This window comes from Mongoliimonas terrestris (assembly GCF_001927285.1).
GTDB lineage: Bacteria > Pseudomonadota > Alphaproteobacteria > Rhizobiales > Pleomorphomonadaceae > Chthonobacter > Chthonobacter terrestris.
Genome location: NZ_MSIG01000010.1, coordinates 113,876 through 170,931 on the forward strand (window position 1 = coordinate 113,876; position 57,056 = coordinate 170,931).

A 57,056-nucleotide genomic window follows, 5' to 3' on the forward strand; every position below is an offset into this window, starting at 1 on the left:
CTCCTCTTCGCCGACTGGCACATGATCTTCGCCGTGATGCTCGGCCTCGGCGCCGTCCTGATCGCCTGGTTCGGCCTCCGGATGCCGGAGACGCTTCACCCGGACTACAGAATGCCCTTCTCCGTCAAGCGCATAGCCGACGCTGCCGTCCAGACGGTGACGAACCGGACGGCGCTCGGCTATGCCACCGGCATGGGCCTGATGACCGGTTGCCTGATGGGCTACATCGGCTCGGCGCAGCAGATCTTCGAGACCGAGGTCTATGCGCTCGGGGCCTGGTTTCCGCTCGCCTTCGCCCTGGTGGCGGTCGCCATGGGGATCGCGGCTTTCCTGAATTCCCGTTTCGTTTCAAGGGTCGGCATGCGGCGGATGGCGCATGGGGCGCTGGTCGGCTATGTCGGCGTGGCGCTGCTCCAGGTGGTGCTGGCGCTCGCCTACGGGGGACATCCGCCGCTCGTGCTCTTCCTCGTCCTGATGGCGGCGAACAACTTCCTGTTCAGCCTGACCCTGCCGAACTTCAACGCCATGTCGATGGAGCCCCTGGGGGCGATCGCCGGCACCGCGTCCTCGCTGATCGGTTTCTACACGACGCTCGGCGGCGCCCTCCTCGGTCTCGTGGTCGGCCAGTCGTTCGACGGCACGGTGACGCCGCTCGCGACCGGCTTCCTGGTCCTCAGCGCGACCACGCTGGCGGTCGTGTTCTGGACCGAAAAGGGCCGTCTTTTCAAGCCTCAGACACCGATCGGCCCGACCGGCGCCTGACCGGTCTCAGGCCCCTTCCCCGGGCTCCGGCGGCGCCTTCGGGCGCCGTTTCGTCGCCCTCGCCTCGAGCATCTCGGCGAGGGTGACCGGGCGATATCCCCAGGCGTCGACGCCCACGTCGATCTGGCGCGGCACCGGCTTCAGCCGGCCGTGGCTGTGGCCATGGAGGTCGATGCAGCCCTTGCCCATCTTGTTCCAGGTGCGGAACGGATAGTGGCAGAGCACCAGCGGGATCCCGTCGATCTCCAGCTCCTTGTAGTGCTGAATGCTGGCGAAGTAGCCGGATGTCGTGGTCTCCGGACCGTCGTTGTTGCCTACAATCAGGTGTTTGTTGCCGTGTAGTGCGCCAAGTAGCCGGTCGACGTGCCCTGCCGGCCGGCCGAGCGCGAAATCCCCCAGATGCCAGACCGTGTCGTCCGGCGCCACCCGCTCGTTCCAGGCCTCGATGAGGGCGGCGTCGTGGGTGGCAAGGTCCGGATAGGGCCGCCGGTCGATCCGCAGCACCCGCGGGTCGGCGAAGTGGGTGTCGCTGGTGAACCAGACCGTCATGGCGCCCGACCGGTCAGCCTGCCCGACGGGCGGGCTTGGCCTCGGCGGCGTCGTCGAAGGCCTGCTTGATGCGGCGGCGGATGGTGGACTGGCGGCCGGTCGCCTGGATCTTCAGGTTGGTGAGATCGGTGACGTAGAAGACGTCCACCGCCCGCTCGCCGAAGGTCGCCACGTGGGCGGAGGCGATGTTGAGGTTGAGGTCCGACATCGCCCGGGTCAGGTCGTAGAGGAGGCCCGGCCGGTCGAGGCCGGAGACCTCGATGACGGTGAAGCGCTCCGAGAGGGTGTTGTCGAGGGTCACCTCGGTGGGAAGCTGGAAGGCCTTCGGAGCCTTCTTGGAGGCGACCCGCCGGGCGACCGCCTCCGGCAGGCGCTCGCGCCCTTCCAGGGTCGCCTCGATCAGGCTGCAGATGCGCTGGGCGCGCCGCTGCTCGTCGGCCTCGTCGGCGAACTCCCGGCCGATCACCATGGTGTCGAGGGCGAGGCCGTCGGTGGTGGTGAAGATCTGCGCGTCGACGATGTTGGACCCGGCGGCGGTGCAGGCGCCGGCGAGGGTGGAGAGGAGACGCGGGTGGTCGGGCGCCACCACGGTGATCTCCGTCACCCCCTCGAACGGCTTGGTCTGGAAGGCGGTGGCCAGCCGCCGGCCGGCGGCGTCGGTGCGGCGGAGGAGGTCGGCGTGGGCCACCTTGTCGGCGATGTCGACCCGCAGCCAGTAGGGCGGATAGTGCCGCTCGAAATAGCGGTCCCGCTCCGCCGCCGGCCAGTCGGCGAGCCGGGCGGCCAGTTCCCGCTGGGAGGCCGCCACCCGCTGGCTGCGGGAGAGCTGGGAATGGCCGCCGAGGAGATAGGGCTCGGTCTCGTAGTAGAGGGTGCGCAGCAACTGGCCCTTCCAGCCGTTCCAGACGCCCGGCCCCACCGCCCGGATGTCGGCGACGGTGAGGATGAGGAGGAGCTTCATCCGCTCCAGCGTCTGCACCACGGCGGCGAAGTCCCGGATGGTCTTGCGGTCGGCGAGGTCGCGCGACTGGGCCGTCATGGACATCACCAGGTGGTGCTCGACGAGCCAGGCGGCGAGTTCGATCTCGGTCGGGGAGAAGCCCATGCGGGCGCCGAGCTTGCGGGCGATGCGGGCGCCGGCGATCGAATGATCCTCCGGCCGGCCCTTGGCGATGTCGTGCAGGAAGAGCGCGAAGTAGAGCACCCGCCGGTGCTGCAGCGACTTCATCAGTTCGATGGAAAGCGGGTTCTTGTCCGCCTGCTCGCCGCGCTCGATGGAGGCGAGGATGCCGACGGCGCGGAGCGTGTGCTCGTCCACCGTGTAGTGGTGGTACATGTTGAACTGCATCATCGCCACGACCTTGCCGAAGTCCGGGATGAAGCGGCCGAGGACGCCGGTCTCGTTCATCACCCGGAGCACGGTCTCGGCGTGGTTCTTGGAGGTCAGCACCTCCAGGAAGAGGCGGTTGGCCTCCTCGTTGTCGCGAAGGGCGGCATCGACGAGGCGGAGCGACCGGGTGATCAGTTTGAGGGCGTCCGGGTGGAAGGCGAGCTCCTGCCGGTCGGCCACGTGGAAGATGCGGATCAGGTTGACCGGGTCGCGCTGAAACACGCCGTCGTCCGCCACCATCAGCCGGTCGTGGTCGACGATGAACTGCGGGAAGGACGCGATGGTCTTCTTCCGCCGCCGGCCGACCCGGCTCAGCATGCGGTCGAGCACCGGGATGGGCTTGGCGTGGGTTTCTTCGAGGGCGGCGCAGAAGATGCGGGTGAGGTCGCCCACGTCCTTGGCCACCAGGAAGTAGTGCTTCATGAAGCGCTCCACCGGGGAGAGGCCGGGGTGCTCCTGGTAGCCGAGAAGGGCGGCGATCTCCCGCTGCACGTCGAAGCCCAGGCGGTCGTCCGGCCGGCGGGTGAGGAAGTGCAGGTGGCAGCGCACCGCCCAGAGGAAGTCCTCGCACTTGTGGAAGCGGTTCATCTCGGCGCGGGAGAAGACGCCGAGGCGGACGAGGTCGTCGGTAGTCGGCACCTCGTAGAAGTATTTGGCGATCCAGAAGAGCGTATGGAGGTCGCGAAGGCTCCCCTTGCCCTCCTTCACATTCGGTTCGACCAGGTAGCGGGAGGCGCCCTGGCGCCGGTGGCGCTCGTCGCGCTCGGCGAGCTTGGCGAGGATGAACTCCGGCCCGGTGTCCTTGACCACCTCCGGCTGGAAACGGCGGACGAGATCGGCGTAGAGCGCCTCGTCGCCCCAGATCCAGCGGGCCTCCAGGATGGCGGTGCGGATCGTCATGTCGGAGCGGGAGAGGCGCACGCATTCGTCGATGCGCCGGGTGGCGTGGCCGACCTTGTAGCCGAGGTCCCAGAGCATGTAGAGCACGTACTCCACCACGCTCTCGCCCCAGGGGGTCTGCTTGTAGGGCAGCAGGAAGAGGAGGTCGAGGTCGGAGCCGGGGCCGAGGGTGCCGCGCCCGTAGCCGCCGACGGCCGCCACCGTCATGCGCTCCGAGGAGGACGGATTGTCCACCTTGAAGACCCGCTCCACCGCGTGGTCGTAGATGATGCGGATCAGCGTATCGACCATGTGGGACAGGCGGCGGGCGCAGAGGAGGCCGTGCCGGTCCTCGGTGAGGAGGACACGCGCCTTGTCGCGGCCGTCCTGCACCACCCGCTTCAGGACGGTGAGGATGGCCGGCCGGGGATCGGAGACCCGATGATCGCGGCGCGGTCCGGACGCTTCCTCGCAAAGGGCGGCGATCTCCTGCCGGATGCCGGCCTCGTCGATCAGGATGTCGATGTCGTGGGTCTTCGCCATGGGGGAAATGCAAGCGTCCGTCGTCCAAAGTCGGGCGACCCTACAGTCTGGCGGCGCGGTCCGCCACACCGTCGCGGATGGGCGGCCCGGATCAGGCTTCGCGGTCGTCGCCGGGCAGCGGCGCGTCGATGGTGCAGACGAGGCCGTCCGGCTCGAACAGAATGCGCACCGCGCCGCCGAGTTCGCGCGAAAGCCCCTGCTCGATGAGCCGCGAGCCGAACCCCCGGCGGGTCGGCGGCGTCACCGTCGGGCCGCCGTGCTCGGACCAGCGGAAGAGGAGGAAGCGCCCCTCGGGCCGCTCGGCAAGCGTCCAGGCGATGGCGACCCGGCCGTCGGGCACGCAGAGCGCGCCGTACTTGACCGCGTTGGTGGCAAGCTCGTGCAGCGCCATGGCGAAGGAGAGCGCCGTCTGCGGTCCGAGGCGGACCGGCACGCCGGCGACGTCGAACCGGTCGGCGCCGTGCGGCGCCACCGCGCCGTCCACCACGGCGGTGAGGTCCGCCCCCTCCCAGCGCTCGCGGGTGAGCACGTCGTGGGCCTGGGCGAGCGCCACGATTCGGCCGGTGAAGGCGTCGCGGGCGGCTTCCGTGTCGGTGGTGGACCGCAGGCTCTGGGCGGCGATGGAGTTGACGGTCGCGAGCGTGTTCTTCACCCGGTGATTGAGTTCGTTGATGAGGAGGCGCTGGTGGAGCTCCACCTCGTGGCGCTTGGAGATGTCGTCGAACACGGCAAGGACGCCCGCGATGGCGCCGTCCTCCACCACCGGGATGGCGTTCACCGACAGGATGCGCCGGGTGCCGTCGCGCGGGTCCATGATGCTCTGCTCGAAGGCCGTGACCGTCTCGCCCGTGAGCGCCCGGCTCACCGGCAGGTCGGCGACGGCGAGCGGGCGGCCGTCCACGGTGGCGTTGCCCCAGGCAGGGGCGTCGTAGCGCCGGCCCTCGGCGGTGCCGGACGACAGGCGCAGGAGCCGGCAGGCGGCCTCGTTGGCGAACGCGATGTGCCCGTCGGCGTCGACCTCCACGATGCCGACCGGTGAATGGTCGAGCACCCGCTGCAGGCGCGCGTTGGCGGCGGCGAGCGCCTCCTCGGCGCGGTTGCGCGCGTCCGCCCGGCGGGCGAGTTCCGCCGCGGCGCCGGAGAGGGCCTTGCCGATCAGGTTGATCTCGCTGTTGGTGGTCTCCGCCGGCGCGCGGAGCGGCGCCGACTGGCCGAGCGCCACCGCCGTGTCGGCAAGATCCGTCATGGCCTTGGAGATGCGCCCGCCGTACCAGCTGGCCGCCGCGAGCGCCACCGCCAGACCGCCGAGCGCGGCGGTGCCGAGAAGCACGAGCGCCTGGGTGAGCGGCTTTTCCACCGCCGCCACCGGCACCCCGACCGCGACCCGCCAGCCGGTGACGGCCGAGCGCGCGTAGGCGGAGAGCACGGGCGTGCCCTCCTTGGTGATCCCTTGCCAGACGCCGCCGTCCCCGGTCGCACGCCGGCGGAGGTCGTCGGTGGCTTGGGTGCCGACGAAGCGGTCGTTCTGGCGCGAACGCGCCACGATGACGAACGTCTCGTCCAGCACCGCGCCGGTCCAGTCGGTCGGCAGGTTCTCGGCGGCGATCACCCCGGTGATCCGCGCCGCCGGGATCTCCATCACGAGGGCGAGGCCGCCGGGGGCCGTCGTGCGGATGGGAATCTTGATGCCGACGACCGGGCCGCTTCCGGAGGTGTCCGTCCTCAGGCCGAGGAAGCCCATCGGGCCGTCGATGGCCGGCAGGGTTTCGGGTGGCGGGCCGGGCCGGCGCACCGTCCGGCTGTCGAGGAGGATGGCGGTGTCGTCCTGGAGAACCACCCGGGTGCCGAGAATGTCGGCCGTGTCGGCGAGCGCGTCGCGCACCTCCGGGGCCCGCGCGCCGGCCTGGTCGAGGGTGGCCCGGAGGAGGCGCAGGCCATCCTGCAGGGAGAGCATCTGCCGGTCGACCGAGGCGGAGACGCGCGCCGCCACCTCCAGGGCTTCGCTCTGGTAGCGGTCGCGCTCCTTCATGCTGAAGCCGATCGCAAGCGCCGTCGCCGCCACGATCAGCGGCGCCAGAAGGAAGGTGGTGAGGACGATGAGGTGGGCGCGGGTGGAGAAGGCCCGCCGCGCCGGTTTGCCCGTCATGTCCACCGCGCGTCTCTCCATCGTCCATCCGTGCATTGCGCAGACATGGTGATGGAAGGCGGTCGGGTCGCAAGCGCTAATTTCTATGTGTTGGACCGACGGCGGAGAAAACCGTCGTCGGGGCCATGTCAGCGGCGCGTGGCAGTCGGCCTCGTCCGACCCTCACGCGCGCCTAGGCCTGACCGGCCGGCCCGCGTTCGGGCTTGCCTGCACACGCGCACCTTCCATGGGGCGCCTCGGTCAGGCGCCCTCCCCGCCTGCGGCCGGTCCGGCGCCGGCGAGGCGGGTGATCAGCCCGGTCTCCCAGCCGAGGATGGCCTTCTTTCGGGTGATGCCCCAGTGGTAGCCGCAAAGGTCGCCCTGGCGGCCGAGCACCCGGTGGCAGGGCACCACGAAGGAGATGGGGTTTCGCCCGACCGCCGAGCCGACCGCGCGGGCGGCCTTTGGGTTGCCGATGTGGCGGGCGATGTCCGAATAGGTGGTGGCCTTGCCGAGCGGGATGCGCAGGAGCGTCTCCCACACCCGCACCTCGAAGTCCGATCCGATGAAGACGAGCCGCAGGGGCCGCTCGTGGGTCCAGTGGTGCGGGTCGAAGATCTGGCGGGCGAAGGGCTCGGTCACCTTCGGGTCGATGACGAAGCTGGCGGCGGGCCAGCGGCTCGCCATGTCGGTGAAGGCCTTGGCCTCCTCGCCCGGGTCCGCGAAGGCGAGGCCCGCAAGGCCGCGCTCGGTCGCCATCAGGAGGGCGGTGCCGAACGGGGAGGCGTGGAAGCCGTAGGCGATGGTGACGCCGCCGCCGCGCGCCTTGTAGGCGCCGGGGCTCATGGCCTCGTGGGTGACAAAGAGGTCGTGCAGCCGCCCCGGCCCGGAAAGGCCCACCTCGTAGGCGGTGTCGAGGATGGAGGCGCTGTCGTCCAGCATGCGGCGGGCCTGGTCGAGGGTGAGCGCCTGCAGGAAGGCCTTCGGCGTCAGCCCGGCCCAGCGGGTGAACACTCGGTGCAGGTGCCCGGGGTCGGTGCCGACCGCGCCGGCGATGGCGTCGAGGTCCGGCTGCTCGCGCCAGGCCTCGGTGAGGAAGCGGATGGTCGCCCGCACGAGGGCGTAGTCGTCGGCCGCCCGGTCGAGCACCACGGGCTCCGCCATGCGCATCTCCTCCAGGAAGCTCTTGGCCTCGGCCTTCGACGGGCCGTCGGTCAGGGTGTCGGGGATCGCAAGATCCATGGTCGCTCTCCTCTCCGGTTGTCCGGACGTTAGAGCGGACCGCATCCGGCAGCCACCCGATTTTCGCAAAGGCTTTGGCGGGCCTCAGGTCGGCGCCGCGAGGGCGTCCGGGCCGCCGCGGCGGGCGGTGGCGAGCGCCTTGGCGAGGGCCTCGGCGAAGCTTTCCCGGTCGGGCGGATTGAGGAAGCCGCCGAGGTCGACGGCGCGGCCGTGCGAGACGAGCTTCATCTCCACCACCCCCTCGTCCTCCAGGCGCGTGACGTGGAGGCGCGCCCAGAGCGGATTGAGGTGGAACTCCTGCGTCCGGCCGCGGGCGGAGACGCGGACCACGTGCACGTCGCTGACGGAGACATGCACCTCCTCGAAGGCCTTGGCGCTGGCGTAGTTGAGCCGGAAGGCCACGTAGACGATGAGGATGTCGAGGCCGAAGAACCAGAACACCGGCCAGGCGCCGATCACCAGGAAGAGGACGCCGGAGACGAGGCACATGAAGCCGACCGCCAGCATCAGGACCAGGAAGCCGCGTGGCCCCAGCGACCGGTACGGCGTCAGCCGGGCCGAGAAGAAGGGCGCGTCGGCGTCGGCCGGGCCGTGGTCGGTCGCATTGTGCGCTGTCATTGAAGGCGATTATAGAGGAGGGATGCGCCGCGCAAAGACCCTCCCCCTTGACGCCGCCGGTCGACCGAATGTCGCACGGCCTGCCCGCTCCCGCCCCGCCGCCCCCGACGGCCCGCCGCCGGACGCGCCCGCGGCGTCGGAAACCGCGCCGAAGCCGGCCCGCAAGGCCGCGGCGAAGGCCGCTCCCGGAAAGGGCAAGCGCAAGCCGAAGGCGGTCTATGCGCCGGCGGAGGTGGAGGCGATCTTCGCCCGCTTCCGGGCCGCCAACCCGGAGCCGAAGGGCGAACTTGAGCATGTGAACGCCTTCACGCTGCTCGTCGCCGTGGTGCTCTCCGCCCAGGCGACGGACGCCGGCGTCAACAAGGCGACCCGGCCCCTCTTCCAGGTGGCCGACACGCCGCAGGCGATGCTCGCCCTCGGCGAGGACGGGGTGCGCGAGGCGATCAAGTCGATCGGGCTCTTCCGCACCAAGGCGAAGAACGTGATCGCGCTCTCCGAGGCGCTGATCCGCGACCACGGCGGCGTGGTGCCGGAGGACCGGACGGCGCTCGAAAAGCTCCCCGGCGTCGGCCGCAAGACCGCCAACGTGGTGCTCAACATGGCCTTCGGCCAGCCGACCTTCGCGGTCGACACCCACATCTTCCGGCTCGGCAACCGGCTGCTTCTCGCCCCCGGCAAGGACCCCCTGGCGGTGGAACTCGCCTTCGAGGCGATCGTGCCGGAGCCCTACCGGCTGCACGCCCACCACTGGCTGATCCTGCACGGCCGCTACGTCTGCAAGGCCCGCAAGCCCGAGTGCGAGCGGTGCGTCATCTACGATCTCTGCAAGAGCCCGGAGCGCCGGGTGGTGGACCGGCAGCCGGATCCGATGGATCCGGGGGAGCCGGATCCATCGGATCCGGCTGCCGCCTCGTAGGTCGGGCGCCAGCCGGACCGGCCCTCCCGCCTCAGCCGACCGCGTCATAGGCCGCGAAGGCGGCCATGTTGACGATGTCGTTGTCCTTGCTGCCGAGCGGGATGATCTGCACCGGCTTGTCGAGGCCGACGAGCAGCGGGCCGATGACGGTGGCCGAGCCCAGTTCCTGCAGCATCTTGGTGGCGATCGAGGCGGAGTGGAAGGCCGGCATGACGAGCACGTTCGCCGGTCCGGTGAGGCGGCAGAACGGGTAGAGCGCCAGCTTGTCCGGGTCGAGCGCCACGTCGGCGGCCATCTCGCCATCGTACTCGAAGTCGACCCGCTGGCCGTCGAGGATCTCCACCGCCTCGCGCAGGCGTGCCGAGCGCTCTCCCTCCGGATGCCCGAAGGTGGAATAGGCCAGCATGGCGACGCGCGGCTCGTGGCCGAGCCGGCGGGCGAAGCGGGCCGCCTGCACGGCGATGGCGGCAAGTTCCTCCGCCGTCGGCATGTCGTGCACGGCCGTGTCGGCGATCAGCACCGTGCGGCCGCGGCAGAGCGCGATGGAAACGCCGATCACCCGCTGGCCGGGCTTGGCGTCGATCACCCGCCGCACCTCCTCGAGCACCACGGAGTAGTTGCGCGTGGCGCCCGACACCATGGCGTCCGCGTCGCCCATGGCGACCGAGACGGCGCCGAAGAAGTTGCGGTCGGTGTTGACGAGGCGCACGCAGTCGCGGTGCAGGAAGCCCTTCCGCTGCAGGCGGGCGTAGAGGAAGTCCGCGTAGGCCTTGGTGCGGCTGGAGAGGCGGGCGTTGCGGATCTCCAGGCCCTCGCGGCCGACGTCGATGCCGGCGGCGGTGGCGGTGGCGCGGATCTGGTCCTCGCGCCCGACCAGGATGGCGGTGCCGAGCCCCTGCGCGGCGAAGCTCGCCGCGGCGCGCATCACCTGCTCCTCCTCGCCCTCGGCGAACACCACCCGGCGCGGCTTCTGCTTCACCTTGGCGAAGATGCGCTGCAGCGTGCCGGCGGCCGGGTCACGGCGGGCCGAGAGCTGGTGGCGGTAGTGCTCCCAGTCGACGATCGGCTTGCGGGCGACGCCCGTGTCGATCGCCGCCCGCGCCACCGCCTCCGGCACGGTGGAGATGAGGCGCGGATCGAACGGCACCGGGATGATGTAGTCGCGCCCGAAGCGCGGCCGGATGCCCCGATAGGCGGCGGCCACCTCGTCCGGCACGTCCTCGCGGGCGAGCAGCGCCAGCGCCTCGGCGGCGGCGATCTTCATGCGGTCGTTGATGGTGGTCGCGCGCACGTCGAGGGCGCCGCGGAAGATGTATGGAAAGCCGAGGACGTTGTTGACCTGGTTGGGATAGTCCGACCGGCCGGTCGCCACGATGGCGTCGGCCCGGATGGCGCGCGCCTCCTCCGGCGTGATCTCCGGGTCCGGGTTGGCCATGGCGAAGATGATCGGATCCTTGGCCATGGAGAGGATCATGTCGGCCGTGAGCGCCCCCTTGGCGGACAGGCCGAACACCACGTCGGCGCCGGCCATCGCCTCGGCGAGGGTGCGCGCCTCCGTCTCCACCGCGTGGGCGGACTTCCACTGGTTCATGCCCTCGAGCCGGCCCTTGTAGACGACGCCCTTGGTGTCGCAGAGCGTGACGTTCTGGTGCGGCATGCCCATCGCCTTGACGAGCTCGATGCAGGCGATGCCCGCCGCCCCGGCGCCGTTGCAGACGAGCCGGGCGGTGCGGATGTCGCGCCCGGTGAGATGGAGGGCGTTGATGAGGCCCGCGACCGCGATGATGGCGGTGCCGTGCTGGTCGTCGTGGAAGACCGGAATGTCCATCAGCTCGCGCAGGCGGCTTTCGATGATGAAGCACTCCGGCGCCTTGATGTCTTCCAGGTTGATGCCGCCGAAGGACGGGCCGAGGTAGCGCACCGCGTTGACGAACTGGTCCACGTCCTCGGTGTCGATCTCAAGGTCGATCGAATCCACGTCGGCGAAGCGCTTGAAGAGCACCGCCTTGCCCTCCATCACCGGCTTGGAGGCGAGCGGGCCGAGGTTGCCGAGGCCGAGGATGGCGGTGCCGTTGGAGATGACCGCCACCATGTTGCCGCGCGCCGTGTAGTCGAAGGCGAGCGAGGGATCCTCCGCGATCCGGCGCACCGGCACGGCGACGCCCGGCGAGTAGGCGAGCGAGAGGTCGCGCTGGGTCGCCATCGGCTTGGTCGGCATGATCTCCAGCTTGCCGGGGCGACCCTGCGAGTGGAACAGCAGCGCCTCCTGCTCGGTGAAGCTCAAGGTCTTCTTCTCGTCCGCCATGCTGGCCCCATGTTGTCCGGACCGCGCCGCGGCCCCTGCAGGGTAAAAAGGTGGCGGACCATACGCGCGGGAGGGGATTCCCTCAACGGGGGATATGGGCGGGGGTGAGGGATGAGGGGTGGGTCGGGCGGGGTTGGGGGTCGGGCGGGGTTGGGATGGGCGGGGTTGGGGGTCGGGCGGGATCGCGTGACGGGCGAGGTTGGGTGGCGGGCGGGATCGCGTGACGGGCGAGGTTGGGTGGCGGGCGGGATCGCGTGACGGGCGAGGTTGGGGGGTCGGGCGTTCTCCGGTGTCCGGTCGCATACGACAGACGCCGCCCCCTCCTCCATCGTCATGGTCCGGTTCAGCCGGACCAGCCACGCATTCCGCCGCACGTCGCCCGGAAAAAAGCGTGGGTGGTCCGCCTTCGCGGACCATGACGATCTGGGGGGTTCTGGTGGGAGCGGGTCCTGCGTGGTTCGCGGTCGGTGGCCTTGCATCGTTCGGCGTCGCCGGCCTTGCGTGGTTCGGCGTTGTCGGTCCTGCGTGGTTCGTCGTCGCCGGCCTTGCACCACCGCTCTCGCGCCCTCCTCCCTCCTCACCATGACGATCGGGGCAGATCGGTTCTTCCAAGGCGTCACCCCGGCGAAAGCCGGGGCCCAGCCGACGGTGGGGACAACCGCGCCGGTGCGGATGGGGCGCCGTCGGTTGGATCCCGGCTTTCGCCGGGATGACGGGACTGACGGGCGGGGCGGTTGGACCGGGCGCGTGCACGGCTTGCCCACCCACCCTCCACCCCTCCCCCGCGCTAACCCCTTCGTCGGGTTTCGGCGGTTCTCCGGTGCTGCCGGCTTCCCTCCCGGCGCGTCGCCCTGCTATAGGCGAACGCGAAGCGGGAGATGCCGATGTCGGACATGAAGCTCGTCGTTGTGGGGGCCGCGGGCCGCATGGGGCGAGCCTTGATCAAGGCGGTGGGCGAGACGCCGGGGGCGGTGGTTTCGGCCGCCATCGAGCGGCCGGGATCGGCGGCGATCGGGACCGACGCGGGCGTGCTCGCCGGCCTTGCGCCGCTCGGCGTGCCGGTGACAGACGACCCGCTGCCGGCCTTCGCGGCCGCCCACGGGGTGCTGGATTTCACCAGCCCCGCCGCCACCGTGGCCTTCGCGGAACTGGCCGCCCAGGCGCGCATCGTCCACGTGATCGGCACCACCGGCTGCGCGCCGGACGACGAGGCGGCGATCGACGCCGCCGCCCGCCACGCGGTGGTGGTGAAGTCGGGCAACATGAGCCTCGGGGTGAACCTTCTCGCCGGCCTCGTCCGCAAGGCCGCCGCCGCCCTCGGGCCGTCGTTCGACATCGAGATCGTGGAGATGCACCACCGGCACAAGGTGGACGCGCCGTCCGGCACCGCGCTCCTTCTCGGCGAGGCCGCCGCCGCAGGCCGCGCGGTGGCGCTGGCCAAGGCGCGCGTCAGCGGGCGCGACGGGCACACCGGCCCGCGGCCGGAGGGCGCCATCGGCTTTGCATCGCTGCGCGGCGGCGCGGTCGTCGGCGACCACACGGTGATGCTCGCCGGCCCCGGCGAGCGCATCGAGCTCACCCACCGGGCGGACGACCGGGCCATCTTCGCCCTCGGCGCCGTCCGGGCCGCCCTCTGGGGTCGGTCGCGCAAGCCCGGCCGCTACGGCATGGACGACGTGCTCGGCCTTGCCGACTGACGACCCCTCGCCTCTTCGGGGCGGACACGCCGGCAAGAGCGTCCGCCGCCCTGTCGCACCCTTTGCTTCCAAACCAGGAGTTCCCCCATGTCTCGCGTGCTGGTGCTGGTCCGTCACGGCCAGAGCGAATGGAATCTGAAGAACCTCTTCACCGGCTGGAAGGACCCGGACCTGACGCCCCTCGGCGTGACGGAGGCGACCGCCGCCGGCCAGCGCCTGAAGGCTTTGGGCCTCACCTTCGACGTCGCCTTCACGTCGGTGCTGACCCGTGCCCAGCGGACGCTGAAGCTCATCCTGGACGAGATCGGCCAGCCGGACCTTCTCACCATCCGCGACCAGGCGCTGAACGAGCGCGACTATGGCGAGCTGACCGGGCTCAACAAGGACGACGCGCGGGCGAAGTGGGGCGAGGAGCAGGTGCACATCTGGCGCCGCTCGTTCGACGTGCCGCCGCCGGGCGGCGAGAGCCTGAAGGACACCGCCGCGCGGGTGCTGCCCTACTTCAAGGCCGAGATCCTGCCGCGGGTGCTTGCCGGCGAGGACGTTCTGATCGCCGCCCACGGCAATTCGCTGCGCGCCCTCATCATGGATCTGGAAGGCCTTTCCGGTGAGGAGATCCTGGCGCGCGAACTCGATACGGGCGTTCCGATCGTGTATCGTCTGAACGAGGACGGCAGCATCGCCGCCAAGGAGGTCCTGAAGGGCTGAGGCCCGACGGGGCGCCTGGACAAGCGGATCAACCGCATCGGCGAACGGAACCGGCCTTTTCGGGAGGCGGGACATGACGGTCGATGCGGTTGAGGCGCTTTCCATCCGACGCTTGATGCCCGAGGAGGTCCGGGCGCGGGCCCACGAGTTGGCGGACGTTCTGATCGACGCGGTGGAGGGCGGCGCGGCCGTCTCCTTCCTTGCGCCGATGACGCCGCTTGCGGCCGTGCGCTGGGCGTTCGACGTGGCCGACCGCATGGGGCGGCGCGCCCATCTCTTCACCGCCGAGATCGACGGCCGCATCGTCGGCTTCGTCAAGCTGGTGCGCGCCGGCGCCGCCAACCAGCCGCACCGGGCGGAGGTGGCCAAGCTGGTCGTTCACCGGGCGCACCGGGGCCGCGGCGTCGGCGCCGCGCTGATGCACGAGCTGGAGGTGACCGCGCGGGTGCTCGGCATCACCCTCCTGACGCTCGACACCGCCGAGACCGGCGCTGCCTGCCGGCTCTACGACCGGCTCGGCTACCGGCGCGCCGGCACCATCCCGGGCTACGCGCTCGCGCCGGACGGCACGCCGGTGGCGACGGTGATCTACTACAAGGTGCTTTGAGGCTTTTGTTTTTGACGGCCTGACCGGCCGGCGCCCGGTCGGGCTTGCCTGCGCGCGCAAGGTCGAGACCTTGCGCGCTTGGTCTTGTCTTTGCCTTTTTAACGGCCTGACCGGCCGGCGCCCGGTCGGGCGGGCGTGCGCTTGCGCGCGGGCCGCTCAGGCGGACGGCTTGGCGCGGGCGGCCTTCAGCCGATAGAGCGCTTCCAGCGCCTCGCGGGGGGTCATCTCGTCGGGCGAAAGCGCGTCGAGGAGGGTGGCGAGTGCGCCCTCGGCCGGGTCCGGCGCGGCCTCGGCGGCGGGCGCGCGGCGGCGGGCGGCGGAGAAGAGCGGCAGGTCGTCGAGGACGGCGGGGGCGTTGTTGCCGCCGGTCTTCTCCAGTTCGGCGAGCACGGCCTTGGCGCGCTCCACCACGGCGGCCGGCAGGCCGGCGAGTTTGGCCACCTGGATGCCGTAGGACCGGTCCGCCGCCCCCGGCACGATCTCGTGCAGGAAGACCACGTCGCCCTTCCACTCCTTCACCTTGACGGTGGCGTTGGTGACGCGGGGGAGGCGTTCGGAGAGCGCGGTGAGCTCGTGGTAGTGGGTGGCGAAGAGGGCGCGGGAGCGGTTCACCGCGTGGAGGTGCTCCACGGTCGCCCAGGCGATGGCGAGGCCGTCGTAGGTGGCGGTGCCGCGGCCGATCTCGTCGAGGATCACGAAGGCGCGCGGGCCGGCCTGGGTGAGGATGGCGGCCGTCTCGATCATCTCCACCATGAAGGTGGAGCGGCCGCGGGCGAGATCGTCCGCCGCGCCGACCCGGCTGAACAGCCGGTCCACGACGCCGATGTGGGCCGCCCGCGCCGGCACGAAGGATCCCGCCTGGGCGAGCACCGCGATGAGGGCGTTCTGGCGCAGGAACGTGGACTTGCCGGCCATGTTGGGGCCGGTGACGAGCCACAGCCGGCCGGCGGCGTGGCTTTCGTCGGGCGCGCCCACGTCGCAGTCGTTGGCGACGAAGGAGAGGCCCGCCTCCTTCAGCATGGCCTCCACCACCGGATGCCGGCCGCCCTCGATGCGGAAGGCGTGGGAGAGGTCCACCTTCGGTCGCACCCAGCCGGCCTCGTCGGCAAGGTCGCCGAGAGCGGCGGCCACATCGAGCGCGGCGAGCGCGTCGGCGGCCCGCTTGATGCCGTCGCCGGCCGCGACCACCGCCTCGGTCAGCCGGTCGAACACGGCAAGCTCGATGCCGAGCGCCCGCTCGCCGGCCGACGCGATCTTGCCCTCCAGGGCGCCAAGGGCGGTGGTGGAGAAGCGGATGCAGTTGGCGAGCGTCTGGCGGTGGATGAAGGTGCGGGCGAGCGGCTCGGCGAGGAGCGCGGCGCCATGCTGGGGCGGCACCTCGACGAAATAGCCGAGGACGCCGTTGTGGCGCACCTTGAGGGCGCGGATGCCGGTCTCCTCCGCGTAGGTCGCCTGCAGGGCGGCGATGATCTGCCGGCTCTCGTCGCGAAGGCCGCGCGCCTCGTCGAGGGCCTCGTCGTGGCCGGGGCGGACGAAGCCGCCGTCGCGCTTGAGGAGCGGCAGCTCGTCGGCAAGCGCCGCGCGCACCGCCGCGCCGACCGGGTGGGGCGCCGCCGCAAGGGCCCCGCGGGCGGCCTCCAGCTCGGCGCCGCCGGCGACGCCCTCGAGCCTTTCGGCAAGCGCGGCCGCGGCGGAAAGGCCGGTCGCCACCGCCATCAGGTCGCGCGGCCCGCCGCGGGCGAGCGTCAGCCGGGTGAGCGCGCGGGCCATGTCGGGCGCCCGGGCAAGGTCGGCCCGGACCGCGCGGCGGAGCGCCGGCTCGCCGGCAAAGAGGGCGACCGCGTCGAGCCGGTGGCGGATCGCCTCCGGGTCGGTCAACGGGCTGGCGATCCGCTCGGCAAGGAGGCGGGCGCCGGCGCCGGTCACCGTGCGGTCGACGGCGGCGAGCAGGCTGCCGCGTCGCTCGCCCGCCAAGGTGCGGACGAGTTCCAGGTTCGCCCGCGTCGCCGCGTCCACCGCCATCACGCCGGTGGCGGCGTCGCGGCCGGGCGGATCGAGCGGCGGGCGCTGGCCGACCTGGGTCTTGTCCACATAGGCGATCACCGCCGCCGCCACGGACAGCTCCAGGCGGGAGAAACGGCCGAAGCTGTCCACCGAGGCGATGCCGTAGAAGGCGGCGAGCCGGTCCGGCGCGGTCGCCCCGTCGAAGAAGGCGCGCGGCAGCGGCACCACGGCGGCGCCGGACGCCTTCCAGGTGCGGCGGAGGTCGTCCTCGTCGAAGAGGGCGTCGGAGACGAGGAGTTCCTTCGGCTCGATGCGGGCGATGAGAGCCGCAAGCCCGCCGGCGTCGACCTCGCAGAGCCGGAAGGCGCCGGTGGAGACGTCCACCCAGGCGAGCGCGAACCGGTCGGCGCCGGGCTCCGACCCGCGCTGGCGCGTGACGGCGGCGAGGAAGTTGGAGCGGCGGGCGTCGAGGAGGGTCTCCTCGGTGAGGGTGCCGGGCGTGACGAGGCGCACCACGTCGCGCCGCACGATGGACTTGGCGCCGCGCTTGCGCGCCTCGACGGGATCCTCCATCTGCTCGCACACCGCCACCCGGTGGCCGAGGGCGATCAGGCGCTGGAGGTAGTCGTCGGCGGTGTGGAGCGGCACCCCGCACATGGGGATGTCGGCGCCGAGGTGCTTGCCGCGCTTGGTCAGCGTGATGCCGAGCGCCCGCGAGGCGACCTCCGCGTCGTCGAAGAAGAGCTCGTAGAAGTCGCCCATGCGGAAGAACAGAAGGCAGTCCGGGTTGGCCGCCTTGATCTCGATGAACTGGGCCATCACGGGCGTGACGTGGCCGGAGGCGGCCTCGTCGTCGATGGGCATGTGCTCGGTCATGGGCGGCACGCTAGCAGAAGCGCCCGGCGGTTTCACCGGCCGGCGGGGCCGCCGGGGGCCGTCATCCCCGGCGAAGTTGCCGGCCGGGCGGCGGGTGGCGGTCGGGCGAACGATGCCCGGCGGTCAGGCGGACGCGAGCCCCTCCACGGCCGCGAGGATGCGCGCCACGTCCTCGGGGCGGGACAGGCGGTGGTCGCCGTCCTTGATCAAGGTCAGCACCACGTCGTCGTGCACCAGCCGGTCGACGAGGAGCATGGCGTGGCGGAAGGGCACGTCCGGGTCGCGCATGCCCTGAAGGATGTGCACCGGCGCGCCGACCCGGATGTCGCCGTCAAGGATGGCCTGGCGGCGGCCGTCCTCGATGAGGGCGGCGGTGATGACGGTCGGCTCCGGCGCGTAGGCGCTCGGGATCTCGGTGCGGCCGTGCTCGGCGAGGTCGATCCGCATGGCGTCGGTGAAGGACGGCTCCATCAGGCGGCTGGTGAAGTCCGGCGCGGGAGCGATCAGCACCAGGCCCTTCAGCCGGTCGGCGCGCCCGGCGGCCTGAAGGCGGAGGGCGACGAGGAGCGCGATCCAGCCGCCCATGGACGAGCCGACGAGCACCATCGGGCCATCGGCGAACCGGTCGATCACCGCCATCGCCTCGTCGGCCCAGCGGCCGATCGTGCCGTCGACGAAGCGCCCGCCCGAGACGCCGTGGCCGGAGTAGTCGAAGCGCACCACGCGCCGGCCCGTGCGCCGGCCGAACTCGGCGAGCGCCTCGGCCTTCGAGCCGGCCATGTCGGAGCGGAAGCCCGACAGCCAGACGAGGGTCGGGCCGGCCCCGTCCTCGATGCGGACGGCGATATCGATGCCGGCGACGGTGATGGTCTCTGTCCCTGGCGTCATGCTCTCCTCGCGGGTTCGTCCCCTCCCTCGTCCCATCGTCCGCCGACCCTGACTGCGGGGCGGCGGACGATGCGACGGGCCGGGTTTTGGCACAGAGCGGGCGCGCGTGCCTGCAAAATCGACTGCAGATGGGCATATGTGCCCTTTCGACGGGCAAGACGCTCTCGCCAACCTTGACTTTCCGCCGATTTCACACGACGTTCATGGGTGTTGTCCCGCTTGGCGGGCCGTCGTTTCCATCCCGTGTCCGGGGCCTCTGCATCGAGGCAGCCGCGCATCGGACGGTGTTCTCCGGATTGTGGCGTTGCGCGCGCCCGGCCGGGTGAACGGCGCAGGCCTGCCGGATCGGGCACCCGGCGATCCGGATCCTTTGTTCCGATTGATGGGTTCTGCCATCGGTCGCCACCCGTCCATGCGGTGTGGCGAGCGGGCATGACCCATTCGGCATCCTCCGGTTTCGCCCGACAGACGTTCAACGGCAGAGGAGATACCAGCCATTCGTCGCCCGTTCAGAGCCACAGCGCCGACCAAGGAAGGTCCGCGCGTCAACCGAGAAATCCGCGTCCCGCAGGTGCAGTTGATCGACGACACCGGTGAGAACCGGGGCGTCGTGAACATCAACGACGCGCTGGCGGCTGCCGCGGAGGCGGGCCTCGACCTGGTCGAGATCTCGCCCAACTCGACGCCGCCCGTCTGCAAGATCCTGGACTTCGGCAAGTTCAAGTACCAGTCGCAGAAGAAGGCCGCTGAGGCGCGCAAGAACCAGAAGACCGTCGAGATCAAAGAGATCAAGATGCGGCCCAACATCGACACCCACGACTACGAGGTGAAGATGAAGAGCATGCTCCGGTTCTTCGAGGAAGGCGACAAGGTCAAGGTGACGCTGCGGTTCCGTGGCCGCGAGATGGCGCATCAGGACCTCGGCGTGAAGCTGCTGCTGCAGGTGCGCGACGAGACCGCCCAGATCGCCAAGGTCGAGAGCGAGCCGCGCCTGGAAGGCCGTCAGATGGTCATGGTGCTGTCGCCGCGCTGATCGACGCGGCATACCGGGCTTTTTTTGGAACGGCGTCGGAGAGATCCGGCGCCGTTTCGCGTGATGGCTGTTTTGCGACGCAGAGGCGGCATGCAGGCGAGGGTCGGAGCCGGTGGGATGCCCGGCCGCCAGCGTTGAAGCCTCGTCAATTTCTGCTATCATAAAGGAGTGGGACGGGATGCTTGGAACACCTCGCCCCGTTTCTTCAGAGCTCGAAGCTGATGCGGACCGTTATGATCCAGCGGTCCGCATCTTTCGTGAGACTGACCTCCAGCTTCCATCGCCTGCGCGACATCGGCTGAACTCCTCTCCAGGTGGCAAGGCCTTTGCCAACGGCCGGGGTGGCCCATCCTCCCCGGTCGCGCCGCCGGATCGGCACGCCTGCTTGCGCTACCTGAAGGCGCAACCGTGCGGCGCCGGAGTGGTATCGTCAAATCTGACGATTGCGATCAGTGAAGGGTCGGCGGTCCGTGCGCAGGCTCAACGGCCGTCTCGCGCCGTGCGCTCAAGGCTTGGCGTTGAAGCCTCGTCAGATTCTGCTATGATCGTGGAGTGGGACGGGATGGTTGTGACACCCCGCCCCTTTGATCATCGAACGAAAGTGATGCGGACCGTTATGGTCCAGCGGTCCGCATTTTTCGTCGGGCTGACCTCCAGCTTCCATCGCCTGCGCGACATCGGCTGAACTCCTCCTCAGGTGGCAAGGCCCTTGCCAAGGGCCGGGGTGGCCCATCCTCCCCGGTCGCGCCGCTGGGTCGACGCGCCTGCTTGCGCCACCTGAAGGCGCAACCGTGCGTCGCTGGCGCGGGATCGTCAAATATGACGATGCCCATAGGCGGACTTGGCTGATCCGGCCGCGGCCGACGACATCCGGATGGCCCGGCGGCCGGCGAGACTGCCGCCTTGCATCTTTCCCGGCTTTCCGTTAGAACCCGCCCACTCTTCGGGTCGCCCGGCTACGAGGCCGGCTTGCCGTGTCCTCAAAGGGCATGCCGTGGCGGTCCAGAAGCCAAAACCCCGGACGACGCTCGGCCGATCGCGGGCGGTCTCCCTTAGGGAGGCCACACGCGTTGGTCTGTTCGTCCGGAACGACAAGAAACACGGAACTCCCGCCCTGATGAGGGGCGCGCGGGCTCCGGCTCACTCGAGACGAGCAAATGCCCAAGCTGAAGACCAAGTCCGGCGCCAAGAAGCGCTTCAAGATCACCGCCTCGGGCCACGTCAAGTCCGCCCAGGCCGGCAAGCGTCACGGGATGATCAAGCGGACGGCAAAGTTTGTCCGTCAGGCGCGCGGCACCACGGTCCTGTCGGACCCGGATGCGCGCATCATCAAGAAGAACTTCCTCCGGAACGGCTGAACCCCGTCCCGTAGTCCAACACTTTCCAGGAGTTCATCACCATGGCGCGTGTCAAGCGGGGCGTAACCGCCCATGCCAAGCACAAGAAGGTCCTCAAGCTCGCCAAGGGCTTCCGGGGCCGCCGCAAGAACACCATCCGCACGGCCAAGGCCGCCGTCGACCGGGCGATGCAGTATGCGACGCGCGACCGCCGGGCCAAGAAGCGCACCTTCCGCGCCCTGTGGATCCAGCGCATCAACGCCGCCGTCCGCGACGTGACCGGGGGCGAGCTGACCTACGCCCGCTTCATCGACCTCCTCGCCAAGTCGGGCATCGAGGTCGACCGCAAGGTGCTGTCCGACATCGCGATCCGCGAGCCGGAGAGCTTTAAGGCCCTGGTCGAGAAGGCCCGGGCCGCGGCGTGATGCCGACGGAAGGCGGGCCGGTCTGAAGCACCGGGCGCCGACGTCACGAAACACAGGCGGCGCACCGGACGGTGGGCCGCCTTTTTTCGTTGCGGCGACCGCCCCCGTTGCCGAAATCCCGCCGACCGCCCCGCCGGGGCTGTTGGCAACGACAGGCCCTCGCGCTATCACCCTCGCCAACCCGAAAGGGCAGGCACCAGAACGAGCCTTTCATCCATGTCGGACCTCAACTCCCTGGAAACCGAGATCCTCTCGGCCGTCGACGCCGCCGGCGACGAAGCCGCGCTCGAGGCCGTGCGGGTCGCCGCCCTCGGCAAGAAGGGCTCGGTGTCGGACCTCCTGAAGACGCTCGGCGCCATGTCGCCGGACGAGCGGCGCACCCGCGGCGCCGCCATCAACGAGACCAAGGACCGGGTGGCCGCCGCCATTCTCGCCCGGCGCGACGTCCTGAAGCGCGCCGCCCTGGAGGCGCGCATTGCCCGCGAGACCGTGGACGTGACGCTGCCGGTCCGCCCCGGCCCGCTCGGCGAGGGGCGCATCCACCCGATCAGCCAGGTGATCGACGAGATCACCGCCATCTTCGCCGACATGGGCTTTGCGGTGGCCGAGGGGCCGGACATCGAGACCGACTTCTACAACTTCACCGCCCTCAACTTCCCGGCCGACCATCCGGCGCGGGAGATGCACGACACCTTCTTCTTCAACCCGGGAGAGGACGGCTCGCGGCTCCTTCTGCGCACGCACACCTCGCCGGTGCAGATCCGCACCATGGAAAGCCAGCGCCCGCCGATCCGGGTGGTGATCCCGGGCCGCACCTACCGGTGCGACAGCGACGCCACCCACACGCCCATGTTCCATCAGGTGGAGGGACTGGTGATCGACCGCACGAGCCACTTCGGTCACCTGAAGTGGGTGCTGGAGGAGTTCCTGAAGGCCTTCTTCGAGGTGGAGAGCGTGAAGACCCGCTTCCGCCCGTCCTTCTTCCCGTTCACCGAGCCGTCCATGGAGGTGGACGTCGGCTGCAAGCGCTCCGGCTCGGAGATCCGCATCGGCGAGGGCGACGACTGGCTGGAGATCCTCGGCTGCGGCATGGTGCATCCGAACGTGATCCGCAACTGCGGCCTCGACCCGGACGCGTATCAGGGCTTCGCCTGGGGCATGGGCATCGATCGCATCGCCATGCTGAAGTACGGCATGCCGGATCTGCGCGCCTTCTTCGACGCGGACGTGCGCTGGCTGAAGCACTACGGCTTCCGCCCGCTCGACCTGCCGAGCCTCTACGGCGGCCTGACGGGGTGAGATGGCCGGCTCCGGCCGCATGTCGCCGGAGGCCAGGGGGAATGCGCGACGGCTCCGGGCGGGGATGACGGAGGCGGAGCGGAGGGTTTGGTACGCCCTCAGGGCCGGCCGGTTCTTCGGGCTGAAGTTTCGGCGCCAAGTGCCGATCGGCCGGTACATCGTCGACTTCATCTGCCACGAGCGCAAGCTGGTGATCGAGATCGACGGTGGCCAGCACGGCTTCGAGGAGGTGGCCCGACGGGACGAGATCCGCACGGCGTTCCTCCATGGCGAAGGGTATCGGGTCATCCGGTTCTGGAACCATGAAGTGCTGACGGAGTGGGACGCGGTCGTCGAGCGGATCGGACTGGAAACTGGAGCCTGGTCCGAGGTCGGCGCCGCCCCCTCTCCCTGTCCCTCCCCCACGAGGGGGGAGGGGACGCCAACGATGACCGTCGCGCCGCTCCACGGCACGCGCGACGACGAAACAGACGACTGAACGCCGATCCCAGCGTCCCCTCCCCCCTCGTGGGGGAGGGACAGGGAGAGGGGGAAACACCGAACGGGAAGGGCCGCGACACCGGCCGAGGACCACACCCATGAAGTTCACCTTGTCCTGGCTGAAGGACCATCTCGACACCGAAGCCTCGCTCGACGACGTCGTGGAGGCGCTCACCATGATTGGCCTGGAGGTGGAAGGGGTCGCGGATCCCGGGGCGGCGTTGAAGGGGTTTCGCGTCGCCAAGGTGCTGACCGCGGAGAAGCACCCGAACGCCGACAAGCTGCGGCTCCTCTCCGTCGATGCCGGGCTCGGCGAGCCGGTGCAGGTGGTGTGCGGCGCGCCGAACGCGCGGGCGGGGCTCGTCGGCGTGTTCGCGGCGCCGGGCACGGTCATTCCGGCGTCCGGGGAGGCGCTGTCGGTCGGCACCATCCGGGGCGTGGAGAGCCGCGGCATGATGTGTTCGGAGCGCGAGCTCCTGCTCTCCGAGGAGCACGACGGCATCATCGAGCTGCCGGAGGACGCGCCCGTGGGCGTGTCGTTCGCGGACTGGCGCGGCGGGTCCGACCCGGTGATCGAGATTGCCATCACGCCGAACCGGCCGGACTGCCTCGGCGTGCGCGGCATCGCCCGCGACCTCGCGGCGCGCGGCCTCGGGCGGCTGAAGCCCGACCCGGTGGAGATGATCGCCGGCACCTATCCCAACCCCATCCCGGTGGAGCTGCGATTCACGGCGGAGACGGCCTCGGCCTGTCCGGTGTTCGCCGCGCGCGTCGTGAAGGGCGTGCGCAACGGGCCCTCGCCGCAGTGGATGCAGGACCGGCTGAAGGCGGTCGGGCTCAGGCCCATCTCGGCGCTTGTCGACATCACCAACTACGTCTCCTACGACCGGGGTCGGCCGCTCCACGTCTATGACGCGACGAAGATCACCGGCACGCTGCATGCCCGGCTCGGCCGGGAAGGCGAGCGGTTCTCCGCGCTCGACGGCAAGACCTACGCGGTCGACCCGGAGGCGTGCGTGATCGCCGACGATGCGGGCGTGCTCGGCCTCGGCGGCATCATGGGCGGCGAGGGCTCCGGCTCCACGGAGGCGACGACGGACGTTCTCATCGAGAGCGCCTACTTCGATCCGAACCGCACTGCCCGCACCGGCCGCCGGCTCGGCATCAACTCCGACGCGCGCTACCGCTTCGAGCGGGGCGTCGACCCGGCCTTCGTGCTCGCCGGCCTGGAGCTGGCCACGCGCATGGTGATCGACCTTTGCGGCGGCGAGCCGTCGGAGGCCGTGATGGCCGGCCAGCCGCCGGTGAGCGTGCGCACGGTCGACTTCCCGCTCGCCGAGGTGAAGCGCCTGTCCGGCCTGGACCTGCCGGAGACGGAGGTGACCGCCACCCTGGAGGCGCTCGGCTTCCAGGTGTCCGGCTTCGGCGACACCCGCTCCGTCACGGTGCCGTCCTGGCGCCCGGACGTGGAGGGCAAGGCCGATGTGGTGGAGGAGGTGGTGCGCATCGTCGGGCTCGACCAGGTGCGCGCGACGCCGCTGCCGCGCCTGCAGTCGGTGAGCCAGAAGGTGCTGACGCGGGTGCAGATCCGCACCCGCCGGGCCAAGCGCACGCTCGCGGCGCTCGGCCTCACCGAGGCGGTCACCTGGTCCTTCGTCAAGAAGACCGAGGCTGAGATCTTCGGCGGCGGCGCGCCGGCGCTGGCGCTCGCCAACCCGATCTCGGCCGACATGAGCGACATGCGGCCGAGCCTCATCCCGGGCCTCGTCGCCGCCGTCCGGCGCAACGTGGCGCGCGGCTTCGACGACGTCGCCCTCTTCGAGGTGGGCCAGGTGTTCGCCGGGACGCGGCCGGAGGACCAGTTCACGGCCGCGACGGCCGTCCGCCGCGGCACGGCGGGCGCGGCCGGCGCCGGGCGTCACTGGGCAGGGTCGGCCGGCGCGGTGAGCGTGTTCGACGCCAAGGCGGACGCCCTGGCGCTCCTCGACCAGATGGGCTTCGACGTCGCCAAGGCGCAGGTGGTGCGCGGCGCCCCGGCCTGGTTCCACCCGGGCCGGTCGGGCACGATCCAGCTCGGCCCGCAGACCGTGCTCGGCCATTTCGGCGAACTGCACCCGGCCGTGCTCGACGCCCTCGACGCGACCGGCCCGCTGGTCGCCGCCGAACTCCTCCTGGAGCGGATCCCGCTGCCGAAGGGCAAGGGTTCCAAGGCCAAGCCGCCGCTCGCCGCGTCCGACCTGATGCCGGTGGTGCGCGACTTCGCCTTCGTGGTGGAGGAGGCCGTGGAGGCGGCGAAGATCGTCAAGGCCGCCATGGGGGCCTCCAAGCCCCTCGTCACCGACGTGGCGGTGTTCGACGTCTATCGCGGCGAGCACGTGGGGGCGGGCGCCAAGTCCGTCGCCATTGCGGTCACGCTGACGCCGACGGAGAAGACCCTGACGGAGGACGACATCGAGGCGGTGTCGAAGGCCGTGGTCGCCGCCGTCACCAAGGCCACGGGCGCCACGCTCCGCGGCTGACACGGACTGGAAGACGGCAAAAGGGGGCGAGCATCGTGGCGATCGGATCCGATCTCGCCCTCGCCCCCCTCGACGTCCAGGCCGCGGCCCTTGAGAGCATGATCAGGGACGATCCGGACCTCATGGCGATCCTGGCGCTCGTTCGCGACCAGGCGCTCGCCGACGGCTGGCTCACCTCCGGGGCCATCTATCAGACCGTCTGGAACCGGCTGACGGGACGGCCCCGCCGACACGGCATCAAGGACTACGACGTCATCTACTTCGACGGTGCGGACCTTTCCTACGCGGCCGAGGACGCCGTCATCCGCCGCGTGGAGGCGGCCGCCCGCCCGCTCGGCCTGCCGATCGAGGTGCGCAACCAGGCGCGGGTCCACCTCTGGTTCGAACAGCGGTTCGGCTTTCCGGTCCCGCCCATCGCCGCGTCGGCGGAGAGCCTCGTGCGCTACGCCTCGACGTCGCACGCGGTGGCGGCCCGCCTGGACGGCAGCGGTCGGATTGAGCTTCTTGCGCCGTTCGGCCTCAGGGACGTCTTCGCCCTCCACATCCGGCCGAACCGCGCCCTGCCGAACGGCGCGAGCCACGACGCCAAGGCGCGTCGCTGCCAGTCGGTCTGGCCCGAGGTGACGGTGGAGTGGTGGTGAGGCCGGACGCGTGCCGCGGGGAACGTCCCGCCGTCCGGCCGGTTGTCCGTTCGACAGAAATGCGAACGGAGCATGATCGATGGAGATGGAAGGCTACTCGTTTGTCTGGCTGCTGATGACGGCCGGCGGCGCCCTGGTGCTCGGGATGGCGATCGCCTGGGGCGTGTCGCGCACCAGGCGGCGGACCCGCGGCGAGACGGCCGTCACCGAAGCCGGCAGCCGGCGCATCTACGACAGCGAGAACGAGCGGACGGGCGGCCAGTAGGCGCCTGGAGCACCCGCCGATCGAGCCGCATGTCCTGATCGATCGGGGACAGCTCCGGGACTCATGACTCCGGAGCGATGTCCCGTCGACCGGACAGCTCCGTCCGGCAGGACACGCGCTCCGGCACCGCAAGGGGGCCGTCGCGCGCGGATGTCCGTCTGAAAATAGAGGTTTATTTGCATATAGAGCCGAATTTCCTGGACCGCCGATAGCCTTCATTAAGCGGGAGACCCCGAAAGTCCCTGCTCGCAAGTCAGTGCTTGCGTGCAAGAGACGAGGCTCGGGGGGCATCCATGACCACTCTCCTTCGCGGCTTCCGGCGGAACCGTCGCGGCGCTGTGCTGCCCATGTTCGCCGTCGTGCTTCTGCCGATCCTGCTGGCCGCCGGATCCGCGATCGACTACGGCCGGGTGATCGAGAGCCGCACCCAGCTGCAGTCCGGCCTCGACGCCGGCGTGCTGGCCGCAGCCAAGATCAACGGCGTCAACGCCGACACGGCGCGCGCGACGATCGAACAGCTGCTGGACGCCAATTTCGGCGGCGCGATGGCGTGGACCCTCGAGGATCCGGTGGTGACCGGCTCGACCGTGACGGCGCGCGCGCGCATCTCGGTGCCGACCACCTTCATGATGCTGGCCGGCATCACCACCCTCGACGTCGACCTCAGCGCCCAGGCGCTCCGCCCGCAGGGACGCACGGAGGTCGCGCTCGTCCTCGACAACACCGGCTCCATGGCAAGCAGCAACCGCATCGGCGCCCTGCGCACGGCGGCGCTGAAGCTCGTCGACATCCTGGAGGCGAACCGCGTCAACCCGACCGACCTCAAGATCGCCGTGGTGCCGTTCGTCACCGCCGTCAACATCAAGGCGCCGGATGCCTTCTCCACGTCCTGGATCGACACCACGGGCGTCGCCAAGCACAACGGCGAAGGCATGACCGGCAACCAGGCGACGCGCAATCACTGGTCCATCTTCCAGGCGCTGGAGGCCTTCGAGCCGGAGTGGGCCTGGAAGGGCTGCGTGGAGGCGCGACCGATCGACTACGCCCTGAAGGACACGCCCCCGTCGGCGGGCGTCCCGGACACGCTGTTCGTGCCCTACCTCTGGCCGGACGAGCCGGACGTCCCGACCACGACCGACAAGGGCGTGACGGTCTCCTCCTACGACAACAGCTATCTGGTCGACCACAACAACGGCAACGTGGAGAACCGCCAGCGGCACGTGGAGAAGTACCGGTCCGGCCAGACCAAGGTCGCCCAGAAGCCCTCGCCGGCGGCCAAGCCCAACAACACCCACGGACCGAACAAGAGCTGCGGCCAGCCCGTGCTGCCGCTGACCACCGACCTTGCCGCCGTGCGCACCTCCCTCAATGCCATGCGGCCGTGGGACGACAGCGGCACCAACGTTTCGGAGGGCATCATGTGGGGTCTGCGGATGCTGTCGCCGGAGGCGCCGTTCAGCGAGGGCGCCGCATGGTCGGACGAAACCGTCGACAAGGTCCTGATCGTGCTGACGGACGGCGCCAACGTGATCTACAACGGCGACACCGGCTATGCGGACAAGAGCCACAACAAGTCGCAGTACACGTCCTGGGGTTATGTGGCGGCGGGCCGCTTCGAAGGCGCCACCACCATCAGCGCCGCCCGCAATGCCGTCGACCGCTTCACCACCACCGCCTGCAACGAGGTGAAGGCCAAGAACATCAAGGTCTACGCCATCACCTTCATGGTCAACGACGCGGCGGCGAAGACGCTGTTCACCAACTGCGCCGACACGGGCAACTATTTCGACAGCCCGAGCACCAGCGCGCTCGAAGGGATCTTCGCCTCCATCGCCCGGGAGATCACGCCGATCCGGCTCGCGAAGTGACGACGGGCGGACGGCGCCCGGTCGGGCTTGGTCTCATATCTCTTTCGTAAAGTCCGACTTGTCGGACCTTTACAAGGTTACGGCCTGACCGGCCGACGCCCGTTCGGGCTTGCCTTCACCCACACAGTTTCGACAAGTCGAAACTGTGTGGGCTTGGTCTCAGTCCGTCACCAGCACCTCGCCGCAGGCCTTCGGCAGGTCGGCGAGGGTGATCTCCGGCGCCGGCTTGCGCGGCTTGGACGGCGGCGGGGCGGGCTTTTCCACGAACCAGCTGTCGAGTTCCGCGCCGCAGCCGTCGCCTTGGGGCGGCGCGTCCTGCGCCTTGCAGCCGACCGAGCCGGCCGGGCAGCCGAGCCGCACATGGAAGTGGTAGTCGTGCCCCCACCAGGGCCGCACCACCCGCAGCCACGACCGGTCGCCGGTCGTCATCTCGCAGAGCGCCTTCTTGATGCCGCGGTTGACGAAGATGCGGTCCACCGCCTTGTCGTGGGCGGCCGCCCGGATGATGCCGTAGTGGGCCGCCGTGAAGATGGCCGGATCGACGAAGCGCCCCTTGCCGCCGTTCGCCAGCATGGAGGTGGCCGACAGGCTCTCGCGCTCGTCGGCGCTCAAGGTCCGCGGCGGCATGGGGGTGAGCCAGATGTCCGCGTCGAGGCCGATCTGGTGGCTGGCGTGGCCGGTCAGCATGGGTCCGCCGCGCGGCTGGGCGAGGTCGCCCACCAGGAGGCCGTTCCAGCCGACCGAGGGGGCCTTGACGGCGAGCCGCTCCAGGAAGCGGACGAGGTCCGGGTGGCCCCAGTTGCGGTTGCGCGACAGGCGCATCACCTGCCACCGGGCGCCGTTGACCGGTAGCGCCACCGCGCCGGCCAGGCAGCCGCGCGCGTAGGAGCCGATCGCCCGCGCCTTCAGGGGCGCCGGCTGGGTGACGGCGCCGAACAGCACCTTGGCGGGCGTCGGGCCGCCCTCGGCGCGCGCTGGACCGCCTGCGGCCGCGGCGACGGCGACCGCCGCGAGGAGGCCGACGAGAATGACCCGCAAGCGCGCGAGACGGGTGGCGACCGGGCGGCTGGACATCGGCGGCGGTCCCTTGGCGGCGATGGGCCGGATCGGAGGCGGGCCGGGACGCGGCCCGCCGATCGCGGCGGTGGACGATGGGGCCGAGCCTCGGCCGATCCCGTTGACAAAGTCTTAACCCTGGCGGACCGTCCGGTCCCCTCGCCACAGCTCCGGTCGAGGTCGAGCCCAGGTCCCGATCATGCCGTCCGTCGCCGCACGCCCCTCCTGCCTCGCCGCCCTGGCCGTCGCCGCGGTCCTTGCCCTGTCCGGCTGCGGCACCGTCTCGCGGGCGGACTGCCAGGCCGGCGACTGGTACGCCATCGGCGTCGCCGACGGGGAGGCCGGCCATCCGGCCGCGCGCATCGACGAGCACGCCAAGAGCTGCGCCCGCTACGACCTGCCGGTGGACCGGGCCGGCTATGCGGACGGCCGGGAGGCGGGCCTTCGGCGCTATTGTACACCGGCATCCGGCTTCGCCAACGGCGTCGCCGGCAACCCGTACGCAAACGTCTGTGCGGGCGAGGCCGGCGCGGGCTTCGTCACCGCCTACGGCATCGGGGCGGACGTCTACCGGGCCCGCTCGATCGCCCGCGATCTCGCCGCCGAGGCGCGGTCGATCCGCGCGGACCGCGAGCGGGCGGAGGACCGCATCGACGACCTCCGCTCCAGGATGGCGGGCGCCTCGCCGGAGGAGCGGGAGCGCCTGCGCGACCGGATCGAGGACATCCGCTTCGGCATGCTGGGCAGCATGGGAGAGCAGATCACCGCCGCCCGCCGCGCCGACGAGGCGGCCCGCGAGGCGGATGCCGTGGAGTGGTCCGCCCGCGCGGCCTTCACGCGCCTGTTCGCGGTGCCGCCGCCTTGAACGAGGAGTGACACCGGCCTGACCGGGCTAAACCTCAGAACGCGGGCCGGAGCCCGAGGGGCGGCAGCGAGCCGGTGGTCTCCAGGGTCGTCTCGGGTGTCGCCCGGACGGCGAACACCAGGGCGTCGCGGGTCTCCGACAGGGGCGCCAGGAAAGCCGGCCGGGCGCCTTGCTGGAGGGCGGCGGCCAGACCGTCCGGCGCCCGGGCGATCAGGTCGGCGGTGTCGCGCCCATGCCGGCAGAAGGCCACGTAGGCCACCGCGTCGGCCGCGATGTCGGCGCCCGCCCAGGCAAGCGGCGCGGCCAGCACGGTGTCCGTGCCCGGATGGGGACCGGTGCGCCGGGTGGCGGCGGCGTCGAGCACGGTGAGGTCCGTGCGCATCAGCAGGTAGGGGCCGAGCGACGCGGGCGCGGCGACCCGGCCAGGCGGCGCATCGGCGAGCGCGGCGCCGACGCTCGCCTGGCAGGCGGCCCGGGTGGCGGCGGCGGTCTCCAGCGTCAGCGGGCCGTCGAGCGGCAGCGCCACCACGGCCCAGACGGGCGGGGCGGCGAGCACGAGGCCGCCCTTCAGGAGCGCCGACCGGAGCCGCGCCCGGGCCGGACGGACGGCGAAGACGAGGGCTATCACGCAGCCGGCGGCCAGCACCGAGGCGGCCTCCGCCAGGGGCAGCGCGTCCGCCACCCCGAAGGCGCCGAGCGCGAGGCCGCTGGTGAGGACCGCAAGACCCGCCACCATGCCGCCGGACGCGGCGACGGCGGGCGGCAGCCCGGCGGGACGACGGGTGCCGAGCCACCAGGCCGCGGCAAGGCCCGCCAGCACCGACACGGCGAGCGGCGGGGCGTAGATGGCAAAGAGCACGGCATCCGTGCCGAGAAGGCCGCTGCCGGTGCCGGTGTCGGCCGGAACGGGCGCGGCGCCGGTGAAGCAGGCCGGGACCGCGACGGCGGCCGCGCTGGTGAGGAGCGAGGCCACGCCGGTGAGCGCGCCGCCGCGCATCAGGACGCCGGCCGCCCCCTCCCCGCGCTCGCCGCGGATCAGCGTCGCCAGCACCGCCAGCGACAGGCCGCCGACGCCGAAGAGCAGGACCGGCACCGCGCAGTCGGACCCGCTGGTGCCGGCGACGGCCGCGAACGCCGGCATGGCGGCCGCAAGCGCCAGACCGAAGCCGGTCAGGCCGCGCCGCACCGGTTCGGCGACGAGGATCCAGGCCGCCGAAAAGCCCGCGACGAGCAGGCCGGCGGCGAGCGCCGCGCCGGGGCCGAGCAGGAGCAGCGCCGCCGTGGCGATACCGGCGAGCGCCCCGGCGGCCGCCTCGTCGAGCCGATCCGGCGCGAGATCGGCCGGCGGCGGGTTGGCTGGATCGCGGCCGTGAGCAGACGGTCCAGACGGCGCCGCCACGGCACCCGTGCCCGGTCGGCCGACCGCGTGGACGAGGCCGGCGAGCGCCAGCGCGAAGGCGGTGGCGGCGAACACCCGGTCGTCGATCTCGCCGGGGCGGAAGAGGCCGATCAGCGGCGGCGTCAAGGGCACGATCGCCAGGGTGCCGATCATGGCCGCCGGGCCGGCGACCCGCCGGGCGGCAGTCGCGAGGGCGAGGCCGAAGACGACCAGCATCAGCGGCGGCAGGAGGTTGACGGCAAGCCGCTCGGCGCCCTCCACCCCCGTCAGCGGCCGAAGAGCGAGGATGGCCGCGAGCACCGCCCCGTCGCCGAGGCGGGAGCCGACCGCATGGGCGCCGCCGGGCGCGATGCGGGTCTGGGTGAAGTCGAACCAGTCCCGGCCGGCGGAAAGGTCGCGCACCTCGGCGAGCCGCAGCATGGCGGCGGGCGAGCCGAAGCCGTCGTCGAGGGTGGACCGCCAGCCGCCGGCGGCGATCAGGCCGGCGAGGGCCGAAAGGACAAGGAGCGCGACGGCGAGCGGGCCGGAAAGGGCCGCGGCCACGCGGCGGATCCGGGCAGGGCCGGACGGGAGACCAGCCGCGCGGCCGGTCCGGGATGCGGCGGGGGCCGGTCGGACGGCGGCGGCGCGATCGGCGGCGGTGCGCTCCGCGTTTGCATGCCCTGCCGTGCTGGTGTCGGAACCGGGCAGGGCCTTGGACGGTCCGCCGCGAGTTGTGCGCTCCGGACGGGCGCGCTCCCGGCGGGCCCGCTCCTCGGCCGCCCGCTCGGCGGCGACCCGGGCCATGGCGGCGCGCGCCATGGCGACCGGATCCCGCTCCGCCGGACGGCCGTCCGGCGCAAGATCCCGCTCCGCCGGACGGCCGTCCGGCGCAAGCGCGCCCGGCGCCTCCGGGCCGGCGGAAGCGGTCTCGTCGGGCGGGGGGGCGGTGAAGCGGACTGACGTCATGGGCGGTTGGCGGCGGGACTCGAAGGACGGGAACGCGAGAACCCCGACCCTGCCGCGCCGACGGTGCAAGAACCGTTAAGCCTGACGCTTCCTTAACCCGCCGACCGGCGCCTGTGGCGCGGCGGTGACAGAGGCGGCGCCACCGGGCGGCCCGGCGCGCGCAACCACTCGGCTTGAACTCACCGACGAGGGGACGATCAGCCCGCGTGACGGCCGGCATCCGCCCCGTAGTAGTTCACATAGCGGGAGGAGATGGCCGACACCGGCATGACGATGAGGACGTCGGTTGTGCCGAACTGGTGGTCCACCACGGCACCGTCGCCGACGGTGGCGCCGAGGCGAAGGTAGCCCTTCACCAGCGGCGGCAGCGCCTGCAGGGCGGCGCGCATGTCCACCGCCTCCTTGGGCAGGCGGTCCATGGCCACCCGGCGCTCGGCGAGCGCCGACACCCGCCAGGGCTCGGGTGACAACGCGTGGTGGTGGAGGAAGGAAAGCGGCAGCGACAGGAGCTCCGGATCGGTGCCCTCCAGCGAGGCGCAGCCGATCATCACGTCCATGCCGTGCTGGAGCACGTAGGACCAGATGCCGTGCCAGAGGAGTTCCACCGTGCGCTTGCTGCGGTAGGGCTTCAGCACGCAGGAGCGGCCGAGCTCCAGGAAGCGCTGGCCGCGGTGGCGGGCGATCAGCGGCTGGATGTCGAACTCGCCGGCGGTGTAGAAGCCGCCGTGGCGGTCGGCCACCTCCTGGCGGAGCAGCCGGTAGGTGCCGACCACGGTGGGCGTCGCCCTGCGGAAGCGCTTGGTGCGCATGCGGTCGTGGTCGAGCACGAGCAAGTGGTCGCAGATGCGGTCGAAGGCGTCGCGGTCGCGCCGGGTCGCGAGGGTCTGGGCGTCGGCGATCGCCGCCATCTCCTCGTAGAACACGTGGTAGCGCAGCGCCTGGGCCACCCGCACCTCGGAGGCGGAGCGGGCGAGCCGCACCTCCAGGGCGCCGATGCGGCCGAGCGGCTCCGCCGGCTTGCGGGCGATCGGGTTCGGCACCGACAGGCCGGGCAGCAGACGGATCGGCGTGGAGCCGATCCCGCGCGGCACGAAATCGCGATCGAACGGGACCTTGATCAGCGGCGCGACCCGGGCGGCGATCGCCTTCGGCGAGAGGGTCCTGACGCCGCGCCAGGTGGCGTCGGCCATGCCGAGGCGAACGGCCGGCTCGGCCCCCTCGGCACTCTCCCGGCGGGCGGGCTCGGGCGACTGGCCCGACGGCTGGCGTCCGCGCGGCGCGTCCGGTCGTCTGCTCACGTCCTGATCCCCCACCCATCCATCGCCACCGGCTCTGCCGCGGTCCGTCGGGGTCTCCCGTCGGGTCGAAGGCGGTCGCCGGCCCACGTCAGGCTTTGAATCACAGATTTAGAACAATTCGGTGACGAAAGCCGGTTTGACCGAAAAAGCCCGGCGCGAAAGGCAGTTTCGCGCCGGGCCCGTCGATTTTCCTGAGAAGGCCTCCGCCGTCAGTGCTGGTGCACCGTCTCCACCGGCTGCGGGCCCTGGCCGCGCGTCTTCCAGAGCGAGGCGCCGATGCCGGCGGCGAGAATCGCGAACGTCACGCCGAGAGAGATCTCGGGCGGGATCTTGGCGATGCCCAGCATGTCGGCAAGCACGATCTTCGAGCCGATGAAGATCAACAGCGAGGCGAGCGCGTACTTCAGGTAGACGAAGCGGTGCATCAGCGCCGCGAGGGCGAAGTAGAGCGCGCGCAGACCCAGGATGGCGAAGATGTTGGAGGTGTAGACCAGGTAGGGGTCGGTGGTGATGGCGAAGATCGCCGGCACCGAATCGACCGCGAAGATCACGTCCGCGAACTCCACCATCAGGAGCGCCAGGAAGAGCGGCGTCACGAAGGTCTTCAGCTTGCCCGTGGTCGGATCCGGCAGCTTGACCAGAAAGCGGTCGCCGTGCAGCTGGTCGGTCACCGGCAGCCGCTTGCGGGCGAAGCGCAGCAGCGGGTTGTCGCCGACCGAATGCTCCTTGTCGGCCATCATGATCATCTTGATGCCGGTAATGATCAGGAAGGCCGCGAAGAGGTAGAGCACCCAGCTGAATTCCGACACGATGGCGGCGCCGGCCGCGATCATGATGCCGCGCAGGATGAGCACGCCGATGATGCCCCACACCAGCACCCGGTGCTGATGGATGCGCGGGATACCGAAGTAGGCGAAGATCATGGCGATGACGAAGATGTTGTCCATCGCCAGGGACTTCTCCACCACGAAGCCCGTGATGTAGGCGAGCCCCGATTCAGGCCCGAGCGACCACCAGACCCAGCCGCCGAAGGCAAGGCCGAGGGCGATGTAGAAGCCGGAGAGGATGAAGCTCTCCTTGATGCCGATCTCGTGCGGCTTGCGGTGCAGGACGCCGAGGTCGAACACCAGGAGCACGAAGACGAGGGCGAGAAAGCCAGCCCACATCCAGCCGGGCTTGCCCAGAAAATCCAGAAACAGAAAATCCATGGAAGGTCACGCGGATATCGGCAGGTTCCGCTTCAACAGGCTCCGACATCACGCGATGCCGACCGATCACGCCAGAGGGGCCCGGAGCCTTTGTGGAGCCCGGCATATGGGCGGCGTCCGCCGCACCGTCAAGCTCCGGCATCCGGTCATTTGCGTATGGTTGATGAGGTGTGACATTTGGCGATGCGGCGGCCGCCCGGCCCAGGGGTCCGGGCGCGCGCCGAGCGCCGACGCGTGGCGGCCGGCACCGTTCGGGCCCGCCGGCGCGCGGGAAGCCCCGACAGGTCGGGAACTCGCGTGTCGTCGATCAATCATCCATCTTCAGGGCGGCGATGAAGGCCTCCTGGGGGATCTCCACCTTGCCGAACTGACGCATGCGCTTCTTGCCCTCCTTCTGCTTGTCGAGGAGCTTGCGCTTGCGGGTCACGTCGCCGCCGTAGCACTTGGCGAGCACGTCCTTGCGGAGCGCCCGGATGGTCTCGCGGGCGATGATCTTGCCGCCGATCGCCGCCTGCACGGGGATCTGGAACATGTGCTGCGGGATGAGGTCCTTCAGCTTCTCGCACATGCCGCGGCCGCGCCGGTCCGCCTGGCTGCGGTGGACCAGGATGGAGAGCGCGTCCACCGGCTCGGCGTTGACCAGGATCTGCATCTTCACGAGATCGCCGGGCTTGTAGTCGGTGAGCTGGTAGTCGAACGAGGCGTAGCCCTTGGAGATGGACTTCAGCCGGTCGTAGAAGTCGAACACCACCTCGTTGAGCGGCAGGTCGTAGGTGACCATGGCCCGGCTGCCCACGTAGTTGAGGTCCACCTGCACGCCGCGCCGCTCCTGGCAGAGCTTCAGGATGGAGCCGAGATACTCGTCCGGCGTCATGATTGAGGCGCGGATCCAGGGCTCGCGGATCTCCTCGATCTTCATCACGTCCGGCATGTCGGCCGGATTGTGCAGCTCGATCTCCGAGCCGTCGGTGAGGAGCATGCGGTAGACGACGCTCGGCGCCGTGGCGATCAGGTCGAGGTTGAACTCGCGCTCCAGCCGCTCCTGGATGATCTCCAGGTGGAGGAGGCCGAGGAAGCCGCAGCGGAAGCCGAAGCCGAGGGCGGCGGAGCTCTCCATCTCGTAGGAGAAGCTGGCGTCGTTGAGCCGGAGCTTGCCGACGGCGGCGCGCAGGTCCTCGAAGTCGGCGGCGTCCACCGGGAAGAGGCCGCAGAACACCACCGGCTGGGCCGGCCGGAAGCCGGGCAGCGGCTCGGCGGTGGGCTTGCGCTCGTCCGTGATGGTGTCGCCGACGGCGGTGTCCGCCACCTCCTTGATGGAGGCGGTGAGCACGCCCACCTCGCCGGTGGAGAGCTTGTCGGTGACGATCAGCTTCGGCGTCATGTAGCCGACCCGGTCCACCTCGTAGGTGGCGCCGGTGCGCATCATGCGCACCTTCTGACCCTTGACGAGTGTGCCGTCGATGACGCGCACCAGCACCACGACGCCGAGGTAGGCGTCGTACCAGCTGTCCACCAGCATGGCCTTCAGGGGCGCGTCCGGGTCGCCCTTCGGCGGCGGCAGACGGGTGACGATGGCCTCCAGCACGCCCTCGATGTTGAGGCCGGTCTTGGCCGAGATCTCCACGGCCTGGGAGGCGTCGAGGCCGATCACCTCCTCGATCTGCGCCTTCACCCGCTCCGGCTCGGCGGCCGGCAGGTCCACCTTGTTGAGGATGGGGACGATCTCGTGGTTGTTGTCGATCGCCTGGTAGACGTTGGCGAGCGTCTGCGCCTCCACCCCTTGCGAGGCGTCGACCACCAGGAGCGAGCCCTCGCAGGCGGCGAGCGAGCGGGAGACCTCGTAGGCGAAGTCCACGTGGCCGGGGGTGTCCATCAGATTCAGGGTATATTCCACCCCGTCCTTGGCCTTGTAGATCAGCCGGACGGTCTGCGCCTTGATGGTGATGCCCCGTTCCCGCTCGATGTCCATCGAGTCGAGGATCTGGTTCGTCATCTCGCGGTCGGTCAGCGTCCCGGTCGCCTGGATCAGGCGGTCGGCGAGCGTCGACTTGCCATGGTCGATGTGGGCGATGATGGCGAAGTTGCGGATGTTGGTCAGCGCGGTCTGGCTCATGGGGGCTCACATAGCACTCGCCACCCCGTGCGCCAAGCCGGCGGCAAGCCCTGCCGCCCTGGTTTTCCGCTGATTGCCGCCGGCCGAACGTCGGTTGCCGGCACGCCCGCCACGCGCGGCCGGCTTCCCTGACCGACCACCGCCGTGTTCAATGGCTCCCGCGGCCGATCCGCCGCATGGGACCGACGAGGTCCGACCGCCGCGCCCTGGAGCGAACGATCCGATGACGCCGACCCCGCCCGACAGCCCCGCCGCCGCGGACACCGCCGCTGCACCCGCCGACCGCTCCCCGGCGGCGGTGACAATCCGCCACGCCACCCCGTCGGACCTTGCCGGCATCATGGCCATCTACAACGATGCGGTCCTCAACACGACCGCCATCTGGAACGAGACGGTGGTGGACCTGGACGACCGTCGCCGCTGGTATGATGCACGCATAGCGGGAGGCTATCCGGTGCTGGTGGCGACCGACGGCGAATCCGTCGTCGGCTACGCGAGCTACGGTCCATTTCGCGCCTTCGAGGGTTTCCGCCACACGGCGGAGCTTTCCATCTATGTGGCGGCCGGCCAGCGTGGTCGACGGATCGGCGACCGGCTGCTCGGGGCGCTGGTGACGGAAGCCCAAGAACGAGGCGTGCACGTTCTCGTTGCAGGTATAGAGGCGGAAAATTTGCTGTCGTTAAAATTGCACGTGCGACATGCATTCTACGAATGCGCACGTATGAAGGAGGTTGGTAACAAGTTCAATCGTTGGCTTGATTTAGTGTTCATGCAAAGGTTACTGTAACAAGTGCTGAGAGCACCGGTCCGCTCCGAAGGCGGCCTGCGATCATCGATAACCGGCGTTCCGGGGTGGCGGAACAAGTCGGATCGCCGTTGCGGTTACAACTGCAATGGAGTCGCATGGTCATTGCCAGGAACGGGTCGCCACGGGCCATGTCGGGGCGGACAGGGTCTCGGGGATTGAGATGCATCGTCCCAGAGGCATAAGCAGGGGATGGACACGCCACTACCCAACAAGATCGCCGCGCTTGCGCTTGCGATTTCGGACGACACCCTCGCCAACAGTGAGGATTTCGCACCAACCGCGGTCGCGGCTCTGATTTCGATTCGCGACCAGGAACCCTTGTCGATCGGCGACATCGCCAGGATCGTGGGCCTCACCCATTCGGCAGCGGTCCGGCTCGTGGACCGCCTGGAGAAGGACTGGCTCGTCCGCCGCCAGCGGCGGGTCGGACGCGAGGTGATGGTGGAGATCACGGCACGCGGACGGCGGCGTGCGCAGCAGCTGCAGGAGACGCGCATGGCCGCGGTGGACAGTTACCTGGGCGCCCTCAGCCCGGAGGAACTGGGCCTTCTCGACCAGATGGTCACGCGCATGATCCAGCGCCGGACCAGCGGCGGCAACGACCTGGAGCACTTCTGCCGCATGTGCCGGCGGGGCACATGCGACTGCGGGCTCCACGACGCGGCGGCGCAGGCCCCCTTGCGCATCGAAGCTTGAGGTCCAGGTCGTCGTGATCTGGCAGACCGGGCCAGCAGACCGGGCAGGCGATCGTCTCGCCTGCCCGGTTTTTCGTTGAACCCTGCTTCTCGACTGCGGCGCCGGCCCCTGCCCTTCCGATCGTCAGATCGGCATCGGTCAAAGCGGCCGTCGGCTGCGGCGGTAGGTCCAGACCCGGGCGGGCGGCAGGTTCATGACGATCCAGTCGCTGACGTCCAGCGACCAGGCGCCCGGCCGCACCGGCACGGGCGGCACCAGCGCATAGGAGAACTGGACGAAGGGCCGCCCCTCCGGCAGGAGCGACATGCACTCCTCCATCAGCGCGTTGCGCTCCGCCAGCGGGCGGGTGAAGAGCGGCAGGCTGGACACCACCGCCGCGACCTCGCGGATGCCATGGGCCGCCAGCGTTGCCGCCATGGCGTAGGCGTCGCCCTCGATCACCTTGACGCCGGGAAAGCGCGCCGCCAGATGGCCGGCGAACACGTCGTTGTACTCGATGGCGGCGATCCGGCCAGGGTCCACCCCGCGTTCGATCAGCGCCTTCGTGACGGCGCCGGTGCCGGGGCCGAGTTCCACCACCATGCCGGGCCAGGCCGGGTCCACCCGGCTCGCCATGGCCTTGGCGAGCATCTTGCCCGACGGACTGACCGCGCCGGTGGTCAGCGGCTTGCCCATCCAGGTTCGGAAGAAGCGCATCTCATCGGCCATCAGGCTCTTGAACCGCTTCAGGTCCGGCTTCTGGTGTCGGGGGGAACGCTGTGCCTGCATGCCATGCTCCTTGCCATGCGGCGGACCGGATAGGTCCGCCGGATCTGCCCCGCCCTCAAGACGGTCGACGACGGCCCGTCCCCGCGCACGGCGTGCGGCCGTCCGCCGCCGCCGGCGCCCCGTCCCTTGGCCGAACGCGCTACCCGCCGAAGAAGTCCCGCATCTTGGCGAAGAACCCGGTCGATTCCGGATGATTCTCGTTGGAGGATTCCCGTTCGAACTCCTCCAGCAGCTCGCGCTGGCGCCGCGTCAGGCTCTGCGGCGTCTCCACCACCACGGCGATGTACATGTCGCCGAAGTCGCGCGAGCGCATCACCGGCATGCCCTTGCCCTTGAGGCGGAACTGCTTGCCGGTCTGGCTGCCCTCCGGCACGCGCACGCGGGTCTTCTCGCCGTCGACGGTCGGCACGTCGAAGCCGCCGCCGAGGGCCGCGGTCGTCATGGAGATGGGCACGCGGCAGTAGAGGTCGGCGCCGTCCCGCTGGAAGAACTCGTGCGGCTTGATGGAGAGGAAGATGTAGAGGTCGCCCGACGGCCCGCCGCGCAGCCCCGCCTCTCCTTCGCCGGCGAGGCGGATGCGGGTGCCGTCCTCGATGCCGGCGGGAATGTTGACCGAGAGCGTCCGCTCCTGGGTGGTGCGGCCGGTGCCGGCGCAGAGATCGCACGGGTCGGCGATGGTCTCGCCGCGTCCGTGGCAGGTCGGGCAGGTCCGCTCGATGGTGAAGAAGCCCTGGCTCGCCCGCACCTTGCCCATGCCGCCGCAGGTCCGGCAGGTGGTCGGCTGGGTGCCGGGCTTGGCGCCGGAGCCGGAGCACTTGGTGCAGGTGATGGAGGTCGGCACGTCGATCTCCACCGTCTTGCCGGCGAAGGCCTCCTCCAGGCTGATCTCCAGATTGTAGCGAAGGTCCGCGCCGCGCTCGCGCCCGGTGCCGCCGGCCCGCTGGCCGCCGCGCCGGCCGCCGCCGCCCATGAACTCGCCGAAGATGTCGTCGAAGATGTCCGCCATGGAGGCGCCAAAGCCGTCGCCGGCGCCCGCTCCGCCAAAGCCGCGCCCGTTCTCGAAGGCCGCGTGGCCGAATCGGTCGTAGGCGGCCTTCTTCTGGGGATCCTTCAGGACTTCGTAGGCCTCGTTGATCTCCTTGAACGATGCCTCGGCCGCCGCGTCGCCCGGGTTGCGGTCGGGATGATACTGCATGGCCAACTTGCGAAAGGCGCTCTTCAGCTCCTTTTCGTCGGCGGTGCGGGCAACGCCGAGGACGTCGTAATAGTCGCGTTTGGCCATGGAAGCTGCGGTCCTTCGGAGCAATGCCTTCGTGCGCGTCTTATCCGGTCAGGAACGAAGGGCGCCATCAAGGGGGCGTCATGGTCCGCGAAGGCGGACCACCCACGCATTTCCCATCGAACGCCACCGCTCATCAAACAAAAAAGCGTGGGTGGCCCGCCTTTGCGGACCATGACGGACGTGACGCGCGCATTTTGCGGTCTCCCGCCACGCGATCACCCGGCGCGGAGGCCGCGCCGGGTGATCCTGGTGCCTTCAGCGCGTCAGGCGCTCTTCTTGTCGTCCTTGACTTCCTCGAAGTCGGCGTCGACCACGTCGTCGCCCTGGGTGCCGGGCTCCGCGTCGCCGGCCTGGCCGGAGGCGTACATGGCCTCGCCGAGCTTCATGGCCGCCTGGGCGAGGGTGGTCGTCTTGGCCTTGATGACCTCGGCGTCACCGCCCTCCAGCGACGACCGGAGGTCGGCGATCGCGGTCTCGATCGCCGACTTGTCGGCGGCCGACACCTTGGAGCCGTAGTCGGCGAGCGACTTCTCCGTCGAGTGGATCAGGCCCTCGGCCTGGTTCCGGGCCTCGACGCCCTCGCGCCGCTTCTTGTCGGCGGCGGAGTTCGCCTCCGCGTCCTTCACCATCTTCTCGATGTCGGCGTCGGAGAGACCACCGGAGGCCTGGATGCGGATCTGCTGCTCCTTGCCGGTGCCCTTGTCCTTGGCCGACACGTTGACGATGCCGTTGGCGTCGATGTCGAAGGTCACCTCGATCTGCGGCACGCCGCGCGGCGCCGGCGGCAGGCCGACGAGGTCGAACTGGCCGAGGATCTTGTTGTCCGCCGCCATCTCGCGCTCGCCCTGGAACACCCGGATCGTCACGGCGGTCTGGTTGTCCTCGGCGGTGGAGAAGACCTGGCTCTTCTTGGTCGGGATGGTGGTGTTGCGGTCGATGAGGCGGGTGAACACGCCGCCGAGCGTCTCGATGCCGAGCGACAGCGGGGTGACGTCGAGCAGGAGCACGTCCTTGACGTCGCCGGCCAGCACGCCGGCCTGGATCGCCGCGCCGATGGCCACCACCTCGTCCGGGTTCACGCCCTTGTGGGGCTCCCGGCCGAAGAACTGCTTCACCACCTCCTGGATCTTCGGCATGCGCGTCATGCCGCCGACCAGCACCACCTCGTCGATCTGGCCCGCGGAAAGGCCGGCGTCCTTGAGGGCCGCCTTGCAGGGCTCGATCGTCTTCTGGACGAAGTCGTCGACCAGCGCCTCGAACTTGGCGCGGGTGAGCTTGATGGCCAGATGCTTCGGGCCCGAGGCGTCCGCCGTGATGAAGGGCAGGTTGATCTCGGTCTGCGACGAGGAGGAGAGCTCGATCTTCGCCTTCTCGGCGGCTTCCTTCAGCCGCTGCAGGGCGAGCTTGTCGGAGCGCAGGTCGATCGCCTGCTCCTTCTTGAACTCGTCGGCCAGATAGCTGACGAGCCGCATGTCGAAGTCCTCGCCGCCGAGGAAGGTGTCGCCGTTCGTGGACTTCACCTCGAACACGCCGTCGCCGATCTCCAGGATGGAGATGTCGAAGGTGCCGCCGCCGAGGTCGTAGACCGCGATGGTCTTGGACTTGTCGGACTTGTCGAGGCCGTAGGCGAGCGCCGCCGCGGTCGGCTCGTTGATGATGCGCAGCACCTCCAGGCCGGCGATCTTGCCGGCGTCCTTGGTGGCCTGGCGCTGGGCGTCGTTGAAGTAGGCCGGCACGGTGATGACCGCCTGGGTGACCGGCTGGCCGAGGAAGGCCTCGGCGGTCTCCTTCATCTTGGTCAGCACCATGGCGGAGATCTGCGACGGCGAATACTTCTTGCCATCGGCCTCGACCCAGGCGTCGCCGTTGTCCCCGCGGACGATCGAGTAGGGGACGAGCTTCTTGTCCTTCTCGATGATCGGGTCGTCGTAGCGCCGGCCGATGAGCCGCTTGACGGCGAAGAAGGTGTTCTCCGGATTGGTGACGGCCTGGCGCTTGGCCGGCTGGCCGACGAGGCGCTCGTCACTGTCGGAGAAGGCCACGATGGACGGGGTCGTCCGCGCGCCTTCGGAATTCTCGATGACCTTGGCGGTCTTGCCGTCCATGACGGCCACGCACGAATTGGTGGTGCCGAGGTCGATACCGATCACTTTACCCATGTTCGTCTCCTTTCGGCAGACCGTCCGGACCCTTGTGCAAGGCGTCCGGCGATGCCGGTCGTCCGACCGGCCGGCCCCCATATGAAAAACCGCGGGATTCCCGGGTGGACCTCAACCCGGTACGGGGTTCTCGCCGCTATATAAGGGGGGTGTTCCAGAGCCGCAAGGCGCGCGATTCACGCAGGCGTGATGATTTGTCGGCGCAATCGGCTTGCCCCCGCCCCCCGTTCACCAGCCCTATAGAATCACGGAGTAGCATGCCCGAAGCTACACAAAAGGGCGTGCTTCATGAGCTGGATTCTGATCGGCCTCGTCGCTATCGCCGCCGGCCTGATGCTGGTGCTGCGGCCGCCGGGGTCGGCGGGCTTCCTGCGCACCCTCGGAACACGCGCGGCGGGGGCCGGCCTAGTGGCGGCGGGGCTGCTCTTCCTTGCCAACACGTCCTTCGTGTTCGTCGCCGCCGACCAGGTGGGCCACCTGAAGCGCATCTATGCCTTCGAGGAACTGCCGCCCGGCCGGGTGGTGGCGCTCGCCGGCCAGAAGGGTCCGCAGGCGACCGTGCTCGGCCCGGGCTTCCACCTCATTCCGTTCGTGCGCGTGCTCTACGACTACGAGGAACATCCCCTCGTGATGGTGCCGGAGGGCTACTACGGCCAGATCACCGCGGTGGACGGCGCCGCCATGCCGGCCGGCATGTTCATGGCGCCGGCCATTCCGGACGACCAGGTCGACGGCATGCTGGACGCCACCCGCTTCCTCACCGACGGCGGCTTCCGCGGCCCGCAGGAGACGGTGCTGAAGCCGGGCTCCTACCGCCTCAACCGCTATCTGTTCGACGTGACCGTCAGCGACGCCACCGCCGCCACCGTGGTGCCGACCGGCCACGTGGGCGTGGTGAAGTCGAACGTCTCCGTGCCGGGCGTCTCCTGCCGGGAAGAGGTCGTCACGGCCGCGGAAGGCAGCGACGGCGCCGACAGCCTGTCGGTGCCGCTCGTGCCGCGCGGCTGCGTCGGCATCTGGAAGGAGCCGCTCCTGCCCGGCGCCTACTATCTCAACCGCGCCGCCTACGAGGTGGAGCTGGTGGAGACCCGGGTGCAGACCTGGGAGTTCAAGGGCGGCTTCACCAAGCGCATCGTGGATCTCTCCGTCGACCAGCAGGGGCAGCTCCGCCAGGAACAGCGCACCAGCGAGGAGCGGGTGCCGGAGGACGCCGCCGACCGGGCGGTGTTCGTGAAGGTGGAAGGCTGGGACATCCCGGTGGAGCTGCGCGTGCTCGTGCAGGTGGATCCGGCCGATGCGCCGGTCGTGGTCGGCTCGGTGGGCGGCCTGAAGGAGGTGGAGGACCGCATCCTGGTGCCGGCGATCCGCTCCATCGTGCGCAACGTGGCCGGCTCGGTGATCCGCGTTCCGGTGCGCGAGGCGGACGGCACCATCGCCACGCCGGCCCGCTTCGAGACGCGGCCGACGCGGGTGCTCGACCTGATCGAGAACCGCGAGGCGCTGGAGCAGACCATCGAGACCATCATCAAGGTGGAAGGCCGCAAGGCCGGCGTCGACGTGCGCGAGATCCGGCTCGGGGAGCCGGCCATTCCGCCGGAGATCCTGATCGCGCGCCTGCGCCAGCAGCTCGCCGATCAGTTGAGCCAGGCCTACACCCGCGAGACCGCCGCCCAGAACGAGCGCATCAAGACCGAGCAGGCGCGCGCTACCGCCGACGAGCAGCCGCGCCTGGTGACGAGCCAGATCGCCGTGCAGGTGGCCCAGCAGCGCGAGCAGGAGCGCGAGGCGCTCGGCCGCGCCGAGCGCAAGTTCCTGGAGGAATTGGCCAAGGGTCAGTCCGCCCAGGCGACCGTGCTCGGCCAGGACCGGGTCGCCATGCTGCAGGCGCTGGAAAAGGTGCTCGCCACCTTGGAAAACCGCCCGGACATCATCCAGCTCGTCGGCCGGCTGGTGCCGCAGACGCTGGTGACCGGCGGCGGCACCGGCATGGAAGGCGCCGCCGCGGTGATCGGCCAGGCGGTTCAGCAGGCGATCCGCCCGGAATAGGGTCGGGCCGTCCGTGTATCAGCCCATCGGCGCCGGGGTCATCCAGCCGGAGACGCCGCCGGTGAGGTCCTTCACGATGGCGATGCGGCCGACGCCCGGCACGTCGAACGGCGGGCGGAGCACCGTGCCGCCGGCCTCCGTCGCCGCCGCGACGGAGGCATCCACGTCGTCGACCGAGAAATAGGTGAACCAGTGGTCGCTCGGACCGGTGTCCCCGGCCGGGCACGCCATCATGCCGCCGGCCGGCCCTTCCATGCCCTCCCGATGGATGAGGGTGTATTCGCCCTCCGGCATGGGCATGGTGCTGTAGGTCCAGCCCATGATCTCCCCGTAGAAGGCCTTCGCCTTCTCCACGTCCGAGGTCATCAGTTCGGTCCAGTAGACGGTCCCGTGCATCGCTGCCTCCCGTTCGTCCGGCCGGCGGTCGATCGCGGGCGGACACGGGCGCAAGCTTAAGCCAGGATCATCACGGCACGAAGACCGCGCGCGTCGCTTGGCCCGGCTCGTGGCGCGCCGCGCCTCAGCGCAGCTCGTCCGCGCTGGTGGCGAGGCCCGCCCCGGCGGGCGTGTCCTCGTCGCCGGTGGCGAGGGCGTTGATGTCCGTCTCCACCATGCCGACGCGCACCTCGCTGCCATCGAAGTCGGCCGGATCGACGGGAAGCTGCACGGTCTGACTGCCGAAGCCGAGGAAGCCGCCGACCGAGGTGGTCACGGCCTCCGGCACGCCGGCGGCATCCATCTGCACGTCCTCCACCGACCCGATGGCGACGCCGTCGGCGCTGACGATCGGCTTGCCGATCCAAAGGTCCGGGTCGGTCTCCACGATGGTCTCGGCGCTCTCCGGATCGGACGGGGCGAGCGCGCCCGTGGCCGCCGGGCTGGTGGGAACAGGCGCGCCTTCGTCCATGGCGGGCGGCGCGTCGTCCCCCGCCGGGTCGGCCCCGTCCGCGTTGCCGGAGGGGGCAGTGAGGGCCGGGGCCGTTCCGGTTGGGGCGGCATCCTGCGCGGTGGCGCGGTCCGCGAGCGGGACGGCCGCAAGGGCCGAGATGACGGTGGCGGCGAGCAGAACGTCGCGCATGGAAGGTCTCCTCGGAATGGGGCGGACGGGCGCGGATGCGTTCGAATGTCCGGCGGTCGGCAAGGAAATGACCACGTGGCGCGATCCGTTCCATTGCGAAGGAGCGGCGGCCCATCCATCCGGCGGATTTCACGGTTTCGCCCCCGCGAAGCCGCGCCGTCGCCGGCTTGGTGCGCGGCAGGTCACCAGCCTGTGCCGAAACGGCACGCCCCTCCCGGCGCCGCCAGGGCCGACCGATCCGAGGCCGCGCCTTCAGCGCCGCCGCTTCGCCCGGCGGGTCTCGGTCTCCGCGATGGACCGGCCCGGCGGGTTGCGGTAGGCGGGCAGGCGCCAGTCGAAGGCGAGCGCGCCGCCGCGCACGCCGAACGCCAGAGCGCCGCCCGCAAGCGCCGCGACGCTTGCCGCAACGCCAAGGCCTGCCAGCGCCACGAAGAGGGCGGCGCCGGCGATGGCGGCCGAGATGTAGATCTCGCGCCTCAGGAGCACGGACGGCTCGTTGGCCAGGATGTCGCGGATGACGCCGCCGAAGCTCGCCGTCACGGCGCCGAGCATCACCGCCGGCACGGCCGGAGCGCCGGCCTCCAGGGCCTTGGCGGCGCCCATCACGGCGTAGGCCGCCATGCCGACCGCGTCGGCCCACAGAAGCAGCCGGTAGCGCGACCAGGCGGCGTGGAAGAGGTGGGCGGTGAAGTAGATGACCACGGCGGCGAGCACCGCCGCCACCACATAGGTCTGGTCCTCGATCCAGAACACCGGGAGCCCGAGCACCAGGTCGCGCAGCGTGCCGCCGCCGACGCCGGTGGCGACGCCGAAAAAGCAGAAGGCGACCAGATCCAGTTGCTTGCGCGAGGCGGCAAGGGCCCCGGATACGGCGAACACCGCGACCCCGAGATAGTCGAGGAGCGGCAGGATCGTCGTCATATCCATCGCGCCGCCCCTTCATGCCGGCGTGGCCGGGTGAGCCGGTCCGCCCCACCGCGCCCGCCTCGCGCGTGCGCCGCTTCGCCGGTCCGCGCGCTCCGCTCGACCGCGCCCGCTTCGCTCAAACGCCCGATTTGCTGCCGCGCCCATCCGCGCAAGCTTCGACCGCCGGCCTAGCCGGCCCGCGCCAAGCGCCGATCCCGTCGGTGCCGGCGACGCCGCCGGGCCGGATCATCCGGCGCCCGGGCTCAGACCGTCTTGTCGACCTTGGCGTCCGCCGGCTCGGCCGGCTTCGGTGCCGCCTTCGGGCCGCCGCGGGCGACGCCCACCATGGCCGGGCGCAGCACCCGCTCGCCGATGACGTAGCCCGACTGCACCACCTGCACGACGGTGCCGTTCGGCACCTCAGGGTTCGGCACCTCGAACATGGCCTGGTGGAAGTTCGGATCGAACCTCTCGCCCACCGGCTCGATCTTGCGCACCCCGTGCTTCTCGAACGCCTTCAGGAGTTCGCGCTCGGTCATCTCCACGCCGTCGAGGAGGGCGGTCACCGCCGCGTTCGCCCCTTCGCGGGCGTCGGCCGGCAGCGCCTGCAGGGCGCGCGAGAGGTTGTCGCCGACCTGCAGGATGTCGCGGGCGAACCCCGCCACCGCATAGGTCCGCGTGTCGGCCACCTCCCGCTCGGTCCGGCGGCGGAGGTTCTCCATCTCGGCGAGGGTGCGCAGCAGCTGGTCCTTGACGGCCGACACCTCGGCCTCCAGGGCCTCCAGGCGGCCGTCGGCCGGCGCGCCCGCCTTGGCCTCGCCGTTCGGGGCGGTGGACGCGGCTGCCGTCTCGTCGCCGGCCGGCGCCACGGGCTCTTTGTCTTCGATCATGCCGGTTCCTCGAACTCGAATGGATCGGGCGGCCGACGCCGGGCGGGCGGTCGCGCCGGCCAAGGGGGCCTCGCGCGGCCTTCCGCCGGGCGGCAGCCGTGTCGGCCCCGGATTTGAGGGTTCCGGACCGGAAAATCAAGCGCTTCGGCGCGGGCTCAGCCGAGCAGCTTGCCGACGACCTTGGCCGTGTAGTCCACCATCGGCACCACGCGGGCATAGTTGAGCCGCGTCGGTCCGATCACGCCGACGACCCCGATCACCCGCGCGTCCTGGTCCCGGTAGGGCGAGACCACCAGCGACGACCCGGACAGGGAGAAGAGCTTGTTCTCCGAGCCGATGAAGATCCGCACCCCGTCCCCCGCGTCGGCGAGGCCGAGGAGCTGGATCAGGTCCTTGGAGGTCTCCAGGTCGTCGAAGAGAAGGCGGATCCGCTCCAGGTCCTCCTGCACCCTGAGGTCGTCGAGGAGGTTCGCCCGGCCGCGGACGATCAACGTCTGCGGCCGCTCGCCCGGCACCTCCGCCCAGGACGCCAGCCCCGCCTCCACCACCTTCTGGGTGAGGTCGTCGAGCGCCTGGCGCGCCTCGCGGCTGCGCCGCTCGATCTCCGCGCGCACCTCCAGAAGGGTGCGGCCGCGCACATGGGCGTTCAGATAGTTGGACGCCTCCACCAGCGACGCCGTCGGCAGCCCGGGCGGCACGTCGATCAGCCGGTTCTCCACCATGCCGTTCTCGCCGACCAGCACCACCAGCGCCCGCGCCGGCTCGATGCGCACGAACTCCACGTGCTTCAGGCGCATGTCGGACTTGGCCGTCACCACCACGCCGGCGCCGCGCGACAGGCCGGAAAGCATCTGGCTTGCTTCGGTCAGCACGTTCTCCACCGTGCGGCCCGATCCGGCGTCGCGCACCTTGGCCTCGATGGCGGTGCGTTCGTCGCTGGTCAGGTCGCCGATCTCCAGGAGCGCGTCGACGAAGAAGCGCAGCCCCTGCTCGGTCGGCAGGCGGCCGGCGCTGGTGTGGGGCGCATAGATGAGCCCCGCCCGTTCCAGGTCGGCCATCACGTTGCGCACGGACGCCGGCGACAGCGGCGTCGCCAGGAGCCGGGCGATGTTGCGGCTGCCGGCCGGCTCGCCGGTTTCCAGGTAGCTGTCCACGATGCGCCGGAAGATCTCGCGCGAACGCTCGTCGAGATCGCGGAGGCTTCCAGACCATGGATCGAAGGTCACGCGCGGTTCCAACTCTTCTCCCACCTGCCGATCGGATCGTCCCGCTGCGGGTCGTCCCGCCGCGGATCGGGGCCTGCCGGATCCGACGCCCGGACGGGGCCGCGGCCCCGCCTCGCACCCCGGACCCGTCCCGTCCGCCTCTTCGTCGATGCAAGATCGACGCAAGGTTCGGACCAGCCGATGCATATAGGGTCGATCGACGTCGGTCGCCCCTGATGTTGAGCGGATTTGCGCGCGGAGGACAAGACCGCCGTTTCGCCCGGCCGGTCTGCCCGCGTCCTGCGCCCCATGCGGCGGCACCACGTCGGCCTTTACGCCGTCCGACCGTGGGCGCTACAAGGGCCGCACCTTGGACCGGGCTCCGGCCCGGTCCGCAGCAGTGGAGTTTCGCCTGCCCATGCGTCCGTCCAGCCGCGCTTTGAACGAATTGCGCCCCGTGTCCCTTCAAAGGGGCTTCACCCGCCACGCGGAGGGGTCCTGCCTCGTCAAGTTCGGCGATACCCATGTGCTCGTCACCGCGTCGCTGGACGAGCGCGTGCCGCCGTGGCTGCGCGGCGGAGGCAAGGGCTGGGTCACCGCCGAATACGGCATGCTGCCCCGCGCCACCCACGACCGCACCCGCCGCGAGGCGACCGCCGGCAAGCAGTCCGGCCGGACGCTGGAGATCCAGCGCCTGATCGGCCGGTCGCTGCGCGCCGTCGTCGACCCGATCGCCCTTGGCGAGAAGCAGATCGTCATCGACTGCGACGTGCTCCAGGCCGACGGCGGCACCCGCACGGCCTCCATCACCGGCGCCTTCGTGGCGCTCCACGACTGCGTGGAATGGATGCGGGCCCGCAACATGATCCCGGCCGGCGCGAAGGTGTTGAAGGATCATGTGGCAGCGGTCTCCTGTGGCATCTACGCGGGCGAACCGGTGCTCGACCTCGACTATGCGGAGGACAGCGCGGCGGAGACCGACGCCAATTTCGTGCTGACCGGCTCCGGCGGCATCGTGGAGATCCAGGGCACCGCCGAGGGCACGCCTTTCTCCGAGGCGGAGTTCCTGACCCTCCTCGGCCTCGCCAAGGCCGGCATCGCCGACCTGGTGGCGCTCCAGAAGCAGGCGATCGCATGAGCCGCGTCCTTGCCGATCGGCGCCTGATCGTCGCCAGCCACAACGAGGGCAAGATCCGCGAACTGACCTACCTGTTCGACGGCTACGACCTCGACCTCGTCACCGCCGGCGCGCTCGGCCTGCCCGAGCCGGAGGAGACCGGCACCACCTTCGTGGAGAACGCCCGCATCAAGGCCCTCGCCGCCGCCACCGCCGCCGGCGCCGTGGCGCTTGCCGACGACAGCGGTCTCTGCGTCGACGCGCTCGACGGGGCGCCCGGCGTCTACACCGCCGACTGGGCCGGCGTGCCGCGCAACTGGGACACCGCCATGGCGCGGGTGGAGGCGGAACTGGCGAAGGCCGGCGCGACGGACCCGGCCCGGCGCACGGGACGCTTCGTCTCGCTCCTCTGCCTCGCCTGGCCGGACGGGCACACCCAGGAGTATCTCGGCGAGGTGGAAGGCACGCTCGTCTGGCCGCCGCGGCGCGGCCCGATCGCCTACGGTTACGATCCCGTGTTCATGCCAAAGGGATCCGCCCGCACCTTCGGCGAGATGAACGCGGACGAGAAACACGGCTCCATCTGGGGCGAGGCCCGCTCCCACCGGGCCCGCTCCGCCAAACTCTTCGCCGCGGCGGTGCTCGGCGCGATCCCGTTGAAGCCCCGCACCGACGGGGCGCCCGACCCGTCCGCCCCCGCCGCCTAGAGCGCTTTCCGACCTGACGAAATCGTCAGGTCGACAAGAAATCGCTCCAGATTCAATAACCTGGAGCATTCTCTCATCGATCAAGTCGTGCAACTTGATCGGAGAATGCTCTAGACTCGGAGACCCCCGCCCATGACCGACGCCAGACCGCAGGATCTTCTCGCCGGGGTGGTGCCGGACCCGGTCGGGACACCGGCGGAAGGGTTCGGCGTCTACCTGCACTGGCCGTTCTGCACGGCCAAGTGCCCCTATTGCGACTTCAACAGCCATGTGCGCCACCAGGCGGTGGACCAGGGCCGCTTCGCCGCCGCGCTCGTCAGCGAGATGGAGACCATGGGCCGGCTGACCCCGGGGCGGACGGTGACGAGCATCTTCCTCGGCGGCGGCACGCCTTCGCTGATGGATCCGGCGACGGTCCAGGCGGTGCTCGACGCGGTCGCCAGGATCTGGACCGTGGCCGGCGACGCGGAGGTGACCCTGGAGGCCAATCCGTCCAGCGTGGAGGCCGCGCGCTTCCGCGGCTATCGGGCGGCCGGGGTCAACCGGGTCTCGCTCGGCGTTCAGGCGATGAACGACGCGGACCTCCGCCTGCTCGGCCGGCTGCACGACACCGCCCAGGCCCGGGAGGCGATCGAGATCGCCCGCGCCACCTTCCCGCGCCTCTCCTTCGACCTGATCTACGCCCGGCCGGGGCAGACCGTGGAGGCCTGGACGGCGGAACTCGAGGCGGCGATCCGGCTCGCCGCCGACCACCTGTCGCTCTACCAGTTGACCATCGAGCCCGGCACCATGTTCGAGGCTCTGCACAAGGCCGGCCGGATCGCGGTGCCGGACCCGGACCTTGCCGCCGACCTCTTCGTCGCCACCCAGGCGATCACCGCTGCGGCCGGCCTGCCGGCCTATGAGATCTCCAACCACGCGGCACCAGGCGCGGAGAGCCGCCACAATCTGATCTATTGGCGCTATGGCGAATATGTGGGCATCGGCGCCGGCGCCCATGGCCGCATCGCTCTTCCGGGCGGGCGGAGCCGGCTCGCCACCTCCACCGAGCGGATGCCGGAGGCGTGGGCGACTCTGGTGGAGGCCCGCGGTCATGGGGTCACCGCCGTGGAGGCCGTCGACGGGGTGAGCGCCGGTGACGAAATGCTGCTGATGGGGCTCCGGCTTCGCGAGGGCATCGACCCGATCCGCTTCGAGGCCCTGTCGGGACGGCCCTTCGACCCGGCCCGGATCGACGACCTCCTCTCCCACGGCATGATCGAGTTCCTGCCCGACGGCCGCCTGCGCGCCTCGTCCGACGGCTGGTTCGTGCTGGACGCCATCGTGGCGGATCTTGCCGCGTGACGCGGAACGCCGAGAGGGCCGCACGGACCGGGCTTGTGCCCGGTTCGGCTTGGACGGATCGGGGGGACCGGGTCAAGGAGGCGGCCCGGTCCGGCTGGACGACAGGGCCGCTCCGGGTGGGCTGGACAGATCGGGCGGACCTCTCCAGCCGGCCGGGTCAGAACCCCGTGAAGGCACGCGGTGCCGGGGCGACCAGCCGCGGCGCCCCGCCGGTGACCTCGTAGACGGCCAAACCGCGGTCGTTGGTGCCATCCGCATTGAAGCGGAAGAGGCCGTTGACGCCGGAGATGAAACCTTCCGGGCTCGCGATGACCGACCGTTGGAAACGCTGGCTGCCCGCCGCCCGGACCAGCCCGGCGGCCAGCACCACGGCGTCGTAGGCCAGCGTGGCGGTCAGCGGCGGGGCCGACCCGAAGGCCGCCTGGTAACGGCTGGCGAAGCTCTGGAATCCGGCGATCTCCGGGGCCGGAAACCACCCCCCGGCAAGGGCGGCGTTGCCGTAGATGCCCGGATCGTTCCACTGTCCCGAGCCGATCATCCGGACGCGCCGGGTATCGACGCCGGCGGACTGCAGGGCCTGGGCGATCTGCGGCGCGCTGCCCGGCCCGTCCGGGATGAAGACCGCGTCGATCTGCGCGCGGTTGGCCGCGACCGCCGACACCTTGGCGGAGAGGTCGGCGCTCGTGAACCGCTCCACCTGCACGATGCGGATGCCGTAGCGGGCCGCGGACTGGCGCAGCGCGGCTTCCGCCAGGGTGCCGTAGGCCCCGTCGGAGATGATGGCGGCGATGGAGCGGAGACCGGCACTGGACGCCTGGGCCATCATCTGGCGCACCTGGTCGTCAACCAGGAACCCCATCACGTAGACGCCCGACGAGGCGACGCTCGGATCCGACGAGAAGGAGAGCACCGGAACGTTCGCCTGCAGGGCGACCGGGCCGACGCCGCGCACCTCCGCGGCGAACACCGGACCGAGGATCGCCTCCGCCCCCTCCGAGACGGCCGCGGTCGCCGCTGCCGCCGCGGTTTGCGGGGTACCGCCGGAATCCTTGACGAGAACCGTCAGGTCCGCACCGGTGAAATCGCGGATGCCGAGGTCGGCCGCGTTGCGCATGGAGCTCGCCAGCGAGGCCGCGTTCCCCTGGGCGGTGCGCGGCAGGAGCAGCGCCACCCGCACCGACCCGGTGCCGATCGTCTCGCCGGTCGGCACGATCGGTTGGGTGGAGAGCGGCGTCACCGGGCTGAACGACCGGGACGGCACCGATGGCGAACAGCCCGCAAGGGCTGCCGCTCCCCCGCCGATCAGGGCCAGTGCGCCGCGCCGGGTCATCGTCCCATCGCCGGCCGCATCCCTGGCGATCCGCCCGAGGGAACGCCTGTCGGTCTTGCCTGTCATTGCCGCACCCGTCGCCGCTTATGTTGCACCTGCGCCTCTTCGACACGTGCATAGCAAAACCAGCGGCTGATTGCAGATAAGAATTTCCTCGACAGCGACCACCGTACGCCCTCATGTCACGCTTCACGGCGGACCGCTGGCGCCGGGGCGCCAACCCCTGCAGGGGCGTGGCCGTGGAGGCCCCGGACAGGGGTGCCCGACCCCGCCGGTGCGGTCCCGCCTCCGAAGACGATCCGCCGCGCGCCCGTAACGGTGCCCTATCGACGACCCCGGCGCGTTTTGCGCCGACCCATACCGAACCGGAGTTGGTCTCTCCTGCCATGTCGCGTACCGATCCCCCTTCGCCGGCCCCTTCGACCTATGCCATCGACGGTCAGATCACCCGGGCGCGCCCTGTCGAACCGGCGCTCTATGCGGTGTCGACGCCAATCGGCAATCTCGGCGACGTCACCTTGCGTGCGCTGGAGGTGCTGGCCGCCTCCGACCTGGTCGTCTGCGAGGACACCCGCGTCACCCGGACGCTCCTCGACCGCTATGCCATCCGCAAGCCGATGGCGGCCTATCACGATCACAACGCCGCCAGGGAACGGCCCCGCCTTCTCGCGATGCTGCGCGGCGGGAAGACGCTCGCCCTCGTGTCGGACGCCGGCACGCCGCTCGTCTCCGACCCGGGCTACAAGCTGGTGGAGGAAGCGCTTGCCGAAGGCCTGAAGGTGATACCCATTCCTGGCCCGTCCGCCATTCTGGCCGCCCTGGTTGCGGCCGGTCTGCCGACCGACGCGTTCGCCTTCCTGGGCTTCCTGCCGCCACGTTCGTCCGCCCGGCGCACCCGGCTCGCCGCCTTCGCGGCGCTTCCCGCTACGCTCGTCCTCTACGAGGCGCCGCACCGGGCAGCCGAGACGCTGGCCGACATGGCGGCGGTGCTCGGCCCCGGACGCCCCGGTGTGCTGGCCCGCGAACTGACCAAGCGCTTCGAGGAGATCCGCCGGGGTACCTTGGAGGCGCTCGCTGCCGGCGCGCTCGCCGATCCGCCGCGCGGCGAGATCGTTCTTCTGGCGGGCCCTCCCGCGGAGACGGAAACCGGCGACGATGATCTTGACGCGCTGCTCCGGGCGGCTCTGGAGACCCAGGGCCCGGGCCAGGCAGCCGCCGAGATCGCCAAGGCTACGGGGCGACCGCGCAAGGAGGTGTATGCACGCGCCCGATCTCTCCGCGCGACGGGGGACGAGCCCGAGGCGTCCGGCGGAGCGCGGGACGAACCGGACAACCCGGACCTGCCGTCGTGACCGCTCACAAGCGGCGCCGCGCCTATCGGCGAGGGCTCCGCGCGGAAGCGCTTGCCGCCTGGTACCTGCGGCTCAAGGGCTACCGCATCATCGCCGAGCGCTACCGGACCAATGTGGGCGAGATCGACCTCGTCGCCCTTCGCGGCAAAGTGGTCGCCTTCGTGGAAGTGAAGGCGAGAGACGACGAGACGACGGCCGGCGAGGCCGTCACCGAAGCGGGGCAGCGGCGCATAGCGCGGGCGGCGGCCGTCTACCTGCAGCAGCACCAACGCCTCGCCGGTTTCGAGAGAAGGTTCGATGTGATCGCCATCCTGCCCTGGCGGAGGCCCCGCCACCTCACGAACGCGTTCGACGAGCCTGGCCGCTGAACGGGGGAGCCGGCTGGACAATCCGGCCCCGACCGCGTCAGATGACGCTCCGTTTTCCGTCCCAAGGTGTCCCCGATGCCGCTTTCCGTCGCCGTCCAGATGGACCACATCGCCTCGATCCGGATCGCTGGCGATTCCACGTTCGCTCTTCTTCTGGAAGCCCAAAGGCGCGGCCACACGTTGTTCCACTACACGCCGGATCGCCTGGCGCTGCGATCCGGCACCCTTGCCGCGGCGTTGGAGCCCCTCTCCGTCAAAGACGTGGCCGGAGCCCACTTCCACCTCGGCGACCCTCAAGACACCGATCTTTCCACGCTCGACGTGGTCCTGCTTCGGCAGGATCCACCGTTCGACATGGCTTATGTGACCACCACCCATCTTCTGGAGCGGATCCATCCGAAGACCCTCGTGGTCAACGACCCGGCGCATGTCCGCAACGCGCCGGAGAAGCTGTTCGTGATGGATTTCCCGCACTTGATGCCGGAAACCCTCATCACCCGCGACGGTGCCGCGGTCCGGGCATTCCGGAAGGAACACGGCGACATCGTCATGAAACCGCTCTACGGCAATGGCGGACAGGGCGTTTTCCGGGTGAAGCCGGAAGACGAGAATTTCGGGTCGCTGATGGACCTCTTCAGCACCCAGTTTCGCGAACCCTGGGTGATCCAGCGCTATCTGCCGGCCGTTCGGGCGGGCGACAAACGAATCATCCTGGTTGACGGCGTCTTCGCGGGCGCGGTCAACCGGGTCCCGGCGCCTGACGACCTGCGCTCCAACATGGTCCGGGGCGGCGCGGCGGAAACCACCGAACTCACCGATCGGGAGCGGGAGATCTGCGAGACGATCGGCCCGGAACTCCGCCGGCGCGGCCTCCTGTTCGTCGGCATCGACGTGATCGGCGGGTTTCTCACGGAGATCAACGTCACCTCCCCGACCGGACTGCGCGCCATCCGCCGGTTGGGCGGGCCGGACATCGCCGCCCTGATCTGGGACAGCATCGAGGCCAGGCGCGCCTGACCGGGCCGCCGTGGTCTGGCGGCCACGGAGGAAGTGGACCGTGCAGGCAGGGAGAGCCGCAATTAGGGTAGGGATCCGCCAGACCTGTTTCCACATGAGAACGCATTCCCCTGTTTTGTTCCGCTCTCGTTCTTGACTCAGATCGGCATTAACGTCAATACTCCTGATGGATCGGGAGTTGCGAAAAATGGTGACGCGAGTTCGAACGGTGTCGTTCCAGGGGGTCGAGGTCACGCCCGTGGACGTGCAGGTCCACATGGCGCCGGGCGGCCCGACATTCACGGTCGTCGGGCTTGGCGACAAGGCAGTTGCCGAAAGCCGCGAGCGGATCCGGGCGGCGCTCACCGCATCGGGGCTCGCTCTGCCGGCGCGGCGGATCACGGTGAATCTCGCCCCGGCGGATCTGCCCAAGGAGGGGTCTCACTTCGACCTTCCGATCGCGCTTGCCCTGATGGCCGCCATGGGTGCGATCCCGGCGGAGGATCTGGAGGACTATGTGGTCCTCGGGGAACTGGCCCTCGACGGCACCATCTCGCCGGTCTCGGGAACCCTGCCCGCGGCAATCGGCGCGAACGCGGAAGGGCGCGGGATTCTCTGCCCGAAGGCTTGCGGCGGGGAAGCCGCCTGGGCCGATCCGGACATGTCGGTGCTCGCGCCCTTCAGCCTGATCGCCCTCGCCAATCATTTCCGCGGCATTCAGCCCCTGTCACGCCCGGAACCGCGGACCGCCGATGCCACCACGCCACTGCCGGACCTTCAGGAGGTCAAGGGCCAGGAGAGTGCCAAGCGTGCCTTGGAGGTGGCGGCGGCTGGCGGTCACTCAATGCTGATGACCGGGCCGCCCGGGGCCGGCAAGTCCATGCTGGCCGCACGGATACCATCCCTCTTGCCGCCCCTCACGGCCCGGGAACTCCTGGAGATCTCCATGATCGCGTCTGTGGCCGGCACCTTGACCGACGGGCGGCTGTCGGCGCGCCGCCCCTTCCGCTCACCGCATCACTCCGCGTCCATGGCGGCCCTGGTCGGTGGTGGCTTGAGGGCGCGCCCCGGGGAGATCTCGCTTGCCCATCATGGCGTGCTGTTCCTCGACGAACTGCCGGAGTTCCAGCCGCAGGTGCTG

Annotated in this window: 47 protein-coding genes (2 of these 47 running past the window's edge); 25 read left to right on the forward strand and 22 right to left on the reverse strand. The window is 70.5% G+C overall.

Features of this window, described 5'->3' with window-relative positions:
- Positions 1–762 carry the 3' portion of a multidrug effflux MFS transporter gene (locus BUQ68_RS15385; protein WP_075216880.1) on the forward strand. Its footprint begins 504 nt before the window's first position, so the window shows 762 of its 1,266 coding nt (coding positions 505–1,266); its start codon lies off the left edge, out of view; the stop codon is at positions 760–762.
- Between the two features lie 6 nt (positions 763–768).
- On the opposite strand, the gene BUQ68_RS15390 is transcribed toward BUQ68_RS15385, so the two are convergent.
- The 5 genes from BUQ68_RS15390 to BUQ68_RS15410 all read right to left on the reverse strand — a co-directional run bounded on the left by BUQ68_RS15390 (position 769) and on the right by BUQ68_RS15410 (position 8,108).
- Complete coding sequence (locus BUQ68_RS15390) at positions 769–1,311, reverse strand: metallophosphoesterase family protein (RefSeq protein WP_075216881.1); 543 nt, start codon at positions 1,309–1,311, stop codon at positions 769–771.
- 13 nt (positions 1,312–1,324) lie between these two features.
- A complete protein-coding gene (locus BUQ68_RS15395) occupies positions 1,325–4,123 on the reverse strand; it encodes a [protein-PII] uridylyltransferase (RefSeq protein WP_075216882.1) in 2,799 nt (932 codons plus the stop codon).
- A 91-nt stretch (positions 4,124–4,214) separates the two neighbouring features.
- Complete coding sequence (locus tag BUQ68_RS15400) at positions 4,215–6,290, reverse strand: HWE histidine kinase domain-containing protein (RefSeq protein WP_075216883.1); 2,076 nt, start codon at positions 6,288–6,290, stop codon at positions 4,215–4,217.
- A 219-nt stretch (positions 6,291–6,509) separates the two neighbouring features.
- Positions 6,510–7,418, reverse strand: coding sequence for a methylated-DNA--[protein]-cysteine S-methyltransferase (locus tag BUQ68_RS15405; protein WP_075216929.1), 909 nt, complete (start codon positions 7,416–7,418; stop codon positions 6,510–6,512).
- Between the two features lie 156 nt (positions 7,419–7,574).
- Positions 7,575–8,108 (reverse strand): DUF2244 domain-containing protein, encoded by a 534-nt coding sequence (locus BUQ68_RS15410; protein ID WP_075216884.1) that lies wholly within the window; start codon positions 8,106–8,108, stop codon positions 7,575–7,577.
- A gap of 22 nt (positions 8,109–8,130) precedes the next feature.
- On the opposite strand from BUQ68_RS15410, the gene nth reads away from it, so the two are divergent.
- Positions 8,131–9,024 carry an endonuclease III gene (gene nth, locus BUQ68_RS15415; RefSeq protein ID WP_083656614.1) on the forward strand — a complete coding sequence of 298 codons (894 nt, stop codon included), beginning with the start codon at positions 8,131–8,133 and terminating at the stop codon, positions 9,022–9,024.
- Positions 9,025–9,055: 31 nt separating this feature from the next.
- On the opposite strand, the gene BUQ68_RS15420 is transcribed toward nth, so the two are convergent.
- Positions 9,056–11,329: an NADP-dependent malic enzyme gene (locus tag BUQ68_RS15420; protein ID WP_075216885.1), complete on the reverse strand. Its 2,274-nt coding sequence runs from the start codon at positions 11,327–11,329 to the stop codon at positions 9,056–9,058.
- A gap of 893 nt (positions 11,330–12,222) precedes the next feature.
- Between BUQ68_RS15420 and dapB the strand changes: the two genes are divergently transcribed.
- From dapB to BUQ68_RS15435, 3 genes are all read left to right on the forward strand, one after another.
- Complete coding sequence (dapB, locus tag BUQ68_RS15425) at positions 12,223–13,026, forward strand: 4-hydroxy-tetrahydrodipicolinate reductase (protein WP_075216930.1); 804 nt, start codon at positions 12,223–12,225, stop codon at positions 13,024–13,026.
- 87 nt (positions 13,027–13,113) lie between these two features.
- A complete protein-coding gene (locus BUQ68_RS15430; RefSeq protein ID WP_075216886.1) occupies positions 13,114–13,734 on the forward strand; it encodes a 2,3-bisphosphoglycerate-dependent phosphoglycerate mutase in 621 nt (206 codons plus the stop codon).
- 73 nt (positions 13,735–13,807) lie between these two features.
- Positions 13,808–14,341: a GNAT family N-acetyltransferase gene (locus BUQ68_RS15435; RefSeq protein ID WP_075216887.1), complete on the forward strand. Its 534-nt coding sequence runs from the start codon at positions 13,808–13,810 to the stop codon at positions 14,339–14,341.
- Between the two features lie 156 nt (positions 14,342–14,497).
- Here BUQ68_RS15435 and mutS read toward each other — a convergent pair whose 3' ends face one another.
- Both mutS and BUQ68_RS15445 read right to left on the reverse strand, forming a co-directional pair.
- Complete coding sequence (gene mutS, locus BUQ68_RS15440) at positions 14,498–17,221, reverse strand: DNA mismatch repair protein MutS (protein WP_075216888.1); 2,724 nt, start codon at positions 17,219–17,221, stop codon at positions 14,498–14,500.
- Between the two features lie 123 nt (positions 17,222–17,344).
- Complete coding sequence (locus BUQ68_RS15445) at positions 17,345–18,109, reverse strand: alpha/beta hydrolase (RefSeq protein ID WP_083656615.1); 765 nt, start codon at positions 18,107–18,109, stop codon at positions 17,345–17,347.
- Positions 18,110–18,605: 496 nt separating this feature from the next.
- Here BUQ68_RS15445 and infC point away from each other — a divergent pair, with 496 nt between their 5' ends.
- The 9 genes from infC to BUQ68_RS15490 all read left to right on the forward strand — a co-directional run bounded on the left by infC (position 18,606) and on the right by BUQ68_RS15490 (position 27,976).
- Positions 18,606–19,142: a translation initiation factor IF-3 gene (gene infC / locus BUQ68_RS15450; protein WP_075216890.1), complete on the forward strand. Its 537-nt coding sequence runs from the start codon at positions 18,606–18,608 to the stop codon at positions 19,140–19,142.
- Between the two features lie 1,157 nt (positions 19,143–20,299).
- A complete protein-coding gene (rpmI, locus tag BUQ68_RS15455) occupies positions 20,300–20,500 on the forward strand; it encodes a 50S ribosomal protein L35 (protein ID WP_075216891.1) in 201 nt (66 codons plus the stop codon).
- Between the two features lie 41 nt (positions 20,501–20,541).
- Positions 20,542–20,904 carry a 50S ribosomal protein L20 gene (gene rplT / locus BUQ68_RS15460; protein ID WP_075216892.1) on the forward strand — a complete coding sequence of 121 codons (363 nt, stop codon included), beginning with the start codon at positions 20,542–20,544 and terminating at the stop codon, positions 20,902–20,904.
- A gap of 216 nt (positions 20,905–21,120) precedes the next feature.
- Complete coding sequence (pheS, locus tag BUQ68_RS15465; protein WP_075216893.1) at positions 21,121–22,203, forward strand: phenylalanine--tRNA ligase subunit alpha; 1,083 nt, start codon at positions 21,121–21,123, stop codon at positions 22,201–22,203.
- A 1-nt stretch (position 22,204) separates the two neighbouring features.
- Positions 22,205–22,681: an endonuclease domain-containing protein gene (locus BUQ68_RS15470; RefSeq protein ID WP_075216894.1), complete on the forward strand. Its 477-nt coding sequence runs from the start codon at positions 22,205–22,207 to the stop codon at positions 22,679–22,681.
- A 100-nt stretch (positions 22,682–22,781) separates the two neighbouring features.
- Positions 22,782–25,202 (forward strand): phenylalanine--tRNA ligase subunit beta, encoded by a 2,421-nt coding sequence (gene pheT / locus BUQ68_RS15475; protein ID WP_075216895.1) that lies wholly within the window; start codon positions 22,782–22,784, stop codon positions 25,200–25,202.
- A 35-nt stretch (positions 25,203–25,237) separates the two neighbouring features.
- Positions 25,238–25,843 carry a nucleotidyltransferase family protein gene (locus tag BUQ68_RS15480; RefSeq protein ID WP_245293274.1) on the forward strand — a complete coding sequence of 202 codons (606 nt, stop codon included), beginning with the start codon at positions 25,238–25,240 and terminating at the stop codon, positions 25,841–25,843.
- A 79-nt stretch (positions 25,844–25,922) separates the two neighbouring features.
- Positions 25,923–26,108 carry a hypothetical protein gene (locus BUQ68_RS15485; RefSeq protein WP_075216896.1) on the forward strand — a complete coding sequence of 62 codons (186 nt, stop codon included), beginning with the start codon at positions 25,923–25,925 and terminating at the stop codon, positions 26,106–26,108.
- A 293-nt stretch (positions 26,109–26,401) separates the two neighbouring features.
- Positions 26,402–27,976 carry a TadE/TadG family type IV pilus assembly protein gene (locus tag BUQ68_RS15490; protein WP_083656616.1) on the forward strand — a complete coding sequence of 525 codons (1,575 nt, stop codon included), beginning with the start codon at positions 26,402–26,404 and terminating at the stop codon, positions 27,974–27,976.
- Positions 27,977–28,135: 159 nt separating this feature from the next.
- Here the strand turns inward: BUQ68_RS15490 and mepA are convergent, their stop codons facing one another.
- Positions 28,136–29,050, reverse strand: a complete 915-nt coding sequence (gene mepA, locus BUQ68_RS15495) for a penicillin-insensitive murein endopeptidase (protein ID WP_075216898.1) — start codon at positions 29,048–29,050, stop codon at positions 28,136–28,138.
- A gap of 181 nt (positions 29,051–29,231) precedes the next feature.
- On the opposite strand from mepA, the gene BUQ68_RS15500 reads away from it, so the two are divergent.
- Positions 29,232–29,897, forward strand: coding sequence for a DUF2799 domain-containing protein (locus tag BUQ68_RS15500; protein WP_075216899.1), 666 nt, complete (start codon positions 29,232–29,234; stop codon positions 29,895–29,897).
- Between the two features lie 34 nt (positions 29,898–29,931).
- Here the strand turns inward: BUQ68_RS15500 and BUQ68_RS15505 are convergent, their stop codons facing one another.
- The 4 genes from BUQ68_RS15505 to lepA all read right to left on the reverse strand — a co-directional run bounded on the left by BUQ68_RS15505 (position 29,932) and on the right by lepA (position 36,863).
- On the reverse strand, positions 29,932–32,244 hold the full coding sequence (locus BUQ68_RS15505) for a hypothetical protein (protein ID WP_075216900.1): 2,313 nt from the start codon (positions 32,242–32,244) through the stop codon (positions 29,932–29,934).
- A 197-nt stretch (positions 32,245–32,441) separates the two neighbouring features.
- Positions 32,442–33,542, reverse strand: coding sequence for a l-ornithine N(alpha)-acyltransferase (gene olsB, locus BUQ68_RS15510; protein WP_425349536.1), 1,101 nt, complete (start codon positions 33,540–33,542; stop codon positions 32,442–32,444).
- Positions 33,543–33,751: 209 nt separating this feature from the next.
- Complete coding sequence (locus BUQ68_RS15515) at positions 33,752–34,750, reverse strand: TerC family protein (protein WP_075216901.1); 999 nt, start codon at positions 34,748–34,750, stop codon at positions 33,752–33,754.
- A 307-nt stretch (positions 34,751–35,057) separates the two neighbouring features.
- On the reverse strand, positions 35,058–36,863 hold the full coding sequence (gene lepA, locus BUQ68_RS15520) for a translation elongation factor 4 (RefSeq protein ID WP_075216902.1): 1,806 nt from the start codon (positions 36,861–36,863) through the stop codon (positions 35,058–35,060).
- A gap of 223 nt (positions 36,864–37,086) precedes the next feature.
- On the opposite strand from lepA, the gene BUQ68_RS15525 reads away from it, so the two are divergent.
- Entirely contained in the window at positions 37,087–37,650 is a 564-nt protein-coding gene (locus BUQ68_RS15525; protein ID WP_083656620.1) for a GNAT family N-acetyltransferase, read from the forward strand.
- 210 nt (positions 37,651–37,860) lie between these two features.
- Entirely contained in the window at positions 37,861–38,367 is a 507-nt protein-coding gene (locus BUQ68_RS15530) for a MarR family winged helix-turn-helix transcriptional regulator (protein WP_075216903.1), read from the forward strand.
- A 138-nt stretch (positions 38,368–38,505) separates the two neighbouring features.
- On the opposite strand, the gene BUQ68_RS15535 is transcribed toward BUQ68_RS15530, so the two are convergent.
- The 3 genes from BUQ68_RS15535 to dnaK all read right to left on the reverse strand — a co-directional run bounded on the left by BUQ68_RS15535 (position 38,506) and on the right by dnaK (position 42,576).
- Positions 38,506–39,135, reverse strand: a complete 630-nt coding sequence (locus BUQ68_RS15535; protein ID WP_245293275.1) for a class I SAM-dependent methyltransferase — start codon at positions 39,133–39,135, stop codon at positions 38,506–38,508.
- A gap of 139 nt (positions 39,136–39,274) precedes the next feature.
- Positions 39,275–40,417 carry a molecular chaperone DnaJ gene (gene dnaJ, locus BUQ68_RS15540; RefSeq protein WP_075216904.1) on the reverse strand — a complete coding sequence of 381 codons (1,143 nt, stop codon included), beginning with the start codon at positions 40,415–40,417 and terminating at the stop codon, positions 39,275–39,277.
- Between the two features lie 263 nt (positions 40,418–40,680).
- On the reverse strand, positions 40,681–42,576 hold the full coding sequence (gene dnaK / locus BUQ68_RS15545; RefSeq protein ID WP_075216905.1) for a molecular chaperone DnaK: 1,896 nt from the start codon (positions 42,574–42,576) through the stop codon (positions 40,681–40,683).
- 288 nt (positions 42,577–42,864) lie between these two features.
- Here dnaK and BUQ68_RS15550 point away from each other — a divergent pair, with 288 nt between their 5' ends.
- Positions 42,865–44,622: an SPFH domain-containing protein gene (locus BUQ68_RS15550; protein ID WP_075216906.1), complete on the forward strand. Its 1,758-nt coding sequence runs from the start codon at positions 42,865–42,867 to the stop codon at positions 44,620–44,622.
- A gap of 18 nt (positions 44,623–44,640) precedes the next feature.
- Here BUQ68_RS15550 and BUQ68_RS15555 read toward each other — a convergent pair whose 3' ends face one another.
- From BUQ68_RS15555 to hrcA, 5 genes are all read right to left on the reverse strand, one after another.
- Positions 44,641–45,018, reverse strand: coding sequence for a VOC family protein (locus BUQ68_RS15555; RefSeq protein ID WP_075216907.1), 378 nt, complete (start codon positions 45,016–45,018; stop codon positions 44,641–44,643).
- 124 nt (positions 45,019–45,142) lie between these two features.
- Entirely contained in the window at positions 45,143–45,700 is a 558-nt protein-coding gene (locus BUQ68_RS15560; protein WP_075216908.1) for a PRC-barrel domain-containing protein, read from the reverse strand.
- Between the two features lie 252 nt (positions 45,701–45,952).
- The gene (locus tag BUQ68_RS15565) at positions 45,953–46,627 is read right to left on the reverse strand and encodes a trimeric intracellular cation channel family protein (protein WP_425349537.1); all 675 of its coding nucleotides are present in this window, start codon (positions 46,625–46,627) and stop codon (positions 45,953–45,955) included.
- A gap of 242 nt (positions 46,628–46,869) precedes the next feature.
- A complete protein-coding gene (gene grpE, locus BUQ68_RS15570) occupies positions 46,870–47,496 on the reverse strand; it encodes a nucleotide exchange factor GrpE (protein WP_075216909.1) in 627 nt (208 codons plus the stop codon).
- A 155-nt stretch (positions 47,497–47,651) separates the two neighbouring features.
- Positions 47,652–48,722, reverse strand: a complete 1,071-nt coding sequence (hrcA, locus tag BUQ68_RS15575; protein WP_075216936.1) for a heat-inducible transcriptional repressor HrcA — start codon at positions 48,720–48,722, stop codon at positions 47,652–47,654.
- Between the two features lie 397 nt (positions 48,723–49,119).
- Here hrcA and rph point away from each other — a divergent pair, with 397 nt between their 5' ends.
- The 3 genes from rph (at position 49,120) to hemW (ending at position 51,869) form a co-directional block, all read left to right on the forward strand.
- Entirely contained in the window at positions 49,120–49,839 is a 720-nt protein-coding gene (gene rph, locus BUQ68_RS15580) for a ribonuclease PH (RefSeq protein ID WP_075216910.1), read from the forward strand.
- On the forward strand, positions 49,836–50,525 hold the full coding sequence (locus BUQ68_RS15585; protein WP_075216911.1) for a non-canonical purine NTP pyrophosphatase: 690 nt from the start codon (positions 49,836–49,838) through the stop codon (positions 50,523–50,525). The genes rph and BUQ68_RS15585 overlap by 4 nt, the downstream gene beginning before the upstream one ends.
- 132 nt (positions 50,526–50,657) lie before the next feature.
- Positions 50,658–51,869 carry a radical SAM family heme chaperone HemW gene (gene hemW / locus BUQ68_RS15590; protein ID WP_083656622.1) on the forward strand — a complete coding sequence of 404 codons (1,212 nt, stop codon included), beginning with the start codon at positions 50,658–50,660 and terminating at the stop codon, positions 51,867–51,869.
- A gap of 157 nt (positions 51,870–52,026) precedes the next feature.
- On the opposite strand, the gene BUQ68_RS15595 is transcribed toward hemW, so the two are convergent.
- The gene (locus BUQ68_RS15595; protein WP_075216912.1) at positions 52,027–53,199 is read right to left on the reverse strand and encodes a penicillin-binding protein activator; all 1,173 of its coding nucleotides are present in this window, start codon (positions 53,197–53,199) and stop codon (positions 52,027–52,029) included.
- Between the two features lie 386 nt (positions 53,200–53,585).
- Here BUQ68_RS15595 and rsmI point away from each other — a divergent pair, with 386 nt between their 5' ends.
- The 4 genes from rsmI to BUQ68_RS15615 all read left to right on the forward strand — a co-directional run.
- Positions 53,586–54,551 carry a 16S rRNA (cytidine(1402)-2'-O)-methyltransferase gene (gene rsmI, locus BUQ68_RS15600; protein WP_075216913.1) on the forward strand — a complete coding sequence of 322 codons (966 nt, stop codon included), beginning with the start codon at positions 53,586–53,588 and terminating at the stop codon, positions 54,549–54,551.
- Entirely contained in the window at positions 54,548–54,919 is a 372-nt protein-coding gene (locus BUQ68_RS15605) for a YraN family protein (RefSeq protein ID WP_075216914.1), read from the forward strand. Before rsmI ends, BUQ68_RS15605 begins: the two co-directional genes overlap by 4 nt.
- Positions 54,920–54,994: 75 nt before the next feature.
- Positions 54,995–55,936, forward strand: a complete 942-nt coding sequence (gshB, locus tag BUQ68_RS15610) for a glutathione synthase (protein WP_075216915.1) — start codon at positions 54,995–54,997, stop codon at positions 55,934–55,936.
- 187 nt (positions 55,937–56,123) lie between these two features.
- Positions 56,124–57,056, forward strand: the 5' portion of a protein-coding gene (locus tag BUQ68_RS15615; RefSeq protein WP_075216916.1) for a YifB family Mg chelatase-like AAA ATPase. Its footprint extends 606 nt past the window's final position; the window shows 933 of its 1,539 coding nt (coding positions 1–933); the start codon lies at positions 56,124–56,126; the stop codon falls past the right edge of the window.

Bases quoted from the DNA above. Each gene is read 5' to 3' on its own strand.
- BUQ68_RS15390 (WP_075216881.1), bottom strand. From the start codon at position 1,311: ATGACGGTCTGGTTCACCAGCGACACCCACTTCGCCGACCCGCGGGTG.
- BUQ68_RS15395 (WP_075216882.1), bottom strand. From the start codon at position 4,123: ATGGCGAAGACCCACGACATCGACATCCTGATCGACGAGGCCGGCATC.
- BUQ68_RS15400 (WP_075216883.1), bottom strand. From the start codon at position 6,290: ATGGAGAGACGCGCGGTGGACATGACGGGCAAACCGGCGCGGCGGGCC.
- BUQ68_RS15405 (WP_075216929.1), bottom strand. From the start codon at position 7,418: ATGCGCATGGCGGAGCCCGTGGTGCTCGACCGGGCGGCCGACGACTAC.
- BUQ68_RS15410 (WP_075216884.1), bottom strand. From the start codon at position 8,108: ATGACAGCGCACAATGCGACCGACCACGGCCCGGCCGACGCCGACGCG.
- nth (WP_083656614.1), top strand. From the start codon at position 8,131: ATGCGCCGCGCAAAGACCCTCCCCCTTGACGCCGCCGGTCGACCGAAT.
- BUQ68_RS15420 (WP_075216885.1), bottom strand. From the start codon at position 11,329: ATGGCGGACGAGAAGAAGACCTTGAGCTTCACCGAGCAGGAGGCGCTG.
- dapB (WP_075216930.1), top strand. From the start codon at position 12,223: ATGAAGCTCGTCGTTGTGGGGGCCGCGGGCCGCATGGGGCGAGCCTTG.
- BUQ68_RS15430 (WP_075216886.1), top strand. From the start codon at position 13,114: ATGTCTCGCGTGCTGGTGCTGGTCCGTCACGGCCAGAGCGAATGGAAT.
- BUQ68_RS15435 (WP_075216887.1), top strand. From the start codon at position 13,808: ATGACGGTCGATGCGGTTGAGGCGCTTTCCATCCGACGCTTGATGCCC.
- mutS (WP_075216888.1), bottom strand. From the start codon at position 17,221: ATGACCGAGCACATGCCCATCGACGACGAGGCCGCCTCCGGCCACGTC.
- BUQ68_RS15445 (WP_083656615.1), bottom strand. From the start codon at position 18,109: ATGACGCCAGGGACAGAGACCATCACCGTCGCCGGCATCGATATCGCC.
- rpmI (WP_075216891.1), top strand. From the start codon at position 20,300: ATGCCCAAGCTGAAGACCAAGTCCGGCGCCAAGAAGCGCTTCAAGATC.
- rplT (WP_075216892.1), top strand. From the start codon at position 20,542: ATGGCGCGTGTCAAGCGGGGCGTAACCGCCCATGCCAAGCACAAGAAG.
- pheS (WP_075216893.1), top strand. From the start codon at position 21,121: ATGTCGGACCTCAACTCCCTGGAAACCGAGATCCTCTCGGCCGTCGAC.
- BUQ68_RS15470 (WP_075216894.1), top strand. From the start codon at position 22,205: ATGGCCGGCTCCGGCCGCATGTCGCCGGAGGCCAGGGGGAATGCGCGA.
- pheT (WP_075216895.1), top strand. From the start codon at position 22,782: ATGAAGTTCACCTTGTCCTGGCTGAAGGACCATCTCGACACCGAAGCC.
- BUQ68_RS15485 (WP_075216896.1), top strand. From the start codon at position 25,923: ATGGAGATGGAAGGCTACTCGTTTGTCTGGCTGCTGATGACGGCCGGC.
- BUQ68_RS15490 (WP_083656616.1), top strand. From the start codon at position 26,402: ATGACCACTCTCCTTCGCGGCTTCCGGCGGAACCGTCGCGGCGCTGTG.
- mepA (WP_075216898.1), bottom strand. From the start codon at position 29,050: ATGTCCAGCCGCCCGGTCGCCACCCGTCTCGCGCGCTTGCGGGTCATT.
- BUQ68_RS15500 (WP_075216899.1), top strand. From the start codon at position 29,232: ATGCCGTCCGTCGCCGCACGCCCCTCCTGCCTCGCCGCCCTGGCCGTC.
- BUQ68_RS15505 (WP_075216900.1), bottom strand. From the start codon at position 32,244: ATGACGTCAGTCCGCTTCACCGCCCCCCCGCCCGACGAGACCGCTTCC.
- BUQ68_RS15515 (WP_075216901.1), bottom strand. From the start codon at position 34,750: ATGGATTTTCTGTTTCTGGATTTTCTGGGCAAGCCCGGCTGGATGTGG.
- lepA (WP_075216902.1), bottom strand. From the start codon at position 36,863: ATGAGCCAGACCGCGCTGACCAACATCCGCAACTTCGCCATCATCGCC.
- BUQ68_RS15525 (WP_083656620.1), top strand. From the start codon at position 37,087: ATGACGCCGACCCCGCCCGACAGCCCCGCCGCCGCGGACACCGCCGCT.
- BUQ68_RS15530 (WP_075216903.1), top strand. From the start codon at position 37,861: ATGGACACGCCACTACCCAACAAGATCGCCGCGCTTGCGCTTGCGATT.
- BUQ68_RS15535 (WP_245293275.1), bottom strand. From the start codon at position 39,135: ATGCAGGCACAGCGTTCCCCCCGACACCAGAAGCCGGACCTGAAGCGG.
- dnaJ (WP_075216904.1), bottom strand. From the start codon at position 40,417: ATGGCCAAACGCGACTATTACGACGTCCTCGGCGTTGCCCGCACCGCC.
- dnaK (WP_075216905.1), bottom strand. From the start codon at position 42,576: ATGGGTAAAGTGATCGGTATCGACCTCGGCACCACCAATTCGTGCGTG.
- BUQ68_RS15550 (WP_075216906.1), top strand. From the start codon at position 42,865: ATGAGCTGGATTCTGATCGGCCTCGTCGCTATCGCCGCCGGCCTGATG.
- BUQ68_RS15555 (WP_075216907.1), bottom strand. From the start codon at position 45,018: ATGCACGGGACCGTCTACTGGACCGAACTGATGACCTCGGACGTGGAG.
- BUQ68_RS15560 (WP_075216908.1), bottom strand. From the start codon at position 45,700: ATGCGCGACGTTCTGCTCGCCGCCACCGTCATCTCGGCCCTTGCGGCC.
- BUQ68_RS15565 (WP_425349537.1), bottom strand. From the start codon at position 46,627: ATGGATATGACGACGATCCTGCCGCTCCTCGACTATCTCGGGGTCGCG.
- grpE (WP_075216909.1), bottom strand. From the start codon at position 47,496: ATGATCGAAGACAAAGAGCCCGTGGCGCCGGCCGGCGACGAGACGGCA.
- rph (WP_075216910.1), top strand. From the start codon at position 49,120: ATGCGTCCGTCCAGCCGCGCTTTGAACGAATTGCGCCCCGTGTCCCTT.
- BUQ68_RS15585 (WP_075216911.1), top strand. From the start codon at position 49,836: ATGAGCCGCGTCCTTGCCGATCGGCGCCTGATCGTCGCCAGCCACAAC.
- hemW (WP_083656622.1), top strand. From the start codon at position 50,658: ATGACCGACGCCAGACCGCAGGATCTTCTCGCCGGGGTGGTGCCGGAC.
- BUQ68_RS15595 (WP_075216912.1), bottom strand. From the start codon at position 53,199: ATGACCCGGCGCGGCGCACTGGCCCTGATCGGCGGGGGAGCGGCAGCC.
- rsmI (WP_075216913.1), top strand. From the start codon at position 53,586: ATGTCGCGTACCGATCCCCCTTCGCCGGCCCCTTCGACCTATGCCATC.
- gshB (WP_075216915.1), top strand. From the start codon at position 54,995: ATGCCGCTTTCCGTCGCCGTCCAGATGGACCACATCGCCTCGATCCGG.